The following is a 57,671-nucleotide window of genomic DNA, read 5'->3' on the forward strand; positions in this document are numbered from 1 at the left end:
TCTCGCTGGTGGCCACCCGCTCCGGCCGGACCTGTGACGAGGCCTTCCGCCGTGCCGAAGCGACCCGGGGGCCGCGGGGCTAGAAAACGGTGCGGGCCTGTCTGCCCGTCGGCCTCGACTTCCGCGCCACAATGATCTGGATCGACGTCCTCCTGAAGACCGCCGGCTGATCACGACATCTCACAAGCCCTAGAGGTCAAGTGGTGGCGCCGGACCACTCCCAGCGGTTCCTCTCGCCGGGGCGCAGGTCGGCGGCGCCGTGAAAGGCTCGGCAGATGGACTATGCATTCGACGCTCCACCCGTTGACAACAGGGCGCAGCGGGTCTTGGACGGCGCAGGGGGAACCGTGAAGGACGTCATCGCGCAGGCAATGTCGGCCGTGATCCCCGGTGGGGTGGAGCGCGGTGAACTGGTCCGCGGAGAGCGTGTGTTGCGCTGGGTCGAGGCAGGTGCCGGCGGCCCGACAGTGGTCCTGGAAGCGGCCAGTGGCACACCCGCGCTGACCTGGACGCCGGTTCTATCCGCGCTTGCCGAGCAGACCCGTGTCATCGCTTATGACCGAGCTGGGCTTGGTGCGAGTGATCCCGCGATGCCGGTCACGATCGACTCTGAGGTCGACGACCTGAGCGCGCTCTTATCCCATACGGGAAACGGGCCATGCGTCCTGGTCGCCCACAGCTGGGGCGGCATGCTGGCCCAGCTCGTGGCCTGGGCCCACCCGAAGCTGATAGCGGGGCTGGTCCTCGTGGACCCTGCACACGAGGATTTCCAGCCCTGGACCATCCGCGCAGCTGAAGCAGTACTTACCCGGCTGTCCGTCCTGAGGAGGGCCCTGGGGTCGGCTGGTCGCTCACTTCGCGAGCAGGCCACGCAGGAAGCGAGCAAGAGGAGCGGCGACCCGCGCGTCCAGGACCTGCTCATCGCCGCAGAGCTGGCCTGCAACGCGCACGCGTACCAAATGCGCACCAGCACTGCGGAGAGCCAGCTGCTCCGCACCCACATCCCGGCCGTCCGGCGGCTACGCGCCTGCTCGCAGCTGCCCGACGTGCCGCTGATCGTCCTGAGTGCGACCCGGGGTTTGCCGAAGGGCCTGCGGACTCGGTGGACCTCGTTGCAGGCCCAGATCGCCGCCACGACCGTTCGAGGCGAGCATGTCGTGGTGCCCGACGCAGCCCATTACATACACGACAGCCAGCCTGAAGCCGTCACAACAGCGGCGCTCACCGTTGGCGATCTGGCACGCGACGGGCAGGCCCGCGACGTGCCCTCTTGGGAGTGAATGCACTGCTCCGTCCACCCGGCGAGGACAGGGTACGTGCGTCGATCACGGTCATGTCGGGGCCGTGTGTGTTGATCGCGGTCGTGTCGGGAGGACGGGGTGGGTTTGTCGGGGGTCGAACTGTTTGCGAATGTCCGCAGGGACAGGCGTCTTGATCCCTCGCTGTCACAGCGCGCATTGGCGGAGAAGTACGGCACTCACCGGCGGACGGTGAGGCAGGCGCTCCAGTCGGCGGTGCCGCCACTCGGAAGACGCCCAAGCCTCGGGCGACGTTGCTGAATCCCGCGAAACGGTGGATCGACGCGATGCTCTGGGAGGACCAGACCGCGCCGCGGGAGCAGAGGCATACCGCCCGGCGCATCCATGAGCGGCTGGCCGCCGAGTACGGCTTCGACAGCGCGTCGTACTCCACGATCTGCGACTACGTCCAGATCCGGCGCCCGCAGATCGAGGCCGAGGCCCGCCGCGGCCGTCAGCACAGGGAGGGCATGGTCCTCCAAGTCCACCTGCCCGGCGAGGAGGCCGAGGTCGACTTCGCCGAAGTCTGGGTGCGGCTGGCCGGCACGGCGGTGAAATGCCACCTGTTCACGCTGCGGCTGTCGTACTCGGGAAGGCCGTCCACCGGGTCTTCGCCTCCCAGGCCCAGAAATCGTTCATGGAGGGCCACGTCGAGGCGTTCAGGGTGCTCGGCGGCGTGCCGACCCGGCCCACGAGAAGGGCACCCCGCCTCCACGAGCGCAGCACCCGAGGCACCGCGAGGCGGCTGCAGGGCCTAGGGTGCTACCCGGTGAGGGGATGTAGATCCCGGGATGGAGGGATGCGTCATGACGACGGCCGTCACCAGGGGCCAGCTGTACCGCGATCTGGCGCCCGACATGAAGGCCCGAGACCGGCGACTGCGGGTCGTCGAGGTCGGTAGCGCCCGCGCCCGGCTCGTCGTGGAGCACGACCTCGGCGGCCAGGCCGGCAAGACGACCCACGCCAGTGTCATCCGGCTCGCCTCCCGCGCCTTCGAACTCCTCGAAGACACTGTCGACGAAGACCCGCGCTACCTGGCCGTCCTGGCAGCCATCTCCCAGGTCCACGGCCCCGACGCCTCCCCCGCCGACTACGCCCGCGCCGCCCTCAACGCCCTACCCACCCCACACGCTTAGCGGTGCAAACAGACCGGGCGCCGACTGCCGCTGCGCGGTGCCGCACAACCAACGCGTGCCACGGCCCCGCCAATCCCCTCACCCCAACAACGCCTTCGCCCGCGGTGCACCGGCAACCGCGGCACCGCGCGCCTGGCACCGGCACACTCGGGCCTCGGCAGGACCCGGCGCCGATGCGGGGCGGGTGGTGGACCGCAACAGGACCGCGGTAGCGGAGGCCCGGACCCTGGCCCACCGGGGCACCGGGGCGGCCCGTCACGCTATGGGGCGGGGCGTGAACTCCATGCCCGTGCCGCCGTAGTCGGCCGCGATGTCCAGCAGCCGGTGCTGCTCCGCCTCGTCGACGGCTAGGTCGCGGTCCGCTCGGCGGCGTACCGGCACAGCGCATCCGGCGACGGCAGCAGCCACTGGGCGGCCGGATCCTGGTCCCTTGCTGCGGGTCGCGCGCGCCGTGGGCATCAGAAGGCGAGTTCCAGCAGGCCGCCGAGAGTGAGGAGCAGACCCGCGAGGCCCATGACGGCTCCCAGGTACCGGTAGACCTGCTTCGACATGACCCGCTTTGGAGAGCCGAGGTCTCCGCGTGCGTGCATGGCCAGTGCGGCGTTGGCCGCCGCGTAGCGTGCCGCCGCGGCGGCGGCACCTCGGATGTTGAGAGCGAGTGCGGCGCCCGTGATGAGGCTGACGGTGCCGAGGGTGAGAAGGAAGAAGGCCAGGCTCATACTGCACCCCTTGGGTGATGTGATGATCGGATGGAATCTGGTGCGGGCTTAACCGCAGCTCCGAAGCAGGCCCTGACCTTGGAGGGCAGCCGGCAGGAGGGGAGCTTCGTCTGCGCAGGCGAGAAAGAGCTGCGAGTCGACACCGTGGTGATGGATGGCCCATGGCAGTCAAGGTCGGGTCGGCCCGGGTAGGCGTTTGTGATCTTGTCTGTGACACGGTGGCTGCACCTTGCGGGAGCACCCGCTACCGCGGTGGCGTCGGCGTGTTCAGTTGAGCTTCTTGAGCTGGGCCGCCACTACCTCGGCCGGCTTCTCCGCCGTTCCGGAGTCGCTGTGCGCGGTGAAGGTCGCGAGGGTGGTGCCCTTGCGTATGACGATGGCCTCGATCGCTGTCTTCTTGCCGTTGAGGTCCTGCTCCGCGCTGAAGGTCGCGCTGTCGTCGCCGGTGGCGGGGGCCGTGCCGGGCACGATGTTGGTGAGCGTCACCTTCTCGGTGCCGTTGACGACGTTGACGGGGCCGCCGCATGCCGGGCCGGCGGCCTTGATGTCGGCGAGCAGGGTTGCGGCCTTCGTGCCGTACCAGGAGTACAGGGACACCTTCGTCGTGGTCGTGTCCTTGGTGGCCTGGGTATGGACCTGGCCGCCGGTACCGGTCATCGCACCGCCGAGGAGGGCGGTGGCCAGGTCCCGGCATTCGGGCTTGTCCGCGGAGATGACCGGCCCCTGGAAGGCTTCTTCGACCTTGTGGTCAGGAAGGTCCTGCGGGGTCAGGGCCACGGCGGTCAGCTGCTCCTCGTTCAGGGGCTTGGGTGCCGGCGCTGCGGTTGCGGCTGTCGAGGCGGGCTCGGGGTGGGAGGGGGTGTCCTTACCTGCGCCGCACGACGTGACGAGCAGGGCCGCCGAAACGGCTGTGATGGCATGGCGGACGGGGCGAAAGCGCATGGTGGTCTCCTTGGCAGATGTGTGTTCCGGCCCTGTTTGAGGGGGGTGAGTACGAGTGCCCGGCCGGGTGGAGCGATGGCCGGGCACTCGTTGGTGGAGCGGGTTCTGGATCAGCCGATGGTGCGGGCGGTTGCCCAGTCGTCTTCTTCGACGCGCCAGCCGTTGCCGATGGCGGTGCGGCCTCCGTAGTAGAGGTGGAGGGTGCCGTCGTTGCGGGTCAGGTAGAGGTCGGGGATCTGGTCGTTGTTGACGTCGGGGGTGCCGCGCAGGAGGGGCCAGGTGGTGCTGTCCCAGCCGGTGGTGGCGTAGGTGAGGTCCTTGCCGTCGGCGGAGTTGACGGCGAGGGCGAGGGAGTTGATGTCGGCGCCGCCGCCGGTGCCGGGCTTGCCCCGGCGCAAAGCCAGGCCGCGGTCGGGAGTGGAGTCGTCGCGGAAGAGGAGGTCGGGGACGTTGTCGCCGGTGATGTCGCGGACGTCGACGATGTCGCGTTTCGTCCAGCTGGTGGCGGACAGCTGCCGGGCCTCGGTGATGGTGGCGCCGCTATAGCCGGTGAGGATCCAGAAGGCGTCGCCGGCGGTGGCGAAGATGTCCTCCATCTTGTCTCCGTTCATGTCGGGTACGACGACGATCTGGGAGAAGGTGGCGGGGTCGGGTGCGCCGGCGGGGAGGAGGATTTCGGTGCGGCGGCTGATGTCGAAGCGGCCGTTTCCGTCGCCCTGGTAGACGTAGAGCTTGCCGTCGGGCATGCGGGCGATGAGGTCGGTGATGCCGTCGCCGGGGTACCAGTCGTTGGAGTGGGCGATGAGTGCGGTCTTGCCGCTGGCGTCCTTCCAGTAGCCGGCCGGTGCGGGTTTGCCGTTGTCGGTGGCGGCGGGCATCCAGGCGTCGAGGTCGCCGACCTGGTCGGCGGGGTAGACGCGCAGGTTTCCGGCTGCGTCGATGGCGAGGAGGTCGGCCTTGCCGTCGCCGGTGGTGTCGCCGGGGCCGTCGAGGCCGGGGCGGGGGCGGACGTAGAAGGTGTAGGTGACGGGGTTGGAGGGGTTGCCGGCCTTGTTGACGACGCGGACGTAGAAGAGGTTGGGTCCGGCGTTGTCGGGGTTGACGTCGACGGTCACCGTGTCCGACCCGGCGGCGGGGACGGCCTTCTTGTCGTAGACGGGGTGGTTGAGGGACCACTGGAACTCGGTGATGTCCGCGGGGTTGGTTCCGCCCGCTATCACCGTGATCTTGCCGGGGCCGAGGGTGTTCTTGCTCCACTCGGCGCCGTCGGGGCCGGGGGCGGGGAAGTCTTCGGAGCGGATCGTGGGCGGTGTGGGCTGGGTGTGGTCGACGGTGAAGGTGCACCAGCCGCCGCCACCGGAGTCCATGGGGCCGCTGCCGGACCACTGTCCGTCCCAGTCGATGGCCTGGGCGAGCCAGAAGTACGTCTTGCCGGGGGTGAACTTCTCCCACGGGACGGTCACGTTCGCTGCGCCGTCGCCGTTGGTGTCGCGGAGCTCGTCAGCGACGGGCGAACCGTCGGCGGACCAGATCCTGAAGCTCAGCCGGCGCAGATTGCCGTCGCCGTCCGTGGCCTTGGCACGGAAGTCGACATCCGTCTTGCCGATCTTGGTGAAAGGCTGCCCGGTGACGCACGCACCGCCTGGGGAGGTGCTCATGTTCGCAAGGACCGGCGTGTCGGGGACCTTGCTGTATTCGACCTCGATGAACGGGGCGCTCTCACCGCTGGCGAGGAACTTCTTCCAGTAGCTCGCATCGCTCTCGTTCGGCGAACGCAGGCCCAGCGTGAGGTTCTGCCAGGCGCCGCGGGCGCCTTCCTCGACGGTCGGTTTGATGTCGATGCCCACCCACGCGTCGGGGCAGGAGCTGTTGTAGCCGTGGCCGGTACTCGCGCCGGCGATGCGCTTGCCCCAGAAGGTGGCGTTGTTGGTGTTGTTCCACGTGCTGGAGCTGGTGATCAACGGTGTGTGGTAGACGTCGAAGGCCCTGGCGTCACAGCCCCAGGAGTAGGTCTGCAGCATCCGCAGGTTCGCCGAGCGGATCTGCCCTCCCTGGATCTGGGTGGGGAACTCGAAGATGAACGCGGAGCGGGACGTGCCGTAGGTCGTCGTCTCGTAGCCGACACGGGCCTCCGGCGTGCCGGATCCGCTGTTGTAATTCTGCCCGTTCCAGAAGCTGGAGTTGCCCTCGGTTTTGTAGAGGGCGGTCCAGTTCTGCTTGTGGCCCTTGATCGACGGGTCGATGAAGACCGGATACACGGTGTCCGCATCGTTCAACAGCTGCGTGTTGGGCGTCACCCGCAGCACGTTCTCGCCGGACAGCGTGGCACCGGCCGCCTTCGCGTGATTGCCCTCCGCACCGTTGAGCCCGGGCAGCGCCAGGGTCGGGTGGTCCTTCGCCTCCGGCGCGGGCTTCGCCTGCGGCTCCCCCTCGGTCACAGCGACCTTGCCCGCGGAGTCCCACATGAACGGAGTCGGAGATCCAGCGACCTCCTGACCTTGCGCGTCCCGCGCACTGACCGACTTGGACTCCTCATCGAGGTGGAAGGTCAGGTCCGGGGAGGAGAGCCGGTAATCCAGCTGGCCCAGCAGCGGGTCCGCAGCTGCCTGCTTGTCCTTGACGACCAGGACGTGTGTGAAGCCGCCGTCCTGCGCGGTCATGACCAGGTCGATGCCCGGACGGACATTCTCGTAGAGAGCCCGCGGGCCGGAGATGACCGGCTCGGGCAGAGGCCCCGGCCAGGCGACTGCCAGGTCATGGCCGTCCAGATGCAAGCGCACCAGATCCGCCCATGCCGGAGTCGGCGTATCGGCCTTGACCACGGCAGGCTGTACGAGAGCTGCGCGGGAGACACTGCGGGACGCCCGTCCGCTGTCGCCGGCCGGCGCGGCCTTGCTGCCGGCGGTGAAGACGACGCGCCCGTTCACCACCTTGGGCGCGAAGCCGCCCTCGACCCGCTCGAGCGTGGTATCGATCGCCTTCCACTGGCTGCCGATCTTCGCCCGCGTCGCAGCACTGGAAACGCGCAACTTGAAGGTTCCGCCAGGTTGCGCCCATGTGGTGGTGTGCGCGGTGGCCTCAGCCGTGACCTCGACCTCCTTGCCGCTCTCCTTCGCCAGTCGACGCGCCTCGGGGGCGCTGACAGAAGTCTTGGGGTTCTGCGACGGCGTGGCCTCAGTCGGGGTGCTGGTGTCGTTACGGTTCAGGACGACGGGGACGGCGACGGCGACGGCCAGCAGCGCCGCGAGGCCGCCAAGATTTTTGCGTCGCCGAAGCCAGCTCTGCTGGCCGATTCTGCTTGCGTCAGGGTTTTTTGACGAACCGACGGGTGCGGGTTCGGGTTTTGACACGCTACTTCTTCTCCCCCCTCGGGTATGCGATTCCGCCACCCCTGGGTGTTCTCAGACAAAGGAGCCCGATGGCCGGGCGGCACGAATACCGGCTCCCCATCCGGACGTTCGCGCACGGAATGTGCGAGCAGAGCATGACTGATTCAGGCAGCTGGCGTCACCTGCGAGAATGTTGCAGGTGGAGCCCTAATGTCGCTTTTGCCACGACGTATGCCGCCGGTAAGTGATAAAGCCCACACCACCTAGATCGCTATGGCTTTTCTGCTCGCGCGAGCCTGAGAATCAGCAGACTATTTGTCAGTTTCCTGCCACACGTGTGTCGTCACCGTGGGCAGATCGTGGGGGGTCTACATGTCGCCGTTGTCGGCGCATCATTTCCGCCTGCCCGGAAACAAGAGAGCGCGCATGAGACGCGCGCGTCTCGCCGGGCATGCCGGCATCACCATCTCGGTGGCGCTGGTCGCATCACTCCTGCCCGCCCAGGCGTGGGCGGCATCACCGGGCGACCGCAGCGGGGTCCAGCTGCCCGGGCTCCAGCAGGACATGAAGGCCAAGCTCGACCAGGTCGAGGCCACCAAGCTCGAAGGCTGGGCGGGAGCTCCCGTCCAGCCTCCGCCGGAGTACGAGCCCTCCAAGGTAACGCCGCCGGCCGGCGGCACGGTCAGCGTCGCCCTCTCGGGTGATCAACTCGTCCAGGCGGGCACGCTTCCGGTCAGTATCGGCAAGGCATCGCCCACCGAGGCGAACCCCACCCCGCCGGCCCCGTCCGGTACCTGGTCGGTGGCGGTCGAGACCCGCGCGGCAACGGAGGCCGCGAGTGTCGACGGCGCGCTCATCAAGGTGACTCCGCCGGCTGAGGGCTCCACACCGGTGGACGTCCAGCTGGACTACAAGACGTTCAAGGACCTCTACGGCACCGAGTGGGCTACCCGCCTGGAGCTCAAGCAGCTCCCGGCGTGCTTTCTGACCACTCCCGACCTCCCCGAGTGCACGGTCACCCAAGACGTCCCCAGCACCAACGACGCTGCCGCGGGCACGGTCCGCGCCACCATCGACCCGGCCACCGCGCCGAGCGAGGGCATGCGGACCATGACCGGTGGCGGCGGCCCGGTCGTGCTTGCTGCTTCCGACGGCGCGTCCGGTGCCGGTGGGATGTACACGGCCACTTCCCTCTCCCCGTCCGGATCATGGACGGCGGGCAGCAGCAGCGGCGGTTTCTCCTGGAGCTACCCCCTGAACCTGCCCGCCGCCCCAGCGGGGCCCGCGCCGTCGGTCGCGTTCTCCTACTCCTCGCAGGCAGTCGACGGCAAGACGTCCGTGGCCAACGGCCAGGCGTCCTGGATAGGCGACGGCTGGGACTACGAACCCGGCTACATCGAGCGCCGCTACCGCCCCTGCGCCGATGATCTGAAAGCCACGCCGTCCAAGCCCAACAACGACAACAGCGCTGACAAGAAGAAGCGCGACCTGTGCTGGGCCGGGGACTCGGTGACCATGTCCCTCGGCGGCGGGGCCACCGAGCTGGTACATGACACTGCCACGGGGCAGTGGATTCCGGTCTCCGACAATGGCTCCAAGGTCGAGCACAAGACCGACGCTTCGGTGCCTAACGGCGCCAAGGACGGTGAGTACTGGGTCGTAACCACCCGTGACGGCACCCGCTACTTCTTCGGACGCCATGACCTCGACGGTTCCGGTACCCGTCCGGTCACGAACTCCGTTTTCACCGTCCCGGTCTTCGGCAATCACCCCGGTGAGCCGTGCTACCAGACGGCCTTCGCCAGTTCCTCGTGTGAGCAGGCGTGGCGGTGGAACCTCGACTACGTCGAGGACGTCCACGGCAACGCAATGATCATCGACTGGGCCAAGGAGACCAACCGCTACGCCAAGAACGAGAAGTACAAGGCCAAGGTCGCCTACATCCGCGGTGGGTACCCGACCCAGATCACCTACGGCCTGCGCAGCGACAGCCTCGCCGGCCCTCCTGGCGCCAAGGTCGAGTTCACCGTCGCCGAACGCTGCATCAAGGAGGGCACCACCGAGTGCTCCGACGCCGAGTTCGAAGGCAACAACTACGGCGACAAGCAGCCCTGGTGGGACACCCCCTCGACGCTGCACTGCAAGGCGGACGCCAAGGACTGCTACATCGCCTCACCCACCTTCTGGACCCGCAAGCGCCTGACCGCCGTCACCACCTACGGCCAGCGGACCGAGGGCTCCACTGCCCTGTCGCTGGTGGACCGATGGAACCTAGCTCAGTCGTTCCCCAAGCAGCGCACCGACACCCACCCGCCGCTGTGGCTGGAGTCCATCACCCGCACCGGCTACGGCACCACCAAGGACGCCGCCGGCAACCAGGAGTCCACCAGCCTTCCCCCAGTCTCCTTCATCGCCAACGTCAAGGACATGCCCAACCGGGTTGCGACCGGCTCCAACGACGCCACCCCGGACTTCGACCGCCTGCGCGTGGAGACCATCCGCAGCGAAACCGGTAGTGAGACGTACGTCGACTACTCGGATCCGTGCCCGGTCGGAACCACGCATCCCAAGCCGGAGGAGAACACCGGCCGCTGCTTCCCGGTCCACTGGTCCCCGGACCCGGACCTGGACAAGCCCAAGCTCGAGTGGTTCAACAAATACGTCGTCGACAAGGTCATAGAGAAGGACCGGGTCGCCCGCCAGCCCGACGTCGCCACCAGCTACACCTACGAGGGCGACGCCGCCTGGGCCAAGGACACCGACGACTTCTCCAAGCCCGAGCTGCGCACCTACAGCCAGTGGCGCGGCTACCCAAGCGTCGTGACGAAGCGCGGCGTCACCGCCAATGCGGCCAAGAGTGACGCGACCGAAGAATCACAATCACGCCACCGGTACTTCCGCGGCATGTCAGGTGACGCCGGCCGACCCAAGGTAACCATCAAGGACTCCACCGGCACCGAGGACCTCGGCGAAGACCTGCCGCAGTACCAAGGCCTGACCGCCGAAACCATCACCTACAGCAAGGCGGGCGGCCAGGTCGTCTCCCGAGAGGTGACCTGGCCCTGGAGCCAGAAGACGGCAGCCCGCCCCAGGGACGGCACCACACCTCTGGAGGCATTCCGCGGCGGCACAGCCCGGACCGACGAGGTACAGGCCATCAGCGGCGGCAAGTCCCGCATGATCCGCACGCTCAACACCTACGACCCCACCTACGGCCTCCCCGTCACGGCACAGACCGACGCGCTGTCCCACAACGGCACGGCGTGGTCCACAGTCGAGCAGAGCTGCACCACGACCACCTACGTCCACAACCCGGCCAAAAACCTGATCGGCCTGCCCCAACGGGTACGGAAGACCACCGGCGACTGCGCCCACGCATCCACGGGGACCGCACTCAAGGACGCCCGCACCTCCTACGATGCCCTGAACGCATTCGGCGCGGCGCCCACCAAGGGACTCGCCGTCCAACTGGAGACCCTGGACGCCGCGGGCACCGGATGGGCACCTTCCGGGCGTGTCGAGTACGACGCCCTGGGCCGTCGCGTTAAGGACTACGACGCGGCCGGCAACATCACATCCTCCTCTTACAGCCCCGCCGCCGGGGTTGCCTTCACGGTCACCAACACCAACGCGCTGGGACACACCGGGTCAACCAAGATCGATCCGGCTCGAGGCAACCCTCTGGAAGTCACGGACGCCAACGGGCGAAAGATCACCACGTCCTATGACAACCTCGGCCGGACCACCGCCGTCTGGACCGCATCGCAGAAGACGTCGGACAAGCCGGCGAAGACGGCCGAGTACCAGATCTCCGAGCACGAAGCACCCGCCGTCACGAGCAGAACGCTGCAGGACGACGGCACGTACTCCACCTCGGTCGCGATCTACGACGGCCTCATGCGCACGCGCCAGACCCAGAGCGAAGCACTCGGCAGCGGCCGCCTCATCACGGACACCTTCTACAACGCGAACGGAAGCGTCCGGCAGACCAACAACGGCTACTACGCCGAAGGCGACCCCGGCAAGAACATCTTCGTTCCGGAGAGCGTCTTCCAGATCCCCAACTCCACCAAGATCGCCTACGACGGACTCGGCCGCACGATCCGCGCGACCAGCCTGCACGCCGGTGTAGAGCAGAGCTCGGCCACGACCGAATACGGCGGCGACTGGACCCGCAGCCGCACCGGAATGTCCCCCGACGGTTCCACTCCGCTCAAGGGCAGCCGCGCCAGCGAAACCTGGACCGACACCCTCAACCGCACCACCGAGGTCCGCAACTACACCTCGACCGACCTGACCACGTCCAACAAGACCTCGTACTCCTACGACGAACGCGGCAACCTGGCCAAGGTCACCGACCCCGCCGGCAACAGCTGGACCTACGGCTACGACGCCCGTGATCGAATGACCTGGTCGGACGACCCCGACGCGGGCAAGACCACCGTCTCCTACAACAACCTCAACCAGAAGATCTCCACGACCGACTCAACCGGCCGGACCCAGTTCACCACCTACGACCCCCTCGGCCGCGCAACCGAACTGCACGACGACGCGGCCAACGGCCCACTCGTCACCTCCTGGACATTCGACTCGCTGCCCGGCGCCAAGGGCCTCGCCGTCTCCTCCACGCACTACGAAAGCGGCGCCGCCTACACAAGCGAGGTCACCGGCTACGACACCGAGTACCGGCCCACCGGATCCAAGATCACCATTCCGGACGTGCCCGGTACCAAGGGCCTCGCGGGCACCTACGTCTACAGCACCACCTACACGCCGACAGGCAAGGTCCAGTCGACTACCGTCCCCGCTACACCCGGAGGCCTGGCCGCCGAAAAGCTGGCCACCCGCTACGACCGCGACGGCATGCCACAGAGCATGTCCGGCCTGACCTGGTACACCGCCGACGTCAAGTACAGCCCGTACGGTGAAGTCCTGCGCACCGCGACCGGCAACGCACCCAACCGGGTGTGGACCACCAACCAGTACAACCCGAACACCGGACAGCTGACCAACCAGATCAGCGACCGCGAGACCGGTCCGAACCGGATCAGCGACGTCTCTTACACCTACGACCCGACCGGAAACATCACCTCGGTCACCGACACCCAGCCCGGTGGACGCGAAGACCGCCAGTGCTACGTCTACGACCCGATGGGCCAGCTGACAAAGGCATGGACCGGCAAGACGGCGGCATGCGCCGGCCCCAGCCTGGCCGACGTCACCCTCGGCCCGGATGGTGACGGCTTCTGGCAGGAATACCAGTTCGACGCGATCGGCAACCGCACCAAGCTGATCAAACGCGACCTGACCAACAGTGCGCTGGACGACGAGACCACCTACACCTATGGCGTCACCATCGCCGGCAACGGCACCCAGCCGCCGCTGAAGATCAAGCCGCATGCCTTGGAGAAGGCCGAGAAGACCACCCGCAGCCCGGGGTCGACGGCCAACTCGGTCTCCAACTACGCCTACGACGCCCTCGGCAACACAACGAGTCGGCGCATCGACGGTGATACCCAAACGCTGAACTGGGACCGTCGCGGCAAGGTCACCTCCGCCACCAGCCCCGGCATCGGAGCCGTCTCCGTCATCGGAGCCTCGGGCAAGTGCATCGACGTAGAAAGCGGCAAGACCGCCGACGGCACGCCGGTGCAGATCTACCCCTGTAACGAGACGAAGGCGCAGCAGTGGCGTCTGACCGGCAACACCGTCCGGGCCCTGGACAAGTGCTTGACCGCCAGCGGCGCCAAGCTGGTGCTGGTCGCCTGTGACGGCAGCGACAAGCAGAAGTTCGTCTACCGTGCCAGCGACAAGTCGCTGTACAACCCGGCCACCAGTCAGTGCGTCGACGTCCCCAACAACGCAGCCGACGGCGGTGACCTCCAGCTGTGGTCCTGCAACGCCACAGGTCCCCAGCAGTTCACCTTCGACAACACCACCACCTACATCTACGACGCCGGAGGCAACCGCCTCATCGAGGAAACCGGCAGCAGCCGCACCCTCTACCTCGGCGAAGCCGAGATCACCGTCAACAAGGCCGGCCAGGCCCTCGACGCCATCCGCTACTACAGCGGCCCCGGCGCCACCACTGTCCGCCAGACCGGCGGTAAGGCGAACAACCACCAGCTGAGCGTGCAGCTGGCCGACCACCACAACACCGCCAACACCACCATCGACCAGAGCAGCGGCCAGACCGTCACTCGCCGGAAGTCCGATCCGTACGGAAACCCGCGCGGCGGCCAGCCCGGCAACTGGCCCGGAAGCCACGGCTTCCTCGGCAGCGGCATCGACGACACGAACACCGCTCTCACCCACATCGGAGCGCGCGAGTACGAGTCGACCACCGGCCGGTTCATCTCCGTTGACCCCATCATCGACATCACCGACCCGCTCCAAATGAACGGGTACACGTACGCCAGTGGAAACCCCATCGGCAACTGGGACCCGAGCGGCCTGCGAACCGAAGAGTGCGGAACGCTCTACGACTGCCACGGCCACACGGTCATCACCGCCAGCAACTCCCACGAAATCACCTACGCCCCAATCTCCAGCCAGCGCAGGTACTACGAAACCCACGCACCCGCTCCCGACTACCGCGGGAACAACGGCAACGGCGACAACTGGTCACCGCGCAACATCACCAAGCAGATCTACAAAAACCAAAACGTCAAGTTCATCGACGCGAATGCCATCAAGAAGAAGATCGCATTCGTAGTGGCTGGCCTGGGTCGAGGAGTCCCTCAAGCAGCGACCCTGGTAATGGCGCCCGCAGCTAAGATGGTTTTGCCGCTCGTGGGCATCCCTACACCCGAGCAAGCATACGACCGCCTGATGGAATACTTCGGCGTCGACACAAAGGGCGACAGCTACCAGGCAGGCTCCCTTCTTGCCCCAATGCCTGGTGGAGGCGCCGCTAAATCCGCGACAAAACTCGCCGAAAAGGGCAGCGGCAAACTTGCCGGTAGCATCCGTTCCGCTCTCAGCCGCTGCGATAGCTTCCCCGCCGGCACCAAGGTGCTACTGGCGAATGGCACAAGCAAGTCGATTGAGGACGTTCGGAACGGTGATGAAGTAGTTGCAACCGAGCCGGAAACGGGAAAGACTGAAGCCAAATCCGTAACCGGCACGGTCCACACTGAAGACGACAAGAGTTACGTCGATATCGAGATCGACACGGGCAGCAGCAGCGGCATAATCACTACAACAACTCACCACGTCGTCTGGTCTGAAACACACCATCGTTGGCTCGAGGCCGGGACGCTCCGCCAAGGCGACACCCTCCGCAAGGACGACGGAGCGCCGGTTCTCGTCAAGCGGATCCGCCCCTACAGTGCAACCCAGAATACGTATAACCTGACGGTCGCCGACCATCACACGTACTATGTGCTGGCGGGGGCCACATCGATACTCGTCCATAACTGCAATAACCCAGCGACTCATGAAGTCAATAACCTCGTCGATAAACTCGATGACGATGTCTACTTCCATTACACCAGCGCAGATGGACACGCGGGTATCCTGTCTGGTGACGGCAGTCTTAGAATCGGTGCGAACTCCGCAGGGAAGGTGCATGTGACGCAGGAGATCGGGAGCTCTGTAGAAATTGAGCGCAACGTAATGATCAACAATCCGTCACACGCCGGGAAAGCGGATTTCCTTTTCGCCTTCCGTATGCCTCAAGGCGTCGAGCTTGGCCCTGGTTCTCAGCCAAATGAGCTGATCGCGAGGGGTTCCTTGAAAATCCCGGCCGGGAACGTCCTCTTCCATGGAAGGAACCCATTCTGATGGCAGAGCTCATCGAGTTCGACTCATTTGCCCAGGTGGAGGTCTTGCTTCGCGCTGGCATGGAGTTCAAATTCGAGCACCCTGAGGGCTCGGACATACTCAACGGGAGCCCGATTTACGCGTCGGCGTTGAATCGCCTTCGTGAAGGTTTGATCTTGGGGTTGCGTTCGAGTTCAACGCCGGGGCGAGCGCAAAAGCAGGCTGACTGGTATCAGCTTTCTCGTCACCCGCATCGCTGGGGGGTCATCGCGCAAAGGGCTGTTTTGCATCCGCGTTGGCGGGATCTAGATGCGGTCGAGATGCATCAGTGGATTGAAACGCTCGCAGCGCCACTTTCGGTGGACGATAGTGCACTAGAAGCCGTCAAGGCAGCAGCCGAAGAAGTGCTTGATCGCGGCTGAAACGAAGTCTTTTCGGTAATCTAATCGAGGCCCCGCCGGATTTGTTTCCGGTGGGGCCTCTGGAGTGTCTGACGGCAACGATGACGGCAACGTCAGCGGACGGCGGTCGCCCGCTGCGTGGCCGTGTACGGCCGGGAGGGAACCATGCAGCCCCTGGACCGGATCCGGTCCGTGGTCGCCGGCCCTGGGTTGGCCCTGCCCGACGGGCCGGTGCTGCGCGGCCAGTGTTCGCCCTGCTGCGGGTTGGTGACTTCGGCCGGCCTACCGCGTTGTCTGCGACATGGATGACGGTGTGCTGGAGCTGTTGGATTCGCTGCTGGATGGGGTGCCCGAGCCGCGCCTGCGGCTGCTGGCCGAGGATGAGGCGCGGGCCCTGATGGTGTTGCTCGGGGTGCTGGAGGTGGAGGCCCTGTCGGAGGATGTCCGTCGGGCTGCCGGGGACATGCGGTTTCGGATCGGGTCCCGGCTGGCGTGACGGCACAGACCTTGGGCGAGTAGATCACCCCCCGCCGACTGTAGGCCGCGACGCGCGTCCTCCCGCAGCTCACGGGCGACGCCGTCGGCGCAGCCCGCCTGATCCTGCCGAAACGGGGCCCGCGCGCGTCCGGCTTCCTGCCAGGCCTGCGGCGCCTTCCCTGCCCAGCACCTCACCCGTCAGCCGGGCATCGACATCAATCCCGCGGTGCGGCCGGGCCCGGGAGCGCCTCGGCGGCCTGCGCGAGCACCGGCTCCATCGGTGGCCGCAGCACCATCCCGGAGCCCTTCGCCGCCGGTCCGCCGGGTTTTCAGGGGCAGCCTGACCGCCGCGCCAGGCCACGGCGCGTCGGAGGGCGCCGGACGGCGTACCGCACGGCGCAGGGCGCGATCTGCGCGTCGCGCCCGTCGCCGTGGCCTGCAAGGTCGCGGGTGTCAGGAGGCGGCCCGCCGCCAGGGCTCGCCGCTGACCCGTTGGATCAGGTACACGTCCGGCCACTGCCTTCGGCTGTCCGCCCGGATGGCCTCTGCGCGCGGCCGGGGGATCCTCCCCAGGGACTCGATGTCCTCCCAGGAGTCGGACGCGAGCCCGTATTCGGTCTCGGTGATATTGCTCATCATGTCCTCCTCGGGGGCTGCGACGGGTCGGGCTCGGCCCCTGGTGAAGTTACTCCTTCACGTGGTGGGCGTAGCGTTCGTGGGCGGACTGGCGGCTGCAGCCCAGGCCCGCTCCGATCGCCTCCCAGGTCACAAAGGCAGCCCGGGCTGCGCGTACGGCTTCGACCGCCAAGCCCGGCGCGGTGTCCTGCAGGCGGGCGACAGCCCGCAGGGCGGTGACCGGCCGGGTCCGGGAGAGTTCGCCGATCCGCTCCTGCAGGGCGGTCAGCATCTGCTCGACATCGCGCGGGAGTAGGCCTTCGACGGTGGTGACGTGGTACTCCCAGTCCGCGCACGGGCCCGTCCGCGCGTGCTCGCCCTCGGTCGCCTCGACGTCACCCCACACCACTGGATGCGTGCCGCTCGCGCGCCAGCCGCATCCGCAGGCGGCTTTCACCGCGACCGCGCGCTCGGACACGGTGCCGTCGCTGTCCCACCACGCCGTACTCCCTCCCAGAGCCACGATGGGCGCGGCCTCCTGCCCGTCCGCCAGTACCGCGGCCACCCGGCCCTCGTGCCGGCCGCTTTCATCCACCCAGCCCATCCCCAACATCCCTTTTTCCCAGCACAAGGCCGTCAGGGTTTCCTGACGGTCCGACGAGGATGAGGATGTCAGGAAGCCCTGACAAGCGGGAGCGATTCCACTCCCTTTCACCATCAAGGGCCCTCGAACCCGGTCGGTGGCGTACGGGCAGACCGCGGGCTTAAGTGCCCGGCCGCACATAACCGGGCCTGGCGGCTGGTCACCTGGCCTTGTGCGCCTTCGTGCTCATCGGCCCGTTCCAGGATCCGGCAAGGCCGGGGACGCCGGGGCAGACGCCGCCCCGCTCGGTGAGCCAGGCTCGGTGGGGCATGTGCGGGCCGTACGACCGCACGGATCGTCCGGGTCACGCCGGTCCGGAGTGCCGGCGGTCCCTGTCTCGCGTACGGTCACCGGACCTCCCCCGCCGGGACGAGCCGGCGCAGCACGCGGAGGGCCGCGCGCGCGTAGTCGGGCGGCGTGGCCCCGGGGTGGTGAACTTCAGTGAGGGCGGCCAGCAGGGCCAGGTACTGGGGGTCGGCGTCGGCCGGGTCCTCGACGAGCTCAAATGCGGCGGACCGGAGCCGGGCGGAGCTGGCATGGGTCTTGCGGCCGGCCGGGCCGCCAAGGTCGTGTTCCACGACGAGGTCGGCCCGTCCGTCGCGGACCGCGGTAACGCGCAGTCGCCGGTCCCGCTCCTTCATGTCGGGGGCGAGGTCGCGGTACAGCTGCCCCTCGGCCACAGCACTCCTGATCACAGGTGACTCCCCTTCTCCGGTATGGGCACTGGTCGAACGCGGTTCGGTACGCCGCTGTCGGGGATGGTACGGGCCGAACGACCGGCCGCACGCCGTCCGTAGGACCCTGTGCTGCAGCATGCTGTCGGGACGGGTCCTGCCATGGCGCCCCGCCCGAGGGAAGCGAGACCGCGACGGGACGAACCCGGCTGGGGCTCGGGGCCGCCGCCGTCGCCCCCCACGTCGACCAGGCCGTGCTCGACGCCTGCATCACGGAAGAGGAGCGGCAGCGAGACCGGCTCAGGGCGTTCACCGAGGGCTGGACCGGCGACCGTCGACCCGGTGGCTGACGGCTGTACCAGCGAGACCGTCACAGCAGCCTCAACTCGGCCTCCGCGGCTCCGATACGAGAACTGACCGGGGGCGGTGGATCTTGTCCTCTTGCTGAAGGATGGTGTTCATGAGGAACACCCAAGCCTTCAAGGAAGCGGTCGCGGAGACGCTGGCTCAGCTGGCCCACCGCGGGGTGACGGTCCGCCCGGGTACGGTCGCCGACACCATCGAGCGGAACATCCGCACCGTCGCCGAGCGCCTCGGGATCCAGGAGCGCTCCGCCTGGCGGTACTTCGACCCGGCCGGCCTCGCGGCCAGCATCGCCCAGCAACGGCAGGCGGCCGAGACCAGCAGCACGCCCGGCGGCCAGGTGGGGCGCGCGCCGATGCCGCCAGTCGACAACCCGGAGCTGGCGCTCATCCTCGGGGGTGTCCCCGACGCCCTGGAGGAGAGCGGCGGCGACCTCTACAACGTCATCGTCAACGTCGCCGTCAACGCCTGGATGGCCGGCCACATCCACGGCGAGGACGGCTGCGCCGGCTGCCAGGACAAACGACCCACCGGCACCGACTGGCAGGCCCGGATGGACACCATCACCGCCATGCAGCCCGACATCACGAAGTGGTTCAACCGGGAGGTCTGGACGGCCGCCCTCAACGACACCGGCTACGGCGTCACCCGCCGCTGACCCCAGCGGTGCTCATCCAGTGGCAAGCCGGCAACTCTGCGAGGGCTCTGCGGTGGCTCCGCGCCGGTCTCAGCCGCGCCGGTGGGGACGGTGGGGACGGTGGGGCTGGCGCCGGCCCGGTGAGGGTTCGGGAGCGGCCTCCGGTGAGGAGAACCCGCCCGGTACCGCGGTGCGCGGCGCCGGCTGCTCCACGGAAGGAGCCGCAGGGGTGGGGGCGGCGCGCTTGGCCGTGGCCAGGATGGTGATGTGCGGGATGTCCCGGGCGCAGGTCTGGCAGACCTCGGCCAGGGTCCAGACCTGGCCGACGGCCGGGTTGTGGGCGAGGACCAGCAGGCTGGTGCCGGCGCACTGGACGCGGGATTCGTGGAGGGCGCAGTGCGTGCTGCCGCAGTTGCAGGCGGCGTTGGGGCGGGCGCCGGCGAGGCGTCCGTGGGCCTTGATGTGCTCGGCGGCGAAGCGGCGCATGCTGGCGGCGTCCTTCGAGCGGGGCGGCATACGGCACGCGGCGGTGCTGCAGGTGACGGACACGGTGTGATCGGGGTGGCCGGTGAGGCGGACTGTCCAGGTCCGTCCCGGCACGCGTGCTCCGGGCATCAGGGTCAAGTCGGGTCCTGTCGTTGGGCTGGTACGTGCCGGCGTTCTGTCGGCTCGTGCAGGGGGACTCCGTGCCGAGGGGGGACGTCCCTTGGGCGGCGCGGGGCGTGCTGGATCAGAGCGCGCGCAGGACGGCGGCTACCTTGCCGAGGATAACGGCGTCGTCGCCGGGGATCGGCTGATGGGCCGCGTTGTGTGGCATGAGCCAGACCCGGCCGTTCTCGCGGCACAGGCGCTTGACGGTGGCTTCGCCGTCCAGCATGGCGGCGACTATGTCGCCGTGGTCGGCGCTGTCGGCTTTCCTGACGGTGACGATGTCGCCATCGCAGATGGCGGCGTCGATCATGCTGTCGCCGATCACCGGAAACCGACGAGTTCGCCGAATCCTGGAGTACCCACGCCAGGAACCGGTGGCACACTCCACCCGATCATGCGCAGTCTGGCATGGGTTCGGACGCTTTAGGCTATGCACCATTACAGCCGTGAGGTTCCCCCTCGGCGAAGAGGACCTGGCAACGGTCACGTCCTTCGTGACCGTCGTTCTCCCTGTACCGTCCCTGCGGCGGCAGGCGGGGCGGTGGTTGCCAGTCATCAGCTTGCCGGGGTCTCGGGCTCCATCCAGGTTGAGGGCACGAGTCCTGAGTTGTTGCCATAGCGCCAGCGTTCGACTACATGCTGGCTGAAGGCCGGGTCGTCAAGGTCAGCGTGTTCCATGACGATGACCTGCATCTTGCCGTCGAGCCGCTGCAACGTGCGGTGTATGGCCTTATAGATGTTCAACAGATGCGTCCGGTCGTTGGTCTGCAGAACTTCCTCGCCGGTCGGTTCTGCGGGGAAGTACACCTGCGACGGCTGGTCGAGGACCAAGACGTGGGGAACCGGGCTCCGGTGGCTGGTGAACCACTCGTGGAGGCTGAGGAGGGTGGAGACGTGGTAGCCCAGGTGGTTCTCAGCACTTCCCATGTCCTTGAGCTGGACTGGTCCGTCGGTGGTGTCGGCGATCACCGTCAGCCGGTTGAGGTCGAGCCGGATAGGCGAGGCGGCGAAGTCCAGGTCGAGCCCTCTAGCTTTCTCCCTGATGTCCTGGTTGATCAGGGACAGGAAGCTCGTCAGGCGCTCGTCCTGGGTGCTCCCGCTGAGTTGTTCCTCCAGCCCGGCGATCTGCTCGCGCAGGTCGTCACGGCGGTCTAGGACACGCGGCGCCGCGGCATGCTGGGCCATCGTGTCGACGTAAAGGCTGATGCGCCCCTGGACGATGGCGGCCCGGCGCATATCGTCGGGCTCTTGCTGGGTCGTGCGCAGGCTCGTAGTGAGTTCTTGAACCTGTTCTTGGTTGCGGGCAAGTTCTGAGCGGAGCTCTTGCAGGCGGTCTTCCTGGGCGGCGATGAGCCGTCGGATGGCGGGGGTGTCATTTCGGACTACTCCGAGGTCGCCGTCAAGGAGGGCGAGGTCCCGTCTGAGGCCGGCGATGGTTGCGTTCGCCGAGGGTACGGTGCTGTCGCAGATGGGGCAGTGTTCAAGATCGCTGGCTGCTGCGTCTTGGCGGAGGAGGCTGAGGGAGGTGAGGCGGGCTCGCTGTTCGATGGCCTGGTCGCTGAATTCGTCGTTTTCGGCGAGGGTGCTCTTGAGGTCGGCGATTCGAGCCCGAGCCAGCGCAAAGTCTCGACGCAGTTCTGCTCGGCTGGTGTGGAGGGTCGCAAGGGGGTCGCTGTCGCTCTCATGGGGCCGCAGCGCACCGCCGTGGACTAGTTCGTCGCGGAGACGACGGAGGAGCTGGAGGACATCGTCTGCGGTTTGCGCGCCGGTCTGCGGAGGCAGCAGGCCAACTTCGACGGCTTCGGTCAGGAGCGCCTGAGCCTGGCCGCTGGCGGGGGTTCGGTCTGCGGATACGGCGAGCTTGGCTTCGTTGTCGGCCAGGTCCCGGCGAAGGTTGCGGAGCTTGTTGTGAAGCAGTGCTTGCTCGGGGTCGACCGCGCCGAGGAAGTACGGGACGACTCCCCGGATAGTGTTTGGCCTCCATTCCTCGCCCTGCGAGTGGAAGAGGACATCGGGGTTAGCGACTTCGTTCTGAGCCTGGAAGCAGAAGAAGAGCGCGTGGCGGATGGACGGGGCTATGAGCGTGTTCTTACCGACGGCTGGCACGCGGACGGTGTTGTCGATGCCGCAGAAGTCGCTCAAGTAGGCCTTGGCGGTGTCCTCGGGCGTCGTGAAGCGAAGATCTTCCAAAGCTGGCGGCGGGCTGCCTGGGGCCTGGGTGAGCACACACATCGCTGTGCTGGTCTTGGCGTTGTCCTTGGGCGCCTGACGGGCGACGAAGAGCTGCTCACCGGGCTTGGTGAGGGTGACGGCGTAGGTGCTGACGTAGGTGCGGACCTTGCCCGCTTTGACGGGGTAGTCGGAGCTGGCGAGGCAGTAGTCGATGATCGTCAGCAGTGCACTCTTTCCACGTCGGGAGTCACCCGTAACGATGTTGAGGGCGCCGAGCTGGAAGGGGACGGTACGCATCTGGCCGGGCTTCTTGCCGTAGATGGTGACCGCTGCAATCTGGAACGTCACGGTTTGACTCCGAGAAGGGTCAGGACTGTGCTGAGGCTGCCCGTGCTGGGCAGCCAGCGCCCAAGGAACTGGGCAGCCTGTTGGATCGTGATGGTCTGATCGGTTGCGCCCTTGATCCCCTTGGTGGTGGGGCCAAGGGCCAGGGTGAGCCCCTCTTCCGTGGCCCGCAGAGTCCTGGTCTGCACGGCGAACAGGACACCGGGGCGCACCACGGCGGCGAGGGAGGCCGCGTTGCGGGTCATGGCGACGCGCACGCCGTCATTCGTGTCGAGCCACTTCATCAGGCCGCTGTTCAGGGTGCTGGGGAGTGCCGCCCTGATCGCGGGCTGAAGGGCCATGATCCCTGCCACAACAGCCACGGGCAGCGGGCAGGGGGCGTTGTACTGCTGCTCGTGGCCTTGGACGGCCCGGGTGCACAGGAGCGCTGTGAAGGCGGGGTTGTACAGGGCGCGCTCTTCGCGGCTCAGGTTCATCCAGGGACCTCAACGGGCTCAAGAAGCTGCATCAGGCGGGCGGCAAAGTCGGGGTGCCAGCCGACTCGGCGCTCGTCGGCGAGCATGTGGTACGAGCCCTTGGTCACGAAGACCTCGTCGCATCCGGTGCGGATCTGGAAGCGGGCTTCTTGATCGACCCACCGGTAGATGAGCTTGGCCTCCGCCTTCTTTTGTTCCTCGGTGGCCTCGGGGCCGAGTTCTTCCTCCATCACGGCGAAGCGGGCTTCCCACTCCTCTACCAGCCGACGCTCGTACTCGCCGATCTCGCCAGGGCGCAGCAGGTTCTCGTTGGTCCACCGCGAGCGCTGCGCGAAGGCGCGCACGTAGTCCCGGACAGCGAATCCGATGCGTGTGGAGCCCACTCCGATGAGCCCCAGTTGCCGAACGAAGATCTTCTCTGCCTGTTCCATGGGGTCGCCAGACATGCGGGTGATGTCGCCGTCGATCGGCAGGTTGTCGTGCTGAAACTGCCGCTGGAGGCTGCTGAACACCTCGTCAAACTCGATACCGGTGACCGGGCTGCCACCCGGCGTGCGCATCTGCTCGATCACCCGGTCGTAGAACCAGCCCTCCAGCCGGTTCAAGAAGGCTTTCGAAGCGTCGTGGCCAGCGGCAACGGCTGCGAGGCGGAGCATTGTGGTACGGACGTCAGCGATGTCCTCGGTACCCCCAACAACCTGGATTCGCGCGAGCAGGGCACTCTGAAGCGACTTGGGCATGCCTGTCAACGCAGCGAACGACTTCAGGAGATCCTGGCTTTTGGTCTTTGAGGCTTCGGCCGCAGCGCAGAGCTGTTTCAGAGCCCGCTCCTCATCGCGGTGCCCCGTGGCGCGGTGCTGGAGAAGATAGCCGACGCTATCCGCAGGCAGCTCAGCCGTGGTGAGCAAGTAGAGGTTCGTCTCATCCAGGTCGATGCGGCCTGCCGTAGCCGCCTCTCCCCAGATTCGGAGGGTCTTCCACAGGTCCTTGGATGTATCGGTCAAACGCACGCCCGCGGCGCGCTGTTTGAGCTGAAGAAGGTCAGTCACAGAGCCGATGTGCTGCTCAATGTCGTCGGCGGCCTCAACCGCAATGCTCCAGTCGGGGCCGGCGCTCATCCACTGCTCGATGCACATGTGCAGAGCTTTGGCGAACTGGAACAGGTAGCCCAAAGCGGACGCCGATGCTTCGTACTGCTCTCCACCGTCTGCCATCACACCCCCCAATCCAGACCGGTCCGGCGATCATTCCATGAGGCCGACGATCTGCATAAGGATGGGTGCAAAATCACCAAGCGCCCAACCAAACAGAGCCCGGGGCCGTCACTTCGGGGCCGCCACGCACTGTTATCAGCGTGAGAGATCAGGACGAGCCGGTCCCGCCCGGTCTGTACCGTTGAGCCCTGGCTACAGCCGTGTTTTCGGCGCCGCAGCGAACGAGGGCAGCGTGGGAACCGGAGTCCGACCGGGAGCTCTTCGCACGGTCGGCGACGCCGAAGGCGCTTCCACGCGGTCGAGCCCGAGCCCCGACGGACGCCTGATCACCATCGCGGTCCGCCTGGCGGGCGAGGAGTACACCGAGGCCCTGAGCGCCGGCGAGGAGTTCGCCGCCCTCGCCGTTGACCACATACTCGAAGGCTGACGGCGCATTGGGGTCACCACTGGGTGGTGGCCGGCACCTTCGTGGGTGTCGACCACCGTCACGCTAGGCGACCAAGGAGAGCCAGTTCGTCGCCGGGGGCCAGCGGCGCGGCTTCATGGTCTGCCGGATGCCGAGCAGGTCCGCGCACCGCCCCTCGATGGCATCCAGGGCCTCGGTGGGCGTCAGATCGTCCAGGTGCAGGACGCGTACACAGGCGAAGACGGCTTTTTTGGCCGGATCGCGGTCGTGTCCGTTGAGACGCCCGGTTAGACCGTCGAGACGGCTTGCCTGACCGAGCCAGCGCAGCTGTCCGGCGATATCGCTGACCAGGTAGATCCCGGTGAGGACACCCAGGTCGTGGAAGTGCTCGCGGCCCGCCCAGGGCAGCGGCCGCAGATAGGTCGCGTGCAGGTAGCGGCCGCCCACGAGCGCCAGGCCGGCCAGGAGTGGTGCGGTCAGCACCGGCCCAGCCGGCAGCACGGAGCGGCTCACCGCTCGCCCTCAGCGTTGGCGAACTGCTCGGTGGCCGAGTCGATGGTGACTTCGGTCTCACCCTTCATGTCGGCCAAGCAGGCCTGCATCGAACCCAGGTCTCGCTTGAGCCGGGTCAGGGCCTGCTCCATCACCTCCACGCTGTAGGAGGGCGAATCGGCCAGCGCCGGCTTTCCAGCCGCCGCGCCGGCGGCGATGGCCTCGCGAACCACGGCCAGCGCGGCGAGGAAGGCCTGCGGCAACTCACTGGACAGGCTCGTCACCAGGCGCAGCTGGGCATCGAGGAGGACTTGCTCCGGGCTCTTTTCCGGCTGCTGGGGCGGGGCGCTGTCCGACGCTCCGGGGCGGTCGTCCACCTTCTTCTTGGCGCGCCCGGTCTTCGGGAAGGTCATGCTGAACCAGATGCGGTCGGCTACGGTGCCGTCGACCGGAGCTCCGGCCTCATCGACCTGCCGAGGCGGGGTGCCGGCGTCGTTGGCACGGGCGATCTCACGCATCAGGGCGATGGTCTGTACAGGCTTCAGCAGCAGGGCGTTGCGGGCGCTGACACCGCTACGCCGGCCCGGCCCCCGCTGGCCGTCGGCCGACCCACGGTCGGCCTCGACCATGCCGTGTTCGGCGAGCCAGTGCAGGCCCCGCGTCACGAGGAAGTCGGACAGCTGCGTCTCGTCGGCCTCAGCCTGGTCCAGCACGGTCCGCCAGTCCGGCCGGTCCGCGAGGGTGCCGCGCTTGGCGATGAAGCTGGAGTAAAGCGTGCCGTCCAGCAGCCGCGGGTTCCACCGGGTCCGGTAACCCTCGGCGATCGCGGCGGAGAGCATGCGCAGCCGGAGGGTTACGTTCTCCTCACGGCTGTCGTAGTACCGCTCGGGCTCGCCGAGGACCCGGGCCACCTCGCGATCGTGCTCCAGTTCTTTGGGAAAGGCCATGCCGAGCAGCGCCCGGTCGCGGCGGTCACGGGCGTCGGTGACCGAGCCGTACTGGGCATCCGGCTCGCTGTCCTCGCCAGCGAGCCAGGCCCTGACGGGCTCGGTGATGCGGCCCGAGGCCTTCGCCTCGCGCAGGACCGCCCGCATGTCGGAGGTCGACTTCTCCGCGAGCGGGTAGTCGAGCTGCGGGCGTCGGTGGTCGGCACGGTTCGGGTCGAAGACCGTGTTGTGGAACTCGGCGGGGTTGTCCGTCCCAACGATGATCTGCATCTGGACGGCGGCAACCTCGGTGGCGGCCTGGGCAGTGCCGTGCAGGCGGTGCTTGGGGCGGGCGAACGCGTCCCGCAGCGTGTCAGCGAAGGCCGGGACCCAGATGACAGGGTCGGCGATGTACTCCGGCAGCATGGGCTGGCCGGCCTTCGGCTCCGGCAGGTCGAGCATGCCGGTCGGAACACCGAAGGCGATGTTGCGAGCGGTCAGCCCGTGGAGCTTGAGCCGGGCCCGGGAACGGTTGCTGCCCTTGATGGCGACCAGGTCGACGACCTCCCGGGTGACCGGGACGCCCTGGTGGTTCTCGGTGATCGTCCGCAGAAACGGGACGTGCATCGTGCGGTTGGTCTGGCCGAAAACCGTCATGTCCTCGGCGAGGTCGTAACCGCGCTTGCGGTCGGCCTCGGTGAGGGCCAAGTCCATGAGGCCCAGCAGACTGTTGAGGACGGTGGGCTCCACCGGCTCGGCGGTCGTCACGAACGGCAGCGCCGTGCCGTTCGGGCCAGACCCGGTGGTCAGCCTCGGAAGCACCCGGGCAGGGGAAGAATCGAGCCGGGCCGGGCTGTCGAAGGCGCTCCGCACACGCTCGTTGTATTCGGTCGGGGTGCCCGCGAAGCCGTGCGTGGTCACCGACAGCACGTGCAGACCCGTCTGCTCGTCCTTCACGATCACTCCGGGGCGCAGGCGGTGGATCGTCTCGGTCCGCGCCTTGGTGAGGTAGCGCTTCGGGCGGATCACGTAGGACGCAATGACGTCGGTCACCACCGGGGGCAGGCCCGTGGCTAGGGCCAAGGCCTCGGAGAAGGCCCGGGTCCAGCTGTACGTGTCGGCCCCGGGGAACGGGTTGGCCCGGGTGAAAGGCTCCGCCTCGGAGACGGTCGCCAGGTTGATGGTCGTCATGATCAGACTTCCAGGAGTGGGCGAGTCGGCCCGGGCCGGTCGGTCCGGGCAGAGCAAGGGCCCGGACCCCGGTGGAGGAACTCCGGAGTCGCTGCATCAGTCACCGCACGCCGAAGACGATCTGAGCGACTGTCACACGCGTCCGTCTCCCCGACCGCGTGGTGCGCGACCTACCGAGACCGCTCGACGAAGAGAATCGGGGAGCTGAGCTGGGTGACCATTGCGCTTCCTCTGCCCGTACGGGCCATGAGGGGTGGTGGAGAGCCGGCACAAGCCGAATGCTGGAGGCGATCCTACGAGACCAAATAGGCTTTGGCACAGTGAATCTGACAGATCGTCGACACTCGTCGAACCCCCTGCCACCCACGCCGCTCAAGCTCTCCGAGAGGACCTCGCCAACACCAGCCCTAGCTGTATTGCCTCGTTAGGTTGGGGCCGCCGCCGTGCTCGCCGAGGGCGGTCCCCTCCTCCGGCACCGTGATCCCCCTGGTCCGTCGGCCGGAGTGCCGTTTCCGCAGACGCAGGTCCCGGGGTAGGCGCGGCGGCGTACCACGCCACTGGGCTGCCGGCGCGGCGCAGTAACGCCTCGGCATCGGCGGCGCCGACGGTGCGGCCCGTCGTGGTGCCGAGCGGGGACAGCGCGGTATCGGGCGGCAGGAGCGAGGAGATCACCTCGGCCGGGGCGGCCGGAGTGGGGATGGCGAAGCGGCGTGCGGCGCGGCTCGCCGCCCGGGCCCGGCGCAGCCGGTCCTCGTCGAGCTGGAGGACCGCGGCCAGGTGGGGCAGCCAGAAGGGGCCTGGGGTGCGGTTCTCGTAGCCGGTCTCCCAACGCCACACCTCGGTGCGGCTGACGCTGGCACGGTGGGAGACATCGGCGAGGCGCCGTGCCAGGTCTTCCTCACTCAGCCCGAGTTCCAGCCGACGCCCTCTGATCAGGTCGCCGATCCCCATGCCCATGGCGGACTCCCCCCTCGTCCACAGGGACGTTACCGCTCGCCGCCATGAGGCGGAGCACCTGTTGTGCTCGCTTCGATCGAACAAGTCAGGCCGGCGTGGATTGCGGCTCAGCGAGGCGCAGCGGCCCGGTCTGGTCCAGGGTGCACTGTCAGCCCGGGCTGTCGCGCCTCACCTGCCCCCGCGGTACCTGAGTGTTCCGCGCGGTCAGAGGCTGGGGGACGCCTTGAAGTCGTGGGCCTGGTAGCCGTGACCGTCCTTGTGCCAGTCCAGGAAGACCACCGCGTTCCCGTACGCGCCGCCGCCGGCCCGGTGGCTGATCACCGGGGTCCGGTGGCTGCCGTCGCGGTCCCCGCGGGGTGTCGCCTTCTCCAGCCGCGCTTTCAGCGGGAAGTCCTGCTCGGCCACCACCGGGTCGGTGCCCTGACGAGACTGCATGATCTGCACCCGGATCTTGGCTCCGTCGAAGATGGTCGCGTCGCTCGTGGCGTAGAAGGCGGGGCCGTCCCAGCGGACATCCGCGTAGGTGTAGACCGTCGCTCCGGAGCGGGCCGCGCACACCTGAAGGGTCATATCCCAGTTGTCCGGCCACGGCCCGCTGTAGGCCGCGTCGTCGATCGACTTGGTGCTGCTGGAGCACTTGTAGTGCAGGGAGGGCGCTGCGGTGGCAGCCGTGGCCATGGTGGTGGCGGCCAGGAGGGCCATGGCCGCCACGACGGGGAGCTGAGAGGCGTTTGGAGTGTTCATGGCCGGTCAATGGCGGCGGGCCCCGTTCCGTCACGGACCTGCGGCAGAGCCACCCCGACGGATGACGCTGCCGCACTGACCTACGGTCTTCCCTGGGCCCCCTCGCTGCCGGGCGTAGCGCTGTGTAGCTCTGCGCCGGCCGCCAGTGCAACTGGTTCGCGAGGCGGAAGCCGGCACGGCGGGCCGGAGCAGCTGACAGGCCGCGCCTGAGGCACCTGGCGCCGCCAGCAGGTGATCACCTTGTAGCCGGAGGGCCGACCCCGCATGATCCGCATGTGCCGTTTCACGTCAGGCTGCGTTTCGGACCTCAGACATCTCCTGCTGTCACCGGTACCTGGAGCAGCCGCGAACTGGCCGAGCGAAGATTCCGGGAGTTCATCGGCCGCTACGGCAGCCAGGCAAACGTACGGATCGATCTTGTCGAAGAGGGGCCCGACGGTGAGCGCCCGGTGCGCTCCTGGACGCGGGAGGGCGGCGAAGCGGGAGGCGCCTGACGGGGCCGTAGGGCCCTGCGGGGGTGATCAGGCACAGGGTGGGAAGGCGCCGAGAACCCCACGGTGGGTGAAAGGTGGTGCAGGTGATGGCCAGACCGGTATGGGCGGGGGTCGTCAGCTTCGGACTCGTGTCGCTGCCGGTCGCGCTCTACACCGCGACCGACAGCCACACGATCCGTTTCCACCAGCTCCAGCGAGGCACCGCGGACCGGATCCGCAATAAAAGGATCAACGAACGCACAGGTGATGAGGTAGACATCGGCGAGATCGTCAAGGGCTACGACACCGGCGGCGAGTACGTGATCGTCGAGCCGAAGGAGCTCGACGACATCGCGCCCGGCCGGTCCAAGGCCCTGGAGGTGTCCGCGTTCGTCGACCTCGACACGGTGGACCCGATCTTCTTCGACAAGACGTACTACCTCGGCCCCCGCGGCGAGCAGTACAGCAAGGTCTACGCCCTGCTGCAGCGGGCCCTGGCGGAGTCGAACAAGGCCGGCATCGCGACCTTCGTGATGCGCGGACACGAGTACCTCGTCGCGCTGAAGGCCGAGGACGACCTGCTGACATTGCACACCCTGCACTGGGCCGACGAGATCCGCGACCCGCACCAGGAGGTCCCCGACCTTCCTGGCACAACGGAGCCGACCGCGGCCGAGGTGAAAATGGCGCACCAGCTCATCGACGCCCTCACCACCGAGTGGAATCCGCAGGACTTCCACGACAGCTTCCAGGAGAAGGTCAAGGCGCTCATCGAGGCCAAGGCCGCCGGCGAGAGCGTGGAGAAGGCGGAGCCAGCCGCCGAGCCCACCGGCGTGATCGACCTGATGGATGCCTTGCGCGCGAGCGTCGAGCGGGCTCGCAGCCCGAAGGACACCGGTGAGAAGGCCAGCACCTCCCGGAACACCGGACATGCGAAGAAGCCTGCTGCGAAGAAACGCGCCGGAACTTCGGATGCTGAGTCGCTTCGGTCGCTGACCAAGGCCGACTTGTACGACAGGGCCGCCAAGGCCGGCATCAAAGGGCGTTCCCACATGACCCACGAACAGCTCGCCGACGCCCTTGCCGACACCGGGCAAGGCCGCCGCACGTCCTGAACCGCCCGGAGGGGGCGGGCGCGGCTGAGGTCTGGGTCAGGTCACCTTGACGCGCAGGGCGTACGGCTGCCCCGCGCTGATCGCCTCCGCCTGCTCTTGCAGGTCCGCGTCCGTGAAGCCGAGCAGCGCCTCGTCGGCGGCGCGACGCAGCAGGGGAAGGATTTCGGCGACGGGCCGGCCGCGACGCGCTTCGGCGAGTTCGGCGAAGGCCCGCTGGTAGGGGGCGCCGTACGTGCTCGCGCTGTCGGCAAGCAGCCGGTCAAGCTGCTGCCGCTCGATGCTGATCTCGCCCATGGCCCGCTCCTTCGCTCCTCAGGGGCCCCGTCCGGTCCGGACCCTCGCCATCGACGCTACGAGGCAGGTCTGACATCAGCCCCCGCCCCGGCACCGGGCACGTTCCGGCTGATGAGGTCCTGGAGAAGCTCCCGGGTGGGCGGCGGCATCAGCCCCTCGATGGCGAGAAGGTGCCACTGACAGCCGGGAACCAGGCGGTCGAGCCGCCGGTACTCCCCGAGCTGGTAGACCAGCACCAAGGTGTCAAGGGCGTGCTGGGCGGGCGGCCAGTCGCGCTCCTTCAGCGTGCTGAGCACGGCCAGTCCGGCCATCGCGTACCGGCCGTTCATCCACTCCCCGGCCGCCTCGCCCAGCTGCCCGGCGGCGAGTTCCTCCTCGACCCGGCCGCACAGGTCCAGGGCCCACTGCCGTACGCCCTCGGCGGTCTTCCAGGCCGCGCCAGCTCCCGAAGCGGAGCCGTGGCGGCCAGGTCGCGCAGATGATCGCGGGCATCCCGCACGGGGCCGAGGGCCGGCTGGTGGTCGTCGGTGAGGACGGCGTCGGCGAAGTCGGGAACGTCTTTGCGGGTGGTCTCAACGAGGGACGCGATCGGGTTGGCCACCGCGATGGGGTTCATCGCCCGCAGCAGGTCACCGACGTCCTCCAGGGACATCGTCCCCTTGATGGCGGCAGTGCCCGCGGCCAGCGCGGCGTCCTTGGGTGTGGCAGTTGGCCGGCCGGGGTTCGCGTCGAAGGCAGCGAGCTCGGCCGGGGGCCAGGTGTGTCCCGCGGCCCGGACGAGGCGGACGATGCCTTCGTCGATCCGCCGGGCCCGGGCGGGGACCAGGGTCACGGTCAGGCCGGCGTGCGCGATGTGGTCCGCATCTACACGCTGCTCGGGGCCCGGGCCGCCGACGGCCAGCCGGTCCACTGGCCCAGCAGCCGCCCCGCCGGCGTCCGGATCACCTGGAGCGGCCCCACGGGGAAGCGGGAGCAGTTCGAACTGACCGACGCGGTGCTGCCGGACGGCACCTACGCGGCGGAGCGCGTATCGGTGTACCCGGAGCGCGGGCCCCTGTGACCGGAACGCACCCGATCGGTAGCCGGACCGACCACACCTCTGCCAGGTGACGGTCGTGGAGTTGACCACCACACCCGCTTGTGTAGGAATTCCTACGCATGTAGGTTTTCCTACACTGAAGCATCTTGCGGAGGATTCATGACCATGCGGATCACGTTCGGCCTTCCCGCGGCTTCCGGCGGGTCCCAGACCGTCGACCTCCCCGACGACGTCGCCCATGCCGTGTACCACGGCCTCATCAACAGCCCGGACATCACCGGCCCCAAGGCCGAGGACTTCGACGAGCTCCTTGCCTCCATTAGCCTGCTGAGTCGGCTCATCACTCACCTGACGCTGTCCCGCGAGCGTCACATCGCGGCGGCCGACGCCACCAGCCCGCACGCCAACCGCCGGGCCATCGGTAGCGCCGCCGCGATGCAGCCCTCGCAGCTCGGCGTCGTGTTGGAGCGCAACGGCCGCCCCCGCAACCGCAAGGCCTGACCGCAGACTCCCCCGCCCCCCTCGAAGTCCTCACAGCCCGGAAGGAAGTCCTGTGGAACTCCACGTCATCGAGCGGACCGCCAACGCCTTTCAGCAGGGCCTGACCGGCCGCCAGATCCAGGAGGTCGCCGAGCGCGCCTTCGGGCCCGGCGCCGAGGTCCGTTCGGCGACGGAGCTGGGCGGCGGCATGTACAACACCACCTACCGCATCGACCTGGCCGGCCGCGCGGAGCCGGTCGTCCTGCGGGTGGCACCCGAACCGGCCCGCCAGTTCCATTCCGAGCGGGAGCTGATGCGCGCGGAGTACGCGTCGGTGCCGTGGCTCGCGCCGATCGCCGACCTGATGCCGCACGTCCTGGCGGCCGACTTCACCCAGTCCGTGATCGGCCGGGACTGGATGATCCAGTCCTTCCTGCCCGGGACCCCGGCGCCGGAGCTGCTCGGCTCCTACCCGAAGGAGACCCACACGGCGTTCTTCCGGCAGATGGGACAGATCACCGCGGCCGTGCATGCCGTCGCCGGGCCATGGTTCGGTCCGGTCACCGGCCCCGGCCACGCACGTTGGAGCGAGGCCGTTGTCGCGTCCCTGCACCTGATCGCCGAGGACGTCGAGAGCTGCGGCCTGGACGCCGCCGACCTGCGCAAGGCCGCCGACGCCGCCCAGGCCGGTACGCAGGTCCTCGACGAGGTCGCGGTGCCGCGGTTGCTGACCGGGGACCTGTGGACGGTGAACACCATGCTCGCGCCCGCCCCGGTCCCGACGATCTGCGGTGTCCTGGATATGGACCGCACCTGGTGGGGGGATCCGGAGGCGGACTGGACGATGCGGATGGCCCGCGCGAAGCAGGATGCCCGCACCGCGTTCTTCGACTCCTACAGACACTCGGAGGAGACCGAGAACAGCGTGTGGCGGCGGCATGTGTACGAGGTGCGCCACCTCGGCGCGCTGCGTCTGGAGCGTCACCGGCTCGGGAACGAGGCCGGCGTCAAGGATTCCTACCGGGCGGTGGCCGAGGAGCTCGCCGTGCTGATCTGACCTCGGGTACATCGGAGGGGCGCCACCCATGGAGCTGGGTGGCGCCCCTCCGGTGTGTTCAGGCGGGATGGGGTTCGACTTCGATGCGGATGTCGTCGAGGAGTTGGGCGGCGCGGGCCTGGGTGGTGCGGGCGTCGGGGCTGACGACGATGAGGCTGCCGAGCCGTCCGGCGTTGGTGTAGGCGGGTCCCACCGGGTCGCCGGGGCGGGCGCGGAACCGAACGAGGGGGGTGTCCGGGCCGGGCCGGGGCAGGCCGGTGACGGCGGTGAGGCGGCCGGCGGTCGGGCTGGTGAGGAAGCGGACGGTGGCGCGGTGGTGTCGGGTGGGGGTGAGGCGGGCGGGGTGTCCGAGGGCGATGTCGAGGAGGGCGGTCCAGGGGTTGATGCCGAGGGCGTGGTGGAGGAGGTCACCGATGTGGCCGGCTCCGATGCGGGCCGCGGTCTCGATGACGTAGGGCCGGCCAGTGGGGGTGACGGTGACCTCGGTGTGGGAGGCGCCGTTGCGGATGCCGACTGCGCGGACCGCTTTCGCCGTTTCCTGGTGGATGGCCTGTTCCAGCGCGGGCGGGAGCTGGGTCGGCAGGGTGTGGGCGAGTTCGACCCGGTGGGTGCCGCGGGTGGTGGTCTTGGTGGAGATGGCCAGATGAGTGGTCCGGCCGTGCTGCGTGAACGACTCGACGCTGTACTCCCGACCCGGGATGTACTGCTGGAGCAGCACCGTACGGCCCGGTGACTCCGCGTACATGCCGGGCGCGGTGTGGGCGTGCTGCCAGGCGGTGTCCACGTCTTGGAGGCGGGCCAGGACGGTGATGCCCTGGGAGCCGGCGGCGTCGGCCGGCTTGATGACCACGGGGAGCCGCATGCCGGGACGCAGGAAGCGGGCCCGCAGGGCGGCCGGGGTGGCGATGGTGTGGGTACGAGGTGCGGTGACGCCGGCGGCGGTGAAGGCGGTGGCCATGGCGGCCTTGTCGCGGGCTGCGTGCGCGCCGGCCGGGTCGTTGCCGGGCAGGTCCAGCAGGGCGCAGGCGTGGGCGGCCAGCGGGGTGAGGTACTCGTTCGTGGTCAGGACGGCGGCGGCGTTGATGCGGCGGGCGTAGGCGACGGTGTCGGCGAGGGCCTGCTGGGAGTTGACCAGGTCGGTGGTGAGGGTGCCGGCCAGCAGGTTGTGGAGCGCCGGGCTGTAGCCGGTGAGGTTCTCGGTGGTGGTGACGGCGTGGACGGGGTGGCCGGAGGCGGCCGCGGTGCGGGCCAGGTGCCCGGACTCGGGGCCGGCCGCCTCCAGGAGCAGGACGGGACGCATCACGTGAGGTAGTCCTCGCAGGCGCCGTCTCGTCGGGTGTCGAGGGTGAAGCAGTGGAAGCCGCCGCCGAACAAGCGCCGGTGTCGGTGCCGGACGGGGACGACGGTGAAGTGCTCGGCTTCGAGGGTCTTGATCAGTCCGATGCAGTCGGCGTTGACCAGGACGGTGTCCGGGTCGACGGACAGGACGTTGAGGTCGATGTAGGGGCTGGTCAGGACGAGGTCGGCGTCGCCGTAGGCGGGGAAGGCTCCGGCGTCCGGCTGGGGCGGGACGATGAACTTCCAGCTCTGCAGCGGTTCGGGGAGCATGTCGCGAATGCCGTCGTGCCGGGCCAGGAACACCCCCGGCCGCAGTGCGAGGAGCATGGAGTCGATGTGGTTGTCGGCCATGCGGTAGACGCGGTGGATGCGGTAGCGGCCGGCCAGGTGGCGCTCCAGCCAGTCGACGCCGCGGGCGTGGTTGGCCTGGGCGATGTTGACCACCAGATCGCGGCCCAGGCGCAGGACCTGGGCGCCGTCGAGCATCATCTCGAAGCCGACGTCGTACGGGCTGGGCTGCGGGTCGTCGATCGGCTCGGTGGGGCCGCCGAGGGTGGTGGTGGCGTCGCGGGCGTAGGAGAGGTCGAAGCTGGCGTCGGTGAGGGTGGGGCGCGGCATCGTGGTCCAGCGGGCGCCGGCCTGCCAGTAGCCGGTGAACACCTGGGCGAGGAGGCGGGTTTCCAGGTAGCGGGCGCGGATCGCGGGCGGGGTCTCGATGATCTCGTCGCCGAGGATCAGGGTGTTGTCGCGGATGTTCAGGGCGGGCACCGGCGGGGCGCTCCAGCCCAGGCCAGCGATCGGCGCCGGGTCGGCGGGCAGGGGGATCGGCCGGTGGACGGTGATGCCGAGGTCGGCCAGGACCTGGGCGAGGTCTTCGACGTCCTCGGCGAGTTCCTCGGCGTAGTGGCGGTTGATGGCCCACTGCTCCGGCCGCGCGCCGGCCTCGGCGGGGGTGACGAGGCGGGGGTAGGCCCAGTCGGAGCGGAAGCCGGTGAGGTTCTCGTGGTGGAACAGCTCGAAGGAGACGTCGCGGTCGTGGCCGGTGTAGTTGGTAGCGGATCCGACGATGATCTCGCGCAGGCGGGTGAAGTCGTCGTGGCTGCTCAGGCGCATGGGTGAGGGTCCTTCGTCTCGTGGGGTCAGGCCGTGGCGGCGGTGAGTGTGCGGTGGGTGTGGGTGCGTCCGTGGCGGGCGTGCAGGACGGCGCCGCCGTCCGGGGTGGGGGCGAGGGTGCGGGCCTCGCTCCAGGCGCTGAAGCGCCACTCCCCCGGGCCAGCGGGCAGCAGCGCGAAGGACCGCTCAGCGGTGGTGAGCGTGAGGTGGTCGGCGGTGTGGTCGAGCTCCGCGGGCACCAGGTCGCCGTCGAGGGGCTCGTCGCGGCTGAAGTCGGTGAATCCGGCCGGGAGGTGCAAGGGGCGGGGCAGGCCGGCGGGCATGGTCCTGTCCAGCGGGGTGGGGTGGTTGATGAGCGCGTCGGCGTCGGCCAGCTGTTCCTGCCAGGCGGCCGGGAAGAGCGCGGCGAGCTCGATGGTGAACAGCGTGTCGATGACGGCGTGGACGCGGGTGGTGGTGCCGAGGTTGCGGACGGCGTGCTCGCGGGAGAAGTCGCCGTACCAGAACTCTCCCGGCTGCCAGGTGTGCTCGGTGCCGTCGAGGTAGAGGACGGCGTCGGGGTTGGTGGTCAGGGGGATGTGGAGGCGGGCGCAGCCGCGGGCCAGGCTGTACTTGGGGTCGCTGTGCCGCTCGCCGACCGCGTTCGGTCCGAGTGCCATGAGGCGGGCGGCGTTCAGGGGGGCTGGGATGGCGGCGAGGACCTCGGCGAGGTAGGGCATGCGGTCCAGCCAGCCGGTGGGGGCGTAGGTGTCGGGGCCGGGGCCGCCGGGGTCGGTGCGGTCGGCATCGCCGTTCGGTGCGATCAGCGGCAGGACCCGCCAGTCGATGTCGGTGACGGCGCCGAGCAGTCCGCCCGGGGCGCGGCCCTGCTGGAGGTCCCAGGTGTGGGTGGTCACCTGGGTGAGGTCGCCGGCCAGCCGTGCGGCGTCCAGGGAGCGGTTCAGGCGGGCGGCCGCGGGCGGCAGGGGTGTGCTGGGCATGGGGCGGGCTCCGTTCAGGAGGAGAAGGCGGTGACGGGGGCGCCGACATGGTCGGCGGGGTCGAAGGCGGCGGCGGGGCGGGTGGCGAAGCGGGCGTTGAGCCGGGCGAAGGGGTCCTCGTGGCCGGTCTCGGGGTCGTAGGCGAGGCAGAAGACGAACTGCGCGCCGTCCGGGCCGGGGGTGATGGGCATGGAGACGATCACCCCGGTCCGGGTGGCGGGGTTCCAGGCGAGGTCGAGGTCGGCCAGGGCCTGGTGGAAGGCGTTGGCGTCGGGGACGTGCCAGGTCGGGGGGACGTGGTACTCGACGACCGCGCGGGCCGGGTGGTCTGCGGTGCCGACGATCCGGTGGGCGATGACCTGGTAGATGTGCAGGCTTCCGGAGACCTGGGCGTTGACCTCGGTGAAGTACAGCTGGCCGTCCGGGGTGGTGATGGCGTCGGCGGACAGGTGGCCGCGGTAGCCGAGCGCGCGGTAGGCCTCGGCGAGGCGGGCGCCGTTGTCGACCAGGCGGGCGTGCACGAGCGGATTGAGGCCCTGGAGCGGGACGGTCTGGTGGGAGAGGCGGCGGCCGACGTAGTGCAGGCGGCCCTGTTCGGTCGGGCAGGTACCGCAGTCGTCGGTGAAGTGCTCGGAGTACACCGCCTCGGCGCCGGGGGCGAACGCGGCGACGACGACGGGGTGGCGGCCGTCGGCGGACGCCCAGTCCCAGCGGTCCTGCCAGTAGGCGGTGACGCCGGCCGGGCCGGGGGCGAGGCGGTGCAGGTGGCGGGCGCCGACGTGGTCGGTGGCCAGGCTGCTGCCGGGGCCCAGGAGAATCTGGTTGCCGACGCCGGCGCCGTTGTGGGCCTGCTGGACGACCAGCGCTTCGGCCTGGGCCAGGAGCCGGTGCGTGGCGGCGGCGGCTTCCTCGCGGGAGCGGCAGACCTCCCCGGGGACGGTGGGGACGCCAGCCGCCGCTGCGATGGCCCGGAAGTTGGCCTTGTTGTTGCCGATCTCGGCGCCGCCCTGCGCGAAGTACGCCAGCCCGGGCATCCGGTCGGCGAGTCCCAGGGCGGTGGCGAAGCGGGCGACGGAGGCCGAGGGCCACAGGGCGAAGATCTCGCCGACGGCCTGCGGGCCGCCGGCCGGGCGCAGCGCGGCGCGGACCTGGTCGAGGAAGGCGGGGTCGGTGAGCGCTTCGGGGTCCAGGAGCATCCCGTTGTGGCGGCCGGGCGGGGTGGTCAGCACGGTAACCTCGCCGGCTCCGGTGCCGGTGAGCGCGAGGGCGTAGTCGAGGAACGCGGGGTCGGGTTCGGTGCACAGGATCAGGACGTCACCGGGGCGGGCGAACCAGGCCAGGCGCTGGGTCCAGGCCCGCATGTCCGTACGGGCACGGATCGCGGGGTCGATGTGGTTGCCGATCAGGATGCGCAAGGGGATCTCCGAGCAGAAGGGCGGCGGTGAGGCGCGGCTGTCAGGAGTGGAGGGTGGCGGGTAGGACGGCGAAGGTGCGCATCGTGGCCGACGGCTGCCTGCGGGCGGTGCCCGCCGGCCGGAGCGGCGTGGAGTGGGTGCGCAGGGCGTCGAGGGCGGCGCGCAGGCAGGCCTGGGCGGCGCGGGTGCCGATGCAGGAGTGGGTGCCCCAGCCGTAGCCGAGGTGCCGGTTGTCGCGGCGGTCCAGGAGCAGCTGGTCGGGGGTCGGGAAGCGGGCGGGGTCCCGGTTGGCGGCGGCGAAGAGCAGCACCACCGTGTCGCCGGCCGGGATCGGGACGCCGGCGATCGTGGTGGTGTGGGTGGCGGTGCGGCTGGTTCCTTGGACTGGCCCGTCGAACCGGACGAGTTCCTCGGCCGCCCAGGGCACGACCCGCGGCTCTGAGCGCAGCCGGTGCTGGGCGTCTGGTTGGCGGGTGAGGGTGTGCAGGGCGTTGCCCAGGGCGGCGGTCATGGTGCTGTAGCCGCCCTGGAACATCACCCTCGCGGTGTTGCGGATGAACCGCTCCTCGGCCGGGTTGGCGCCGGTCGGCGTGTGGGCGCGGACGTGGGCGAGGAGGCCGCCGGGGCGGCCGGTTTCGGTGAACCAGGAGTCGACGAGGCTGGTCAGTTCCTCACGTGCCCGCCGGCCGGGCTCAATGCGGGTGGGGTCGAGGCCTCCGTCCATGCTGCGCATGATCGCGTCGGAGGCGGCGGCGAATTCGGCCAGCGGCGGCTCGTCCACGCCGAGGAGGTCGCAGACCACCGACAGGGACAGCGGGGCGGCGAGCTCGGCCATGACGTCGAACGACGGCAGCTCGGCCGCCTCGCGCAGGAGGGCGGCGGCTCGGTCGCGGGCGCGGGCCTCCAGGTCGGGCAGGTCCTGGGCGCGCAGGGCGTTCATGAAGAGCGAGCGCACGCCGGCCTGGTCGGGCGGGTCCAGGGACTGCACGCTCAGGCTCGCCTCGGGCACGGTGGCGCCGGTGCGGCGCCGGTCTCGGGCGAAGACGGTGTGCTCGCGCAGGACGGCCGTGCAGTCGGCGTACCGGGTGACCAGCCACGAGGACATGCCGTCGTGCCAGGACACCGGGGCCTGCTCCCGCAAAGCGGCCAAGGCCGGGTAGGGGTTGTTGACGGTAGCGGGGTCGAGGGGGTCGTAGGTCAGCACCGGCAGCACGAGCGTCTCCAGGTCATCTCGGGGCGGGGTGGCACAGGGGCCCGGGCCCCGGCGTCAAGGCCGGACCCGGGCCCCCGCCACGGGGGACACAGCAGGTGATCAGTGGTCGTAGGACATGGCGGGGTCACCCCCCTTCGGCCTCGGGATCCGCGGCCCGGTCGGGCTCGCCTCACCAGAGTCCGCCCGCACCTGACCCGCCGTCATTGCCACCGGAACGCCGCGACATTGAGGGGCACCCTCAATACGGGGGCGGGCAGTGACCGAGTGGTGTCGCCCTGTCACAGGGGTGGGCTACCGTTGCTGGTTCCGATATCCCGCTCCCGCCGGGGGTGCCCATGGCCGCCGCCATCACCCGCACACGCCGCGCCACCATCGTCAAAGAGGCAGCCGACATCCGGATTCGCTGCCAGCGCGAACGCCTCGACACCGAACAGACCGCAGCCGAGATCCGCCGCGCCCTGCCGGAGGTGCAGCAGCTGGAGGCCTGGCGGCTCGCCCTGGGCTGGTCTCGTTCCGTGACCATCACCCAGGTCAAAGCCCAGTACGTCGCGGACGGCCTGTTACCGCGCAGCCTGTCCGACCCGATGCTGTGCCGGTGGGAACACGACCCCGGCGAACGCCCCGACCGCGAGTACACCGTCATGCTCTGCCGCGCCTACGGAGCCACACCCGCCCAGCTGGGCCTGGACCTCGCCGAACAAGTCTTTCCGGACCGCGAGTTGTCCAGCGTGATCCGGTACGGTCGGCCCGAGACCGACACGTGCAGCGCTGGCGCACGGGAAATGGTGGTGCACATGACCACAGCCGCCGGCCTTCCGGCCGTCCGTGAATCCCTCCAGCTCGCCCTCCTCGCCGCCCCCCACGGCAGCACCGAGGTCGCCGAGCTCGCGGACGCCGCCGTCGAGCACTACGCCCTCACCTACCCCAAGCACCCCGCCTACCTGCTGTTCGAGGAAGTACGGGCCGCCCGCGGCCTGCTCACCGACTGCCTCGTCACCGGCCACGTCCCCGAGCAGGTCGCCGGCGGACTCCACCGCACCGTCGGCTGGCTCTCCGCCCTCATGGGCAACCTCGCCTTCCACCTCGACGACCACACCGGCGCCCGCGCCCACCTCGCCACCGCCACCGCCTACGGCACCCGCACCGACGACGCCCGGCTGACCGCCTGGGCTCTGGGCGCGCAAAGCATGGTCGCCCGCGCCGAGAACCGCTACGAGACGGCCCTCTCCTACGCCGAGCGCGCCGTCGCCCACGCCCCCGCAGGCCTGCCGAAAGCCCAGGCACACGCATGGGCGCAGCTGACCTCCCTCGCCGGACTCGGACGGGAGCAGGAAGCCGACATGGCGCTCGCCGCGGCCGCGCGCGAACTCGAAGCCGACGCCCTCGGGTTCGCCCCGGGCCGGTTCGGGTTCGACGCCGCCGAGTACACCCTGCACCAGGCAGAGTCAGCCATCGCCCTCGGCCACCACAACCGCGCGCGGACTGCTGCCGAAACGTCCATCGGGTCCACCGCCGTGGCCACCCCCGGCTGGGCCGCGGCCACTCTAGTGCTCGCCCAGGTCGAGGCGCCCACCCAGCCCGCGGACGCCGCGCAGCGGGCCTTGGACGTCCTGGCCCGGGTCCCCGCCGCCCGACTCCGTTCGACATCCCGCGCCCGCCTCGCCCGCCTCGACCAGGTCCTGACCGGGGTTTCAGCTACGGGTGTCGGCGACCTTCACGAACGTGTCCGCGTCCTGGTTCCCCTGATCGACAACCACGGCAATGCCAGCACCTGACAGCAAGGTCCTCACACCGCTCCGCGCCACACCCTTCGCTGATGTGCGAGCGGCTGCGCCACCTGCTCGATCTGGCCGAGCAGCGCAACACCCCACCCCACCATGGTCGGCCCGTTCCACATCGTCCGGTTCCCCTCACCCCTGGCCCACCGTGATCAGCGTGGAGACGATCCGCGGCGGGACCTTCGCCGAGGGGACCGACGACGTGAAGGTCTACGAGGCCGCCTTCGAGCGGATCGTGGCCGCAGCACTCCCCGTCGACGACTCGCGGAAGAAGATCAAAACCATCATGGAGAAGTCATGACTGACATGAACAGGCTGTCCGTCACCGACCTGCCCGAGGCGAAGTGGCGCAAGTCGTCCTTCAGCGACGGCGGCGAGCAGTGCGTCGAGGTCGCCGACACCCGGCCAACCCGCGGCTTCGTCGCCGTCCGCGACTCGAAGGACCCGAACGGGCCGACGCTCGCGTTCACCGAGGCCGCGTTCACCGCCTTCCTGCCTCACGCCCTACACGGCTCATCCTCCACCGCCTGACCGAACCCGGCCGAGGCCCGGATTCCCCCAGCCCACAGCGGGGGGAATCCGGGCCTTTCCTGTACAGCGATACCCCATCAGATCCCCTTGCGCAGGATGACTGAGCGCTCGGGGTGACGTCTCCGTCACCCCCAACCCTTGGACGAGAAGGTCAGGCTGGTTGCCGAACAGGAGGCGGCCGCGATGGCGACGCCGCGGTCTACGGCTGATCCCGGGCGCGGGAGGGGTGGATCACGGGCGCACCTGCCGGATGTCCTTGTGGTGGTCGGCTGATCCGTAGGCTCGCACGGCGAACGAGGCCGTCGGCTACCGCATCCTCGAACCCTGCGGCTGATCCCTCGACGGGCGAGACGGACGGCGCCTGATGCGCCGGCTGGGGGTGTTGCAGGGCTGCTCCCTGAGGTGGAGGGGGCGACCACCTGCCGGGAGTGAGTCAGCGGCTACACCGGCTGATCCTCGGGCGCGCGGGGCGAACTGCCACGGCTGCGGCACCATCACCTCACCGACCGGCTGATCCCCGGGCGCGCGGGGCGGACTACGCCCCCGTCCCGCCATCGGCCTCACGAGCCGGGTGATCCCCGGGCGCGCGGGGTGGGCTGAGCCTGGGATCACCGTAGCCGTGGGAAGAGCGGCTGATCCCCGGGCGCGCGGGGCGGACGCGGCGTTCAGCAGCGTGGCTCCGCCGAGCTGGGGCTGATCCCCGGGCGCGCGGGGCGGACCCCTTGAGGTCGGCGTACCCGCTCACGATGCCGGACTGATCCCCGGGCGGGCAGGGCGGACGTCGGGTTGCTCAGGTACTCCACGTGGGCACCGGACGGATCCCCGGGCGCGCGGGGCCGACTTCGTCGTTGGTCGGCGCCATACGCGGTGAACATCGGTTGACCCCGAGCGCACGGGGGTCAATTCACGGTGACCTCAACTGTATGTGCCGGGCTAGCTGATCCTCCGGCGCGCTGGGCGGACAGGGCGCGCACGGCGAGGGAGGCGGCGAAGAGGGGCTGATCCCCGAACGCGCGGAGCAGACTCGCGGCTCTCCTCCGCCCTCAGGCCGAGGACGGGCTGATCCCCGGGCGCGCGGGGCGGACACCTCGCCGAAGATCTCGTGGGACGAGTGCGAGGGCGGATCCCCGGGCACACGGGGCAGACGACTGGGACGCCGTGATGTGATCCACGAGGCGGGCTGATGCGCGGCCGCGAGAGCTGATCCCCAGGCGCGCGGGGCGGACCGGATGACAAGCGGCCAGGGCGGTTGGGACCCGGACTGATCCCCGGGCGCGCGGGGCGGACCAAGCCATGTTCGACAGCGGCGAACTCACCCTGGACTGATCCCCGGGCGCGCGGGGCGGACGGGTGTAGGAGCCCCGGCCTTTCACGTGAGCCCGACTGATCCCCGCGCGCGCGGGGCGGACGGCCAGTTGGCCGTCGATCCGCGCGAGCCCGACGACTGATCCCCGGGCGCGCGGGGCGGACCCTTCCCGACCTGCAGCGATTCTGGTAGCAGGGCCCATTCTCATTCACTTCTCGGTTTACTGTTCAGCTTCCCTGGCGTGAGGGATGTGCCTGGGGCACGGGAAGTTTCGCCCAGGTTGATCCTCGTTCCCGAGGTGGGCAAGCGTATGGCGCGCTCGGGCTATGGCAGCAGGGACAGGCCGGTGTCGGGGTGGTAGTTCAGGCGTTCCAGGCGAGGGTCAACGGGCTGGCCGTCGGGGCGTAGGAGCAGGACAGGGCGGTCGGTGAGGGCTGGGGCGTCGGGGACGGTCCATGTGGTGGCGTCGGGGAGTGGGTTGCGTCCGGTGAACCAGTGCGTGGGGGCCGGGATGGTGTTGCGGTGGATCTCCAGGCGCTGGCGTCGGTGGGGCTCGGCGTGGCGGATGGGGTGGTGTCGGGTGAGGTCGGCTGGTTCAGGGTCGTTGGGCTGCCAGGTGTAGTGGCCGGTCTCAGGATGCTGGTAGAGGGCGATGAGTTCGGTCGATGGCGTTCCGAGGCGGGAGCGTGCGAGGTTGTTGTGGACGGGGGCGGATGCGAGTTCGGCCACGGTGGTGGCGTTGCCGTCCTCGTCGTAGGGCCACAGGGCGCGGTGCTCTGCTTGGCTGGCTTCTTCTCGGAGGCGGCGGATCCAGTGGGTGTGGAGTTCGGCGAGGAGGTGGTGGATCGGCTTGTCGCCGGCGGGGGGTTGGTCGGCGTAGATGGAGTCGAGGAGTGGCTGGGTGTCGTGAGGGTGGTGGAGGGTGAGGGGTCCGTGGGTGGGTGCGCGGGTGATGAGGGCGTGCCAGGTTGCGGCCAGGATGTAGGGGTCGTAGACGGCTTGGGGGGTGGGTCGGGGGAGGCGGGGAAGTCCGTCTGGCCGGGGGGTCCACAGGACGTGGGTGAGGGGGGTGCCGTGGCGCAGGTGGGGCCTGTTGATCGGGTGGCGCCATTGGCGGCCTCGTCGCTGCAGGAGGAGGTCGAGGGGGGCGAGGTCGGTGTAGAGGTGGTCGGTGTCGTAGTCGAGGCTCTGCTCCAGGACCTGGGTCCCGACGAGGAGGAGGCGTTCGGGGCGGTGGGGGTTGGGGTGCCGGCTGCGGAGTTCCGGGTCGGGGTGGGGGCCCAGGCGGGCCTCGATGTGGTGTTGGTGGTGGGAGCGGTGGCGTTCTTGGAAGCGGGAGTGCAGGAGCTGGATCTCGTGCGGGGACCAGCCGTGGTGCGGGGCGGCTTCGAGCAGGGCGCGGTGGAGCTCTTCAACGCGGGTGACGGAGTTGCGGATGACGGTGGTGATGCCGTGGTGGTGGCGGCTGAGGAGAAGGTGGGCGAGTTCTTCTGGGCCGGGGTCGGTCAGGAGTTGGATGCGGGTGCGGTAGCGGGATCGGCGTGAGGGGGCGGGGGTGTGGGTGCGGATGTGGCCGTTGCTGTCGACGATGGTGATCGGGCCGGTGGGTGGCGTACTGGCCTGATGGGTGTTGTGGCCGCGGCGCCAGGCTGTGACGAGGTCGTTGCGGATGGCGGCGGGCAGGGTGGCGGAGAGCACGACGACGCTGGAGCCGGCGTCGGCGAGCCAGGCGATGGCGGCTGCCAGGAGCCGTTGCTGGTAGAGGTCGTAGGCGTGGGCTTCGTCGATCACGACGGTCTTGCCGGCGAGGGCGTACAGGCGCAGGAACCAGTGCCTGCCGCGTTGGGCGGCGAGGATGATCTGGTCGATGGTCCCGACGCCGAAGCAGGAGAGCAGGCCGCGGTTGCGGACGAGGTACCAGTGGTCGAGGACGACGGCCGGGGCCTGGTGGTGAAGTTCGTGGTCGTCGCAGGTGATGTTGGCGGCCATGGTGATCACGCTGTCGGTGAGCGTGAGGTGGCCGGTGGTGCCGTGGGCCAGGGCGGTGCCGTGGACGAGGGCGAGGTGTGCGCGTTCCTGTTCGCCGAGGACGGTGGTCAGGTAGTCGGCCTTGCGGCGGAAGGTCTGGTCGCCGGCGGCGCGTAGGGGGAGCGCGGTGTAGGAGCCGTGGTAGCCGCAGGTGACGGCGAGGTGGTGGGTGAGGTATTGGGCGGTCTCGGTCTTCCCGCCGCCGGTGGTGTCCTCGATGATGACCAGGCTCTGGCCGGTGGGCGGGTGGTTGATGACGGTCTGCTGGGCGGGGCGTGGGCGGGGGGTGGCGGGCATCTGTTCGGCCCAGGTCATGGGCTGGGGGTTCCAGCGGTTGAGGCGCAGCGTCGTGATCGCGGTTTCGGCCTGTTCCTGGCTGGCCTGCCACCACATGGTGGTGTCGGTGCCTGCGGTGTCCGGGGTGCGGTAGGTGAACAGGTGCTCGTTGGAGGCGATCCAGTCGCTGTGGACGACGAGGCCGGCGAAAAGGACGGGGATGCAGGCGCGTTCGATGCGCAGCAGCTCGGGCAGCCGCTGGAGATCGACGTCGATGAGGTGGGCCAGTTCCTGGATGAGGGAGCGGTGCAGGGCGTGCCAGAGGGGGTCGAGCGGGCGGGTGGCCCTGCGGATCGTCGAGAGGTCGGGGATGTCGCCGTGGTGGGCGCCGAGAAGGGCTGCGATGTCGTGCAGCAGGTGTTCGTACGGCGTGCGGGCGGTGTTGCCGTGGCAGCGGGGGCACGAGCAGCCGAGGAGGGCCGGCAGGTAGCGGGCGGTGACGTGGGCGTGCGGTGGTGCCTTCGGATCCGGCGGTGTGTTCAGCGGTAGGCCGGCGCGGGCTGCGGCCTGGGCCCAGGCCTGTCCGGCGGCGACGAGTTCGGTGTCGCGGCTTCGCAGGGCTGCGAAGAGCATCTGGAAGCAGGGGTTCGCCTTGCCCGGCATGTCGTGGAGGGCGGCCAGCAGCATCAGGACGCGGCGGGCTGTGGCCAGGTGACCGGCGCCGAAGGCGTCGGCGAGGCGGGCCCGGACCGGGGCGGCGAGATGGTGGTCGATGAGGGCGCCGCAGACGGCTGCGGTGTCCAGGCAGTGGGCGAGGAGGCTGTTCCAGGCGGGGCCGCCTCGCTGCCGGCTGAAGCCGTAGAGGTCGGTCTTCCCCCACAGCCACAGCCATGGCAGAAGCAGCGGCTGAACGGGGGATTCGAGCGCGTCGCTCACCAGTTCCCCTGCCTCCGGCCCGTCAAGCTGTGCCCCATCTTCGAGAGAAGGGGCGAAACTTGCCGTGAGACCCGTCCTGTCCATCAACATCCCTCCTAGGCAGTTTTCGTACGACCTGCGGGAGAAAGTGTGCATCCCGGCACTGACAATCCGCTCTGACCAGGACAAACGGCCCAGGCTGCTGCCGTTGCTGGAGGCATTCGAGGAGTCCGAGAACATCGCGCTGGCGCACCGCAGCCCGGGAGCGCTCATCGCCTTCCACGACTTCCTCCTCGGCCTCATGTACGCGGCCGGCGTGTTTCCCCGCACGGAGCGGCAGTGGCAGGAGTGGGTGGAGGACCGGCAGCCTCTGGACGAAGTCGCCAAGGTGCTGTCGGGCAGTGAGTTCGACGGCCGGCTCGACCTGTTCCATCCGCAGCGTCCGTTCGGGCAGCACGCCGGCCTGCTGCCCTTCCTTCACCGGCACGGCTACGGGCCCGCGCAGCTGGACATCGAGCGGGCGGGGCACGGCGCCCAGCTCGCCGAGCACGTCCACCTGCATCACGAGCGCCGGCCTCCCGTTCATGAGGCCTTCGCGGCGATGCTCGTGCTGCAGGGGTATGACACCGGCGGCCGGATGATGGCGCAGAACGACTGGCTGGGGAGGGCGTTCACCTACGGTGCGGTGGGCCGCAACGCACAGCGCGTCCGCAGCCTGGCCATGGGCAGGAGCCTGGCCGACACCCTGCGGCTGAACATCACTCCAGTGCCCCGGTCGGCCGCGGGGACGTTCAACTTCTCCTGGAGCGATGCGCGACCGGACCGGCGGGTGTTCACCGGCCCCGCTGCGGGCCGTGCCCGGCCGGTGGACGGGCCGGCGGACCTGCACAGCTGGCTGGGCCGCTCCGTGGCGCTGGCTCCGGCCCGGCGACCCGACGGCGAGATCGTCATCGACCGTGTCCTGATCGGCGGCGGCGAGCTGATGACCCCTCTGCCGCCGCAGCTGCTGCAGGACGCGGTCCTGGTGGCGGGCTGGCCCCAGCAGGCTCGTGCCGACCGGGCCCTGTGGCGCACGTCCCCGGCCCTGTATGCGGGCGCCGACCCGGACAACGCGAAGGGGTCCGACCTCTTCTCCCGGCTGGAGGGTCTTGGCCGGCGTGTGGAGATCTTGTCGGTCGGGCTGCTCACCGCGAAGAGCAGCTTCCTTGGCTGGGTGAGTGAGACGTTCCCCTTCGTCGGTGCACTGCGCGAGGAGCTGTACCTGGCGGCGACGGACGGCGCGCAGTGGTGTGAGAAGGCCGAGCGTGCCGCTGCCAGCGCTGCCGCGGTGGCCCGGGACGCGGCCTTCCCCCGGGCAAGGCCCGAGGAACGCAAGCAGCTCTTGGCGCGCCTGCTGTCCGCTCCCCAGCTGTGGGCCCGCTACGAGGAGCACTTCCACCGGCTCCTGGACGACGTCGCCTCCGGCAGGTGCGAGCGGACGGCCCGGGCCCGCTTCGCAGTCGATCTGGCCGCAACGACCCGGGCCTCGATGCGCGAATCGCTGAGCTGCCTGCCCGAATCGGGCACCGGGTTCCAGGCACGGCTGCAGGCTCTGGCCCGCCTGGACGCCGCGCTGCGCAACCCCCGTGCGTTCCCGCCCGAGTTCCTGGAGGCCACCATGCCCACCACCGCAGCCGTCTCACCGGCCGAGGCCACGACGGCCAGCCGCGCACTGGCCGGCTGGCTGGCGGGACTGGTCACCTCACGCAACCACACCCTGCTGAAGGCCCTCACGGTCCCCGAACACCATCACGCGACAGAGGCGCACTCCCTGGCCTGCCGCTTCGCGGAGACAGATGCGATCAAGGCAGCACATCTGCTGACCGCCAGGCTCTTCGCCCGCTACCACCGCGGCATCCCTACCACGGACCCGGTGCGGGTGTTCGGCGCCGGCGACCTGGGAACAGCCTGCCGGCGGATCGGCACCGGCCGGGAGCGCGGGGCCCGCGACCCCGGCGTCGAACGGCTCTTCCGGCTGCTCGTGATGACCAACCAGACCATCGAGGACACCCACCTGTACCGGGCGGTGGACCGGCTGCGCGCCGTGAACGCCGTGCCACCCCACTGGGCGACCCTCGCCGACGACCTCGCCGCCTGGTCCAGCGGCGGCAGCGTCCGGGAGCGGTGGGGGGAGAACTTCTACACCCCCGGCGCCCGAATCCGCCGCACCACCGCCCGCTGAGCCCCTCAACACCCCGACCGCCGTCAACGAGCCGAAACCGCTCGTCACACCTCACCCTCAAGGAGCTGCCCCATGAACATCGACGCCGCCACGCGGTACCTCAGCCTCCACTCGCTCACCACCTTCGCTCACGTGCTACTCGTACGCGACGACGCCGGAGAACCGAAGACGTCCGACTACGGGGACGCCCTGCGCACCATCATCAGCCCCCAGAGCGAACGTCGCGCCGACCGCATGCACATCCGCGACGAGGCCAACCTCGGAACCGGCCCCCTGGCCGCCCACGCCTGGGGCGTACGCACCCGGGAGTGGGCCGTTCGGGTTGCAGAGGCGCTGCGCGACGAGCATGGCTGGGAGCCACAGGCAGCGCTGGAGACGGCTCGGGCAGCGCTGCGAGGCGTCGGACTGAACTTCGGCTCCACGCCCAACACCGCCTTCCTGACCAAGGTCATGGTCTTCGCCCCCGAGAAGACCGGCTCGACGCTGGCCCAGATCATTCACGAGCACCGGGCTGAGCTGGAGGCATGGGCCACGCTGGTGGCCGAGGCCGCAGCAGCGGCGGCGAAGGGCAAAAGCAAGGGCAAGAAGAAGGGCAAGGGCAAGGGCGACAGCGCGGCTGCGGCCGACGCAGAAGCCGACGACGCGGAGGCCGACGGGGCGGAGACCCAGGACGAAGCCACGACCCGGCAGGAGAAGGTCCCGCCGATGCCGGCACGGATCAAGGCGCGGCTGATCACCGGGCTGGCCCCGGCGGACGCCATCGACATCGCCCTGTACGGACGGTTTCTCGCCGAGGTCGCCGGTGCCGGCAACGTCGACGGCGCGATCCAGACCACGACCTCATTCAGCGTGGAACCGGCCTCGATCGTGCGGGACTTCTTCAGCGCCGCAGACGACTTCAAGATCGCCCGCCAGCGCCTGGGGACCGACTTCACCGACGCCCTCGCACGCCTGAACGCCGCAGCTCCCTTCGACGCGGAAGACCCGGAGGGGTACACGCTCGACGAGCGAGGCGCGGGTATGACCGGACACCAGAACTTCTTCAACGGCACCTTCTACGCCCACAGCGTCCTCGACCGCCTCCAGCTGCGCCGCAACCTCGCCAACGGCGGCATGAGCCCCGAAGACGCCGAACGCGCCGCACAGGATGCCGAGCTCGCCTTCGTCACCGCCTTCGTCAACGCCGTACCCAGCGCGAAGAAGAACACCACCGCCGCCCCCGGCACACTGCCCAAGCTGATCCTGGCCCACGCCGCCCCCCGGCCGTACAACTACGCCGCCGTGTTCGAGAAGGCCATCCACCGCCAGGAAGGCGTCCCCAGCCTGATCGCCGCCCAGCGGCTCCTGAAGCACCACGCCATGATCACCAGGAAGCAGCGTGTTGATCCCGGCGCCGTCCTCAGCTACGACATCGCCACCATCGAGTACCTCGACAGCCTGCGTGATGCCGGAAAGCTCGGGCCCACCGAAGTGAACCACCCGGCCGAGCTCAGCCCCTACTGCCCCGCCGGACAGCCCGCATGACGCCGGCACCCCACACCCTGCTCATCCGGCTCGAAGCCTTCCGCCAGTCCTGGGGCATCCGCTCCCCCTACAACGACCGCGACACCCACAGCCGGCCCACCAAGAGCGGCGTCATCGGCCTGCTCGCCGCAGCCGACGGCCACGACCGCGACGAAGTCCGCCGCGACGGCGACGACTTCCTGCCCCTGGCCGACCTCGCCGCGCTGCGCTTCGGCGTCCGCGCCGACCGGCCCGGACGACTGACCTGCGACTTCCACACCAGCGGCGGGGGGAACTACCCCCTGCGCCCCCGCGACATCATCACCGACCCCCTCAGGGCCGACCGCGCGGCCACAGCCCTCACCGACGACCACGGCCCCGCCTTCGGCCACATCACCGGCCCCACCCTCACCGACTGGTACAGCGCCCCCAAGAACATCGCCCCCCACCCCGACACCCACACCCTCACCGCCACCAGCAGCAAACGCCACCCCCAGATCTCCCGCCGCTGGTACCTCGCCGACGCCGCCTTCCTCGCCGCCGTCGAATCCACCGACACCGCCCTCCTGCGCCGCCTGGCCGACCGCCTCCACACCCCCCGCCGGCTGCTGTGGCTCGGCCGCAAACACTGCGCCCCCACCCAGCCCCTCCCCCACGGCATCCACCCCGGCACCCTGCACGAGGTCCTCGCCACCACACCCCTGCTCCCCCGCTCACGGCCGGCCCCCACCAGCGCCTGGGTCGAGGTCGCCGCCGCCTCCCCCGGAGCATCACCGGTCAACGACCAGCCGATCAGCTTCGCCACCCACAACCGGACCCGAGCGCTGCGCTGGGAGCAGCGCCTGTCCCTCACCCCTCCCCAGGAGCACCGGTGACCGTCCCCGTCCGCGTCGTCGTCCACCACACGCTGGTCGAGCTCGACCTCAACCACCCCCGCACCGCCCGCGTCCTGGCCGACGCCCAGGAACTCCACCGCCTGGTGATGAGCATGTTCCGCCACTGGGTCACCGACGGCCAGCCCAACGCCCGCGCACTCATGGGGGTCCTCCACACCAGCGCCGTCGACCTCAGCCAGCGCACGCTGACCCTCATCGTGCAGTCCCTCGTCCCCCCCGACACCCGTGCCCTCCCCCGGCACATGCTCACCACCCCCGCGCAGACCCGCATCGTCACCCTCACCGTCAAGGCCGGCCAGGAGTACCTGTTCCGCACGACCATCACCCCGGCCGTCTACGGCCACCACAACGGCCGCCGCACCCGCGACCGGCCCACCGACACCTCCCCCGCGGCCGCCCTCACCTGGCTCACCCAAAGGCTCCAGCCCGACCCCGCCGTGGACTACGACCGCCACCCCCTCATCGGCGCCGACGCCCGCCCCGAACACCTCAAGGCCCGCAAGCTGCCCGCCCTCGCAGCCCATCGGCCAGGCCAGCCCGTCCCCGTCGCCCGCTCCGAAATCCAGGGCCGCCTCACCGTCACCGACCCGGCCGCGTTCGCCCGCACCCTCACCCAAGGCCTTGGACGCCAACGCGCCTACGGCTGCGGCCTCCTCCTCGTCCAGCTCCTCCCCGCACCCCGGACCGCCACCCCCACGGAACGGCAGCCATGCAGCCGCACCACAGACCGCTCCTTCCCCGCGCAGAGCACCCAGACCAACTCCCCCACCTCTTCACCCGCACCGTCGACACCGTCCCCGTCCACTGCGTCCGCCCTGCCGACACCCGCCACCCCACCTGGGCCGTCTATCAGCACCACCACTACCTCGGGACCCTGCACCACCACCCCGGACCCGGCTGGTACCTCCAGCACGCCCACGAACACCACCCCAGCCTCGACAACGCCATCCGCGCCCTACGCCGGCCCGCCACCTGGCCCGATGCCCGTGCCCGCGCAGCCCAATGGGCTCACGACGTCCTCAACACCCCGGGCATGTGCCTCCTCAACATCCAAACCACCGGCCTCAACGAACCCCGAGCCCTCCACATCGCCGTCAGCACCCCAGACAGCATCCTCCTCGACACACTGATCAACCCCCGACACCCAGTCGAACCCGCAGCGACCCGCCTCCACCACCACACACCCGACACGCTGCGCCACGCCCCCCACTTCGGAGACGTACTCCGCCACCTCGCCGACACCCTCCAAGGCCGCCGCTGCGTCACCTACAACCTGGACTTCACCCAGTGGGTGCTCCAACACGAACTCGTCCGTCTCAGCGGCAGGCTCCGTCACTTCGCCGCCGAGTGGGCAGACGCCATGCGGCCAGTCGCCCACTGGGCCGGCCTCTGGTCAGCCCGACACCGCACCTACCGCTACCAACGACTCCCCGGACCTCACCAAGCAAGATCAAAATGCGACGCCCTCCTCCAGCAGCTACAGCACCTGAGTACCGAATAACCTCGCCAACACCCCTCCGCTCCACAGGTCGCAAAGGGTCCGCCCCGCACGCTCGGGAATCAGCCCAACCCGGACGGCTACCGGTACGGCGTGCGGATGTCCGCCCCGCGCACCCGGGGATCAGCCCGCCCTCGGCGTCTCCAGCACGTGCGAGATCACGTCCGCCCCGCGCGCCCGGGGATCAGCCCCACGACGGCTACATCGACTTCACGAACCGGAAGTCCGCCCCGCGCGCTCGGGGATCAGCCGGCGCTCCTGGCCGAGTACGAGCCGACCGGTGTGTCCGCCCCGCGCGCCCGGGGATCAGCCGGTGGCGGTGGCCAAGTTCGCGATGCGCGACCGGTCCGCCCCGCGCGCCCGGGGATCAGCCGCGAAGCCACGCGGCAGCCTCCTCGACCGCTGGGTCCGCCCCGCGCGCCCGGAGGCCGGGAGTCATGGTGCCGTAGCGGCCCTCCTTGAGGTCCGCCCCGCGCGCCCGGGGATCAGCCGGAGTGGGGGGAGATGGTGACGCTGTTCGTCGCGTCAGCCACGCGCGCCCGAGGATCAGCGGCCGTACGAGCTCGCAGTGCTGGAGTACGTCATGTTCACCCCGCGCCTGGGGATCAGTCCGACGTCCTCAGTCGAACGACTCTCGACAGCCGGTTTGCCCCGCACGCCCGGGAATCAACCCGCCACCGCCCTCCTCGCCGACCTGACCTGCCCCTCCACCGTGCTGGTTCGCCCCCACAGCCCTGCGGCGGCCCGCCCCGCGCGCCCAAGTGAATGAAAAAGGACCTTGCTGCTGGAATCGCTGCAGGTCGGGAAGGGGGCACCCCGCACGCTCGGGGATCACCCGGCCGGCTGCATCGGCGCGGCCCTCGCCGTGATGGTCACCCCGCACGCCCGGGGATCAGCCGGGCGCGGCCTCGGCCGGGTACTCCGCGAAGTCGGTCACCCCGCACGCCCGTGGATCAGCCGCAGGAGCTCGGCGGAGACCTATCAAAGGCGACGTCCGCCCCACGCGCCCGGGAATCAGCCTGCCATCATCGAGCAGCAGGACCGGCCCCGCGCGCCCGGGGATCAGTCGGAGAGCACCGATGGCGAGGGAGAGGGGTACGGTACGCCCCACGCGCCCGGGGATCAGCCGCTGCAGGACCTGGTCGACGCCGCGCTGGACGAGTCCGCCCCGCACGCCCGGGAATCAGCCCGACTGGGGCGACGGCCACAACCCCATCTGCCGGGCAGCCCCGCTCGCCCGGGGATGGACCACAGCCGGCGCCCGCGCAGAGCGTCCGCCCCGCGCCCGGGGATCAGCCGCGGCTGCGCGACGCGTACGTGGCCACGACGGCGTACGCCCCGCGCGCTCGGGGATCACCCCCAGGGGCCCTTTTCGACCTCGTCGCTGTAGCGGCAGCCCTGCGCGCCCGGGAATCAGCCGCCTCCGTGGCCTGGATCGCTGGCGACTGCGGGGTCCCCGCGCGCCCAAGTGAATGAAAATGGACCCTGCTGCTGGGACCGCTGCAGGTCGGGAAGGGTCCGCCCCGCGCGCCCGGGGATCAGCCCGTCTGGGCGAACTCGCTCGTTCCGGGGCTCCTTGTCCGCCCCGCGCGCCCGGGGATCAGCCCCAGGGCCGGGGGGTGCGGTCGCCTCACGCGCGGTCCGCCCCGCGCGCCCGGGGATCAGCCCACCCCGGAGTCACCGCCGCCGGCCGTATCCAGGTCCGCCCCGCGCGCCCGGGGATCAGCCCGACGAGCGGCACGCGTTCGCACGGCTGATCGCGTCCGTCCCGCACGCTCGGAAATTAACCCATGGGAGCCGGGATGGCATGCGCTGGCGCGTTGTCTTCCCCGCGCGCCTGGGGATCAGCCCCCGATGATCGCGACCGGGATCATGCCGATCAGGTACGCCCCGCGCGCCCGGGATCAGCCCCACATCGGCACCGCCGACGGACGCGTTGTCGAGTCCGCCCCGCGCGCCCGGGAATCAGCCGGCGTCGATGACGGCCGGGGTATGGCGGCCCGGCGTACGCCCCGCGCGCCCGGGGATCAGCCGGGCCGACAGGCCGAGTTCGTGCGTGCCGCAGCGTCCGCCCCGCACGCCCGTGGATCAGCCCGCCATGCCCGTGGAGCGGGTCCAGAGGCCCTGTCCGCCCCGCACGCCCGGGGATCAGCCCCGGATCTGGCCCTGGAGGTAGCGGATCAGCTCGTCCGCCCCGCAGGCCCGGGGATCAGCCCCGCGGTGACCACACGGCGGCCGAAATCCTGAATGTGTGCCCCGAATGCCCGGGGATGAACCCAACCCCTGCTGGAACCGGGCGCTGTAGTCAGCCCCGGACGCTCCGGGATCAACCGGGTGGCACCATCGCGGTCCACATGCGGGAGGCGTCAGCAGCAGCGTGTTCAGTAGCTGGGCTGTCTCCGCTTCCATGTCCGCTCCCCCGCCGCGGCCCTCGTTGATCCGGGCCAGCCGCGCGGCGGCTTCGCGCAGGGCGTCCGCATCCCCCTGCGGCGTGGTGGGCCGGGATGATCTGCCGGTGCAGGGGTTCGCTCTCCTGACCTACCTTCTCGCCGAGGACAGCAGTCGCCTCAGGACTGGAAATCGCACTAGTAGAGGCGCTGCGTCTACCAGCGGATGCGCGGGCCCCAGGACGGTAGTGAGGATGTCGCGCCAGAACTCCCGTACGGTCTGCTGCGCGTGGGTGCGCGCGTCCACGGTGTCGGACGGGGATGTGTCGGGCAGGTGCCTTCCTTCGACTGGCAGGTAGGCGACGCCGGCCGCTCGGAGGGCGCAGGTTCGGTGTTGGCCGTTCGTGAGGCCGTCGTGGTTGTCGTCCCAACAGATGGGATCGGGTACCAGAGCCCGAGCCCATTCGCGGTCGGCTTCTTCGAGGTGTTCCATGGCGTAGGCCGCTCGGCCGCGCTCGGCGTCCTCGTCCAGCTCGGCAGCCGCGAGTTCGGTTGCGGCCTCGGCGATCGCGGTCCAGTTCGCTTGGTGGTAGGGGCAGGCGGCGAAATCCTGCGGCGTGAGGCGGGCGAAGAGCTCCGCATGGGCCACTTGTCCGGCGTACCAGTCGTCCGGGTAGGTCTTCTCGATCACTTCCACCTGCCGGAAGTGCCGGCATTTGGAGAGGCGGTGGGGCCACGGCAGACGCGAGACTGGCACGGGACGTATCCCCGTCACACCCTCCAGGAAGAGGGCACGTCCGCGGTGCTGGAGAAGCTGCTCGGGTACAGGATGGCCGACTCGGCCCAGGCGTAGCGCTGGGTCGATGGCGGCGAAGGTTCGGACGAGTGCGAGGGCGCGGCGCAGGGCGAGATCGCCGTCTTCGTCGTGGCGGGCGAGGCCGGTGCGGGCGAGGTTCTGGAAGATCTTCCAGTCGCAGGTGACGGCTGGGGCGAGGCGGTAGGGCTGTCGCCGGTGTGCTGGACTCGGGGGAAGTAGGCGTCGCCGTCGGCGTTTTTGCCGAGCCAGGAGCGGGTGCGGCTGATAACGCTGTTGCGCATCTCCTTGTGACCGGGCGGCCCGGCCAGAGGGCATCATCGATGGCATGGTGGTCGGCACCTGGGTTGAGCACGAGGTAGGCCACTAGCTCGACGGCCGCGTTCAGACGGTTAGAACAGACGCCGCCCGGAACGACGTCGGCCGCCACACCCTCGGCGTCCACCGCAACTCACTCGCGCCTGCGGAGATCCAGCTGCTCCTGGTCGACGCCTACGGCATGACCGCCCACCGATACCAGCGCCAGTCGAACGCCACAGCCCTGGCCCCGGTCGAGGACCCCTTCACGCCGGTCCCGCTCTCGGCCCTCCAGGAGCAACTGATCAGCGACGCGATCGGATGCGACCCCCGGCTCGGCACCGCCGACGCCTCCCAGCATGAGCGCCCATGGGCGGCCGGCAGGCGATGAACGAGCAGTTGGTCACAGCTCACGGCTCTCCCGCAGCGGGTTGAAACAACGCCGCTCGCTTCCGGTCCCGCCCATCCGTCAGGCGCCCTACAGAAGCCCATCACCTCCCTCCCCTACAAATAAAGTCTGGCCGGTCACCACCTCCGAAAAGGGCGCCTGACCAGTCCAAATGCAAGGTGCGGGATCAGGTCGGTATCCCGGGCAGTTTCCCCCTCTTGCGTCCCCCTCAATGTCCCCCTCCTACCTCCCCCGCTGCTTCCCCCTCAGCCGCGCAAGGCCTGCAGGGGCTGGCGAACCCCGCGGGCAGGGCAGCAGCGTCGCTGGCGCCGAGCACCGTGTCGATGGCGACTCTGCCGGAGCAACAGGCACTCACCCCTGGTAAAGGCTCCAGCGGCCCTGGCGGGCGGCTCGCGGCGGACGGCCGCCTCGGTCAGGCCGAGCGCGGGCAGCGGCCTGAGCCGGGGTGGCCCCGTGGCGGCCCGCCACCACACGGCCTCGCCCAGCACGCCCTGGATGTCCTGCTGCCCGCAGCGATCGGGCTCGAGCGCGAGACGCTGGCCGAAGCCGGCGCCCAGCTCGCCGTCGCACTGTCCGAGTTCGCCAGGCTGGTGGAGGCCGACGCCGACGACCAGCTCGCCCAGGGGGAGGCCGTCGTAGAGCGGCTCCGCCGGACCTCGCTCCACGTGCACGAGCACATGGGCCGCCGTGGTGCCGTCGCGGGCCGTGGCGGTCTGACCACCAACAGTAGCAGCTCCGCCGTCACCGACCCGACCACCGGCAGAGCCCCTCCTCGATGCAACTCTCGATCGCTCGGCTGGACCCGACCCAGGCTTCGTGACTCCGCCGGGGCCGACCGCTGGACCTGGCTCGTTCTGGCCGCGCACGCTCAACTGCGTCCCGCCCGGCCGCTCGCGGGATCTCCGCCGGCCGTGGGAACGACCGGCGGAACCGAACAGGCTTACCCCCACCCGAGTCCGCCGGGGGCTCAGGAACCTGCGCGCGAAGACCGGCACGCTGGCCGGTGCACTGAAACCCACGCGGCCCGGGCCCGGACGTCCCCTCGGATCGAAGAGCAGCGGCCCGGGACCCGCTACGACGTCGGACGTGTCCTTGCCACCGGCAACTCCTACACCCGGCCCGCGCACCGCAAGGTCGGCACCAAGCCCAGACGGCACCGTTACCCGCTTCGGCCGCACGCGCGCCGGATCGCCCGCGGTGGTGGGAGCGGTGAGGTGGTTGGTGAGGTCACCGGGGCCCGGGTTCGTCACCGGTGAGTCCTGTCGGCAGGGCTCTGACCTGCGGTGGGGAGTTTTCACTGGATGGCGCGAGGTCACCGGTGACTCACCGGCAGCACTGTTTCCTTCCCGTGACGCCGGGGGGCTGGCAGTGGTGAGCCAGTGGGTGAGAAGACCGCCGTTTCGTGGGGTGCAAGAACGAGCACCTCCACGGAAGGCATTTTCATGAGCCCTGTACCCCGGCCCTCTCGCCGCCTACGGCGAGCGCCGCAGGCCGCAACCGCGCAGCCGTTGCGCCGTTCCCGTCCGGAGACCGTTCCGGTCAGCGGGAGCGTCTCGAGCGGTCCGCGTCTTGCCCGGATCGGGGCCTGGGCGGCGCTGGCCGCTGGGCCGCTGGCCCTGGCTGTCGCCCTCGTGATGCCGCGAGGCCCCGTTGCTCAGGCCGCGCCGGTTCCGCACGCCGACAGCGCATCCAGGCTGCCGGCCGACCCTGCCGGTACGGCCGC

45 protein-coding genes, 2 pseudogenes and 3 CRISPR repeat arrays are annotated in these 57,671 nt (G+C 69.7%); of the genes and pseudogenes, 21 read left to right on the forward strand and 26 right to left on the reverse strand.

The window, feature by feature from the left end:
• Positions 1–347 precede the first annotated feature (347 nt).
• The 3 genes from AB0D45_RS00005 (at position 348) to AB0D45_RS00015 (ending at position 2,434) form a co-directional block, all read left to right on the forward strand.
• Positions 348–1,280 (forward strand): alpha/beta hydrolase, encoded by a 933-nt coding sequence (locus tag AB0D45_RS00005; protein ID WP_362454374.1) that lies wholly within the window; start codon positions 348–350, stop codon positions 1,278–1,280.
• A gap of 305 nt (positions 1,281–1,585) precedes the next feature.
• Entirely contained in the window at positions 1,586–2,056 is a 471-nt protein-coding gene (locus tag AB0D45_RS00010; RefSeq protein ID WP_362454376.1) for a hypothetical protein, read from the forward strand.
• 48 nt (positions 2,057–2,104) lie between these two features.
• Positions 2,105–2,434, forward strand: coding sequence for a DUF6354 family protein (locus tag AB0D45_RS00015; RefSeq protein WP_362454378.1), 330 nt, complete (start codon positions 2,105–2,107; stop codon positions 2,432–2,434).
• Between the two features lie 255 nt (positions 2,435–2,689).
• Here AB0D45_RS00015 and AB0D45_RS00020 read toward each other — a convergent pair whose 3' ends face one another.
• The 4 genes from AB0D45_RS00020 to AB0D45_RS00035 form a co-directional block, all read right to left on the reverse strand.
• Positions 2,690–2,815 carry a hypothetical protein gene (locus tag AB0D45_RS00020; RefSeq protein WP_362454380.1) on the reverse strand — a complete coding sequence of 42 codons (126 nt, stop codon included), beginning with the start codon at positions 2,813–2,815 and terminating at the stop codon, positions 2,690–2,692.
• A 77-nt stretch (positions 2,816–2,892) separates the two neighbouring features.
• Positions 2,893–3,153 carry a hypothetical protein gene (locus AB0D45_RS00025; RefSeq protein ID WP_362454382.1) on the reverse strand — a complete coding sequence of 87 codons (261 nt, stop codon included), beginning with the start codon at positions 3,151–3,153 and terminating at the stop codon, positions 2,893–2,895.
• A 267-nt stretch (positions 3,154–3,420) separates the two neighbouring features.
• Positions 3,421–4,095 carry a hypothetical protein gene (locus tag AB0D45_RS00030; protein ID WP_362454384.1) on the reverse strand — a complete coding sequence of 225 codons (675 nt, stop codon included), beginning with the start codon at positions 4,093–4,095 and terminating at the stop codon, positions 3,421–3,423.
• 110 nt (positions 4,096–4,205) lie between these two features.
• The gene (locus tag AB0D45_RS00035; protein WP_362454386.1) at positions 4,206–7,445 is read right to left on the reverse strand and encodes a DNRLRE domain-containing protein; all 3,240 of its coding nucleotides are present in this window, start codon (positions 7,443–7,445) and stop codon (positions 4,206–4,208) included.
• Positions 7,446–7,850: 405 nt separating this feature from the next.
• Here AB0D45_RS00035 and AB0D45_RS00040 point away from each other — a divergent pair, with 405 nt between their 5' ends.
• From AB0D45_RS00040 to AB0D45_RS00050, 3 genes are all read left to right on the forward strand, one after another.
• Positions 7,851–15,209 (forward strand): ricin-type beta-trefoil lectin domain protein, encoded by a 7,359-nt coding sequence (locus AB0D45_RS00040; protein ID WP_362454388.1) that lies wholly within the window; start codon positions 7,851–7,853, stop codon positions 15,207–15,209.
• The gene (locus AB0D45_RS00045) at positions 15,209–15,610 is read left to right on the forward strand and encodes a hypothetical protein (RefSeq protein WP_362454390.1); all 402 of its coding nucleotides are present in this window, start codon (positions 15,209–15,211) and stop codon (positions 15,608–15,610) included. Before AB0D45_RS00040 ends, AB0D45_RS00045 begins: the two co-directional genes overlap by 1 nt.
• 292 nt (positions 15,611–15,902) lie before the next feature.
• A complete protein-coding gene (locus AB0D45_RS00050) occupies positions 15,903–16,085 on the forward strand; it encodes a hypothetical protein (protein WP_362454392.1) in 183 nt (60 codons plus the stop codon).
• A gap of 434 nt (positions 16,086–16,519) precedes the next feature.
• Here AB0D45_RS00050 and AB0D45_RS00055 read toward each other — a convergent pair whose 3' ends face one another.
• The 3 genes from AB0D45_RS00055 to AB0D45_RS00065 all read right to left on the reverse strand — a co-directional run bounded on the left by AB0D45_RS00055 (position 16,520) and on the right by AB0D45_RS00065 (position 18,019).
• Complete coding sequence (locus tag AB0D45_RS00055; RefSeq protein ID WP_362454394.1) at positions 16,520–16,702, reverse strand: hypothetical protein; 183 nt, start codon at positions 16,700–16,702, stop codon at positions 16,520–16,522.
• 49 nt (positions 16,703–16,751) lie between these two features.
• Complete coding sequence (locus AB0D45_RS00060; RefSeq protein ID WP_362454396.1) at positions 16,752–17,285, reverse strand: hypothetical protein; 534 nt, start codon at positions 17,283–17,285, stop codon at positions 16,752–16,754.
• A gap of 386 nt (positions 17,286–17,671) precedes the next feature.
• The gene (locus tag AB0D45_RS00065; RefSeq protein ID WP_362454398.1) at positions 17,672–18,019 is read right to left on the reverse strand and encodes a DUF6354 family protein; all 348 of its coding nucleotides are present in this window, start codon (positions 18,017–18,019) and stop codon (positions 17,672–17,674) included.
• A gap of 439 nt (positions 18,020–18,458) precedes the next feature.
• Here AB0D45_RS00065 and AB0D45_RS00070 point away from each other — a divergent pair, with 439 nt between their 5' ends.
• On the forward strand, positions 18,459–19,019 hold the full coding sequence (locus AB0D45_RS00070; protein ID WP_362454400.1) for a hypothetical protein: 561 nt from the start codon (positions 18,459–18,461) through the stop codon (positions 19,017–19,019).
• Positions 19,020–19,088: 69 nt separating this feature from the next.
• On the opposite strand, the gene AB0D45_RS00075 is transcribed toward AB0D45_RS00070, so the two are convergent.
• The 5 genes and pseudogenes from AB0D45_RS00075 to AB0D45_RS00095 form a co-directional block, all read right to left on the reverse strand.
• Positions 19,089–19,484 carry a hypothetical protein gene (locus AB0D45_RS00075; protein ID WP_362454402.1) on the reverse strand — a complete coding sequence of 132 codons (396 nt, stop codon included), beginning with the start codon at positions 19,482–19,484 and terminating at the stop codon, positions 19,089–19,091.
• 244 nt (positions 19,485–19,728) lie between these two features.
• Positions 19,729–19,974 (reverse strand): annotated as a pseudogene (locus AB0D45_RS00080) (S24 family peptidase); the annotation flags it as partial.
• A gap of 230 nt (positions 19,975–20,204) precedes the next feature.
• Positions 20,205–22,169 (reverse strand): DUF3732 domain-containing protein, encoded by a 1,965-nt coding sequence (locus AB0D45_RS00085; RefSeq protein ID WP_362454404.1) that lies wholly within the window; start codon positions 22,167–22,169, stop codon positions 20,205–20,207.
• A complete protein-coding gene (locus AB0D45_RS00090) occupies positions 22,166–22,642 on the reverse strand; it encodes a three component ABC system middle component (protein WP_362454405.1) in 477 nt (158 codons plus the stop codon). Before AB0D45_RS00090 ends, AB0D45_RS00085 begins: the two co-directional genes overlap by 4 nt.
• Positions 22,639–23,856, reverse strand: a complete 1,218-nt coding sequence (locus AB0D45_RS00095) for an ABC-three component system protein (protein ID WP_362454407.1) — start codon at positions 23,854–23,856, stop codon at positions 22,639–22,641. The genes AB0D45_RS00090 and AB0D45_RS00095 overlap by 4 nt, the downstream gene beginning before the upstream one ends.
• 232 nt (positions 23,857–24,088) lie before the next feature.
• Here AB0D45_RS00095 and AB0D45_RS00100 point away from each other — a divergent pair, with 232 nt between their 5' ends.
• The gene (locus AB0D45_RS00100) at positions 24,089–24,283 is read left to right on the forward strand and encodes a hypothetical protein (RefSeq protein WP_359997948.1); all 195 of its coding nucleotides are present in this window, start codon (positions 24,089–24,091) and stop codon (positions 24,281–24,283) included.
• Between the two features lie 63 nt (positions 24,284–24,346).
• Here AB0D45_RS00100 and AB0D45_RS00105 read toward each other — a convergent pair whose 3' ends face one another.
• From AB0D45_RS00105 to AB0D45_RS00115, 3 genes are all read right to left on the reverse strand, one after another.
• The gene (locus AB0D45_RS00105; RefSeq protein ID WP_362454409.1) at positions 24,347–24,745 is read right to left on the reverse strand and encodes a hypothetical protein; all 399 of its coding nucleotides are present in this window, start codon (positions 24,743–24,745) and stop codon (positions 24,347–24,349) included.
• A 26-nt stretch (positions 24,746–24,771) separates the two neighbouring features.
• On the reverse strand, positions 24,772–26,871 hold the full coding sequence (locus tag AB0D45_RS00110; protein ID WP_362454411.1) for a hypothetical protein: 2,100 nt from the start codon (positions 26,869–26,871) through the stop codon (positions 24,772–24,774).
• A gap of 1,161 nt (positions 26,872–28,032) precedes the next feature.
• Positions 28,033–28,572, reverse strand: coding sequence for a hypothetical protein (locus tag AB0D45_RS00115; RefSeq protein ID WP_362454413.1), 540 nt, complete (start codon positions 28,570–28,572; stop codon positions 28,033–28,035).
• A gap of 568 nt (positions 28,573–29,140) precedes the next feature.
• Between AB0D45_RS00115 and AB0D45_RS00120 the strand changes: the two genes are divergently transcribed.
• Positions 29,141–30,160 (forward strand): Ku protein, encoded by a 1,020-nt coding sequence (locus AB0D45_RS00120; RefSeq protein ID WP_362454415.1) that lies wholly within the window; start codon positions 29,141–29,143, stop codon positions 30,158–30,160.
• Between the two features lie 36 nt (positions 30,161–30,196).
• Here AB0D45_RS00120 and AB0D45_RS00125 read toward each other — a convergent pair whose 3' ends face one another.
• Genes AB0D45_RS00125 through AB0D45_RS00135 form a run of 3 tightly spaced genes read right to left on the reverse strand, consistent with a single transcriptional unit; the run spans position 30,197 to position 31,286 of the window.
• Positions 30,197–30,454, reverse strand: a complete 258-nt coding sequence (locus AB0D45_RS00125; RefSeq protein WP_362454417.1) for a hypothetical protein — start codon at positions 30,452–30,454, stop codon at positions 30,197–30,199.
• Between the two features lie 56 nt (positions 30,455–30,510).
• Positions 30,511–30,783, reverse strand: a complete 273-nt coding sequence (locus AB0D45_RS00130; protein ID WP_362454419.1) for a hypothetical protein — start codon at positions 30,781–30,783, stop codon at positions 30,511–30,513.
• Positions 30,780–31,286: a hypothetical protein gene (locus AB0D45_RS00135; RefSeq protein ID WP_362454421.1), complete on the reverse strand. Its 507-nt coding sequence runs from the start codon at positions 31,284–31,286 to the stop codon at positions 30,780–30,782. The genes AB0D45_RS00130 and AB0D45_RS00135 overlap by 4 nt, the downstream gene beginning before the upstream one ends.
• A 12-nt stretch (positions 31,287–31,298) precedes the next feature.
• Between AB0D45_RS00135 and AB0D45_RS00140 the strand changes: the two genes are divergently transcribed.
• The 3 genes from AB0D45_RS00140 (at position 31,299) to AB0D45_RS00150 (ending at position 33,030) form a co-directional block, all read left to right on the forward strand.
• On the forward strand, positions 31,299–31,514 hold the full coding sequence (locus AB0D45_RS00140) for a hypothetical protein (RefSeq protein ID WP_362454423.1): 216 nt from the start codon (positions 31,299–31,301) through the stop codon (positions 31,512–31,514).
• Positions 31,515–31,658: 144 nt separating this feature from the next.
• Positions 31,659–31,994 (forward strand): hypothetical protein, encoded by a 336-nt coding sequence (locus tag AB0D45_RS00145; RefSeq protein ID WP_362454425.1) that lies wholly within the window; start codon positions 31,659–31,661, stop codon positions 31,992–31,994.
• A gap of 52 nt (positions 31,995–32,046) precedes the next feature.
• The gene (locus AB0D45_RS00150; protein ID WP_362454427.1) at positions 32,047–33,030 is read left to right on the forward strand and encodes an aminoglycoside phosphotransferase family protein; all 984 of its coding nucleotides are present in this window, start codon (positions 32,047–32,049) and stop codon (positions 33,028–33,030) included.
• A gap of 58 nt (positions 33,031–33,088) precedes the next feature.
• Here AB0D45_RS00150 and AB0D45_RS00155 read toward each other — a convergent pair whose 3' ends face one another.
• From AB0D45_RS00155 to AB0D45_RS00175, 5 genes are read right to left on the reverse strand one after another with little or no spacing between them, the layout of a single operon-like run.
• Complete coding sequence (locus tag AB0D45_RS00155) at positions 33,089–34,330, reverse strand: ATP-grasp domain-containing protein (protein ID WP_362454735.1); 1,242 nt, start codon at positions 34,328–34,330, stop codon at positions 33,089–33,091.
• Entirely contained in the window at positions 34,330–35,481 is a 1,152-nt protein-coding gene (locus AB0D45_RS00160; RefSeq protein WP_362454429.1) for a glycine amidinotransferase, read from the reverse strand. The genes AB0D45_RS00155 and AB0D45_RS00160 overlap by 1 nt, the downstream gene beginning before the upstream one ends.
• Positions 35,482–35,507: 26 nt before the next feature.
• The gene (locus AB0D45_RS00165; protein WP_362454431.1) at positions 35,508–36,461 is read right to left on the reverse strand and encodes an aspartyl/asparaginyl beta-hydroxylase domain-containing protein; all 954 of its coding nucleotides are present in this window, start codon (positions 36,459–36,461) and stop codon (positions 35,508–35,510) included.
• A 14-nt stretch (positions 36,462–36,475) separates the two neighbouring features.
• Positions 36,476–37,876, reverse strand: coding sequence for a hypothetical protein (locus AB0D45_RS00170; RefSeq protein WP_362454433.1), 1,401 nt, complete (start codon positions 37,874–37,876; stop codon positions 36,476–36,478).
• Between the two features lie 40 nt (positions 37,877–37,916).
• Positions 37,917–39,089 carry a cytochrome P450 gene (locus AB0D45_RS00175; RefSeq protein WP_362454434.1) on the reverse strand — a complete coding sequence of 391 codons (1,173 nt, stop codon included), beginning with the start codon at positions 39,087–39,089 and terminating at the stop codon, positions 37,917–37,919.
• A 335-nt stretch (positions 39,090–39,424) separates the two neighbouring features.
• Here AB0D45_RS00175 and AB0D45_RS00180 point away from each other — a divergent pair, with 335 nt between their 5' ends.
• From AB0D45_RS00180 to AB0D45_RS00190, 3 genes are all read left to right on the forward strand, one after another.
• The gene (locus AB0D45_RS00180) at positions 39,425–40,864 is read left to right on the forward strand and encodes a tetratricopeptide repeat protein (protein ID WP_362454436.1); all 1,440 of its coding nucleotides are present in this window, start codon (positions 39,425–39,427) and stop codon (positions 40,862–40,864) included.
• A 160-nt stretch (positions 40,865–41,024) separates the two neighbouring features.
• Complete coding sequence (locus tag AB0D45_RS00185; protein WP_362454438.1) at positions 41,025–41,168, forward strand: Scr1 family TA system antitoxin-like transcriptional regulator; 144 nt, start codon at positions 41,025–41,027, stop codon at positions 41,166–41,168.
• Positions 41,165–41,398 carry a DUF397 domain-containing protein gene (locus tag AB0D45_RS00190; RefSeq protein ID WP_362454440.1) on the forward strand — a complete coding sequence of 78 codons (234 nt, stop codon included), beginning with the start codon at positions 41,165–41,167 and terminating at the stop codon, positions 41,396–41,398. Before AB0D45_RS00185 ends, AB0D45_RS00190 begins: the two co-directional genes overlap by 4 nt.
• A 935-nt stretch (positions 41,399–42,333) precedes the next feature.
• Positions 42,334–42,868: a CRISPR direct-repeat array (repeat unit 28 nt; unit sequence GACTGATCCCCGGGCGCGCGGGGCGGAC).
• Positions 42,869–43,028: 160 nt separating this feature from the next.
• Here the strand turns inward: AB0D45_RS00190 and cas3 are convergent.
• Positions 43,029–45,944, reverse strand: a complete 2,916-nt coding sequence (gene cas3, locus AB0D45_RS00195) for a CRISPR-associated helicase Cas3' (RefSeq protein WP_362454442.1) — start codon at positions 45,942–45,944, stop codon at positions 43,029–43,031.
• A 127-nt stretch (positions 45,945–46,071) separates the two neighbouring features.
• Between cas3 and casB the strand changes: the two genes are divergently transcribed.
• The 4 genes from casB (at position 46,072) to AB0D45_RS00215 (ending at position 51,673) form a co-directional block, all read left to right on the forward strand.
• Positions 46,072–48,144 (forward strand): type I-E CRISPR-associated protein Cse2/CasB, encoded by a 2,073-nt coding sequence (casB, locus tag AB0D45_RS00200; RefSeq protein ID WP_362454444.1) that lies wholly within the window; start codon positions 46,072–46,074, stop codon positions 48,142–48,144.
• 72 nt (positions 48,145–48,216) lie between these two features.
• Complete coding sequence (locus AB0D45_RS00205) at positions 48,217–49,668, forward strand: type I-E CRISPR-associated protein Cas7/Cse4/CasC (RefSeq protein ID WP_362454445.1); 1,452 nt, start codon at positions 48,217–48,219, stop codon at positions 49,666–49,668.
• A complete protein-coding gene (gene cas5 / locus AB0D45_RS00210) occupies positions 49,665–50,522 on the forward strand; it encodes a CRISPR-associated protein Cas5 (RefSeq protein ID WP_362454447.1) in 858 nt (285 codons plus the stop codon). Before AB0D45_RS00205 ends, cas5 begins: the two co-directional genes overlap by 4 nt.
• Positions 50,519–51,673, forward strand: coding sequence for a type I-E CRISPR-associated protein Cas6/Cse3/CasE (locus AB0D45_RS00215; RefSeq protein ID WP_362454449.1), 1,155 nt, complete (start codon positions 50,519–50,521; stop codon positions 51,671–51,673). Before cas5 ends, AB0D45_RS00215 begins: the two co-directional genes overlap by 4 nt.
• 408 nt (positions 51,674–52,081) lie before the next feature.
• Positions 52,082–52,593: direct repeats of the CRISPR family, unit length 28 nt; unit sequence GTCCGCCCCGCGCGCCCGGGGATCAGCC.
• Positions 52,594–53,490: 897 nt separating this feature from the next.
• Positions 53,491–53,831: a CRISPR direct-repeat array (repeat unit 29 nt; unit sequence GTCCGCCCCGCGCGCCCGGGGATCAGCCC).
• A 748-nt stretch (positions 53,832–54,579) separates the two neighbouring features.
• On the opposite strand, the gene AB0D45_RS00220 is transcribed toward AB0D45_RS00215, so the two are convergent.
• Entirely contained in the window at positions 54,580–55,119 is a 540-nt protein-coding gene (locus tag AB0D45_RS00220; RefSeq protein ID WP_362454451.1) for a hypothetical protein, read from the reverse strand.
• Positions 55,120–55,741: 622 nt separating this feature from the next.
• On the opposite strand from AB0D45_RS00220, the gene AB0D45_RS00225 reads away from it, so the two are divergent.
• Positions 55,742–55,930 carry a hypothetical protein gene (locus tag AB0D45_RS00225; RefSeq protein ID WP_362454453.1) on the forward strand — a complete coding sequence of 63 codons (189 nt, stop codon included), beginning with the start codon at positions 55,742–55,744 and terminating at the stop codon, positions 55,928–55,930.
• Between the two features lie 263 nt (positions 55,931–56,193).
• On the opposite strand, the gene AB0D45_RS00230 is transcribed toward AB0D45_RS00225, so the two are convergent.
• Positions 56,194–56,625, reverse strand: coding sequence for a hypothetical protein (locus AB0D45_RS00230; protein ID WP_362454760.1), 432 nt, complete (start codon positions 56,623–56,625; stop codon positions 56,194–56,196).
• A gap of 108 nt (positions 56,626–56,733) precedes the next feature.
• Here AB0D45_RS00230 and AB0D45_RS00235 point away from each other — a divergent pair.
• Positions 56,734–57,036: pseudogene (locus AB0D45_RS00235) on the forward strand (transposase); the annotation flags it as partial.
• Between the last annotated feature and the right edge of the window lie 635 nt (positions 57,037–57,671).

This window comes from Streptomyces sp. NPDC048352 (assembly GCF_040651895.1).
Taxonomy (GTDB): domain Bacteria; phylum Actinomycetota; class Actinomycetes; order Streptomycetales; family Streptomycetaceae; genus Streptomyces.

Bases quoted from the DNA above. Each gene is read 5' to 3' on its own strand.
- AB0D45_RS00190 (WP_362454440.1), top strand. From the start codon at position 41,165: ATGACTGACATGAACAGGCTGTCCGTCACCGACCTGCCCGAGGCGAAG.
- AB0D45_RS00095 (WP_362454407.1), bottom strand. From the start codon at position 23,856: ATGGCAGACGGTGGAGAGCAGTACGAAGCATCGGCGTCCGCTTTGGGC.
- AB0D45_RS00225 (WP_362454453.1), top strand. From the start codon at position 55,742: ATGACCGCCCACCGATACCAGCGCCAGTCGAACGCCACAGCCCTGGCC.
- AB0D45_RS00145 (WP_362454425.1), top strand. From the start codon at position 31,659: ATGCGGATCACGTTCGGCCTTCCCGCGGCTTCCGGCGGGTCCCAGACC.
- AB0D45_RS00010 (WP_362454376.1), top strand. From the start codon at position 1,586: ATGCTCTGGGAGGACCAGACCGCGCCGCGGGAGCAGAGGCATACCGCC.
- AB0D45_RS00045 (WP_362454390.1), top strand. From the start codon at position 15,209: ATGGCAGAGCTCATCGAGTTCGACTCATTTGCCCAGGTGGAGGTCTTG.
- AB0D45_RS00110 (WP_362454411.1), bottom strand. From the start codon at position 26,871: ATGACGACCATCAACCTGGCGACCGTCTCCGAGGCGGAGCCTTTCACC.
- AB0D45_RS00115 (WP_362454413.1), bottom strand. From the start codon at position 28,572: ATGAACACTCCAAACGCCTCTCAGCTCCCCGTCGTGGCGGCCATGGCC.
- AB0D45_RS00160 (WP_362454429.1), bottom strand. From the start codon at position 35,481: ATGCGCCTGAGCAGCCACGACGACTTCACCCGCCTGCGCGAGATCATC.
- AB0D45_RS00030 (WP_362454384.1), bottom strand. From the start codon at position 4,095: ATGCGCTTTCGCCCCGTCCGCCATGCCATCACAGCCGTTTCGGCGGCC.
- AB0D45_RS00060 (WP_362454396.1), bottom strand. From the start codon at position 17,285: ATGGGCTGGGTGGATGAAAGCGGCCGGCACGAGGGCCGGGTGGCCGCG.
- AB0D45_RS00205 (WP_362454445.1), top strand. From the start codon at position 48,217: ATGAACATCGACGCCGCCACGCGGTACCTCAGCCTCCACTCGCTCACC.
- AB0D45_RS00070 (WP_362454400.1), top strand. From the start codon at position 18,459: ATGAGGAACACCCAAGCCTTCAAGGAAGCGGTCGCGGAGACGCTGGCT.
- cas5 (WP_362454447.1), top strand. From the start codon at position 49,665: ATGACGCCGGCACCCCACACCCTGCTCATCCGGCTCGAAGCCTTCCGC.
- AB0D45_RS00075 (WP_362454402.1), bottom strand. From the start codon at position 19,484: ATGCGCCGCTTCGCCGCCGAGCACATCAAGGCCCACGGACGCCTCGCC.
- AB0D45_RS00125 (WP_362454417.1), bottom strand. From the start codon at position 30,454: ATGGGCGAGATCAGCATCGAGCGGCAGCAGCTTGACCGGCTGCTTGCC.
- AB0D45_RS00130 (WP_362454419.1), bottom strand. From the start codon at position 30,783: ATGAACGGCCGGTACGCGATGGCCGGACTGGCCGTGCTCAGCACGCTG.
- AB0D45_RS00015 (WP_362454378.1), top strand. From the start codon at position 2,105: ATGACGACGGCCGTCACCAGGGGCCAGCTGTACCGCGATCTGGCGCCC.
- AB0D45_RS00090 (WP_362454405.1), bottom strand. From the start codon at position 22,642: ATGAACCTGAGCCGCGAAGAGCGCGCCCTGTACAACCCCGCCTTCACA.
- AB0D45_RS00180 (WP_362454436.1), top strand. From the start codon at position 39,425: ATGGCCGCCGCCATCACCCGCACACGCCGCGCCACCATCGTCAAAGAG.
- AB0D45_RS00055 (WP_362454394.1), bottom strand. From the start codon at position 16,702: ATGAGCAATATCACCGAGACCGAATACGGGCTCGCGTCCGACTCCTGG.
- AB0D45_RS00165 (WP_362454431.1), bottom strand. From the start codon at position 36,461: ATGCCCAGCACACCCCTGCCGCCCGCGGCCGCCCGCCTGAACCGCTCC.
- AB0D45_RS00155 (WP_362454735.1), bottom strand. From the start codon at position 34,330: ATGCGTCCCGTCCTGCTCCTGGAGGCGGCCGGCCCCGAGTCCGGGCAC.
- AB0D45_RS00025 (WP_362454382.1), bottom strand. From the start codon at position 3,153: ATGAGCCTGGCCTTCTTCCTTCTCACCCTCGGCACCGTCAGCCTCATC.
- AB0D45_RS00040 (WP_362454388.1), top strand. From the start codon at position 7,851: ATGAGACGCGCGCGTCTCGCCGGGCATGCCGGCATCACCATCTCGGTG.